The organism is Variovorax stachyos (genome assembly GCF_051400855.1).
Taxonomy (GTDB): Bacteria; Pseudomonadota; Gammaproteobacteria; order Burkholderiales; family Burkholderiaceae_C; genus Variovorax.
Map to the genome: position 1 here is coordinate 1 of NZ_JBLFFN010000017.1, position 56509 is coordinate 56509.

At 65.3% G+C, this 56509-nt stretch carries 48 protein-coding genes and 2 pseudogenes (1 of these 50 cut by a window edge); 21 read left to right on the forward strand and 29 right to left on the reverse strand.

Features of this window, described 5'->3' with window-relative positions; translation table 11 throughout:
- Positions 1–202: 202 nt before the first annotated feature.
- The 5 genes from ACMGEZ_RS23485 to ACMGEZ_RS23505 form a co-directional block, all read right to left on the reverse strand.
- Positions 203–433 carry a hypothetical protein gene (locus tag ACMGEZ_RS23485; protein ID WP_436824695.1) on the reverse strand — a complete coding sequence of 77 codons (231 nt, stop codon included), beginning with the start codon at positions 431–433 and terminating at the stop codon, positions 203–205.
- A gap of 233 nt (positions 434–666) precedes the next feature.
- Positions 667–1080, reverse strand: coding sequence for a hypothetical protein (locus ACMGEZ_RS23490; RefSeq protein WP_436824696.1), 414 nt, complete (start codon positions 1078–1080; stop codon positions 667–669).
- Between the two features lie 703 nt (positions 1081–1783).
- Complete coding sequence (locus tag ACMGEZ_RS23495) at positions 1784–2428, reverse strand: RES family NAD+ phosphorylase (protein WP_436824697.1); 645 nt, start codon at positions 2426–2428, stop codon at positions 1784–1786.
- Positions 2421–3044, reverse strand: a complete 624-nt coding sequence (locus tag ACMGEZ_RS23500; protein ID WP_436824698.1) for a hypothetical protein — start codon at positions 3042–3044, stop codon at positions 2421–2423. Before ACMGEZ_RS23500 ends, ACMGEZ_RS23495 begins: the two co-directional genes overlap by 8 nt.
- Positions 3045–3202: 158 nt before the next feature.
- Positions 3203–6832, reverse strand: a complete 3630-nt coding sequence (locus ACMGEZ_RS23505; RefSeq protein WP_436824699.1) for an indolepyruvate ferredoxin oxidoreductase family protein — start codon at positions 6830–6832, stop codon at positions 3203–3205.
- 91 nt (positions 6833–6923) lie between these two features.
- On the opposite strand from ACMGEZ_RS23505, the gene ACMGEZ_RS23510 reads away from it, so the two are divergent.
- From ACMGEZ_RS23510 to ACMGEZ_RS23530, 5 genes are all read left to right on the forward strand, one after another.
- Positions 6924–7436 carry an Lrp/AsnC family transcriptional regulator gene (locus ACMGEZ_RS23510; protein WP_436824785.1) on the forward strand — a complete coding sequence of 171 codons (513 nt, stop codon included), beginning with the start codon at positions 6924–6926 and terminating at the stop codon, positions 7434–7436.
- 156 nt (positions 7437–7592) lie between these two features.
- Positions 7593–7799, forward strand: coding sequence for a hypothetical protein (locus tag ACMGEZ_RS23515; protein ID WP_436824700.1), 207 nt, complete (start codon positions 7593–7595; stop codon positions 7797–7799).
- A gap of 419 nt (positions 7800–8218) precedes the next feature.
- Complete coding sequence (locus ACMGEZ_RS23520; RefSeq protein WP_436824789.1) at positions 8219–8776, forward strand: hypothetical protein; 558 nt, start codon at positions 8219–8221, stop codon at positions 8774–8776.
- A complete protein-coding gene (locus ACMGEZ_RS23525; RefSeq protein WP_436824786.1) occupies positions 8707–9735 on the forward strand; it encodes an integrase catalytic domain-containing protein in 1029 nt (342 codons plus the stop codon). The genes ACMGEZ_RS23520 and ACMGEZ_RS23525 overlap by 70 nt, the downstream gene beginning before the upstream one ends.
- A 520-nt stretch (positions 9736–10255) precedes the next feature.
- Positions 10256–11380: a sensor histidine kinase gene (locus ACMGEZ_RS23530; protein WP_436824701.1), complete on the forward strand. Its 1125-nt coding sequence runs from the start codon at positions 10256–10258 to the stop codon at positions 11378–11380.
- Between the two features lie 383 nt (positions 11381–11763).
- Here the strand turns inward: ACMGEZ_RS23530 and ACMGEZ_RS23535 are convergent, their stop codons facing one another.
- From ACMGEZ_RS23535 to ACMGEZ_RS23550, 4 genes and pseudogenes are all read right to left on the reverse strand, one after another.
- Positions 11764–12051 carry a DUF3606 domain-containing protein gene (locus ACMGEZ_RS23535; RefSeq protein ID WP_436824702.1) on the reverse strand — a complete coding sequence of 96 codons (288 nt, stop codon included), beginning with the start codon at positions 12049–12051 and terminating at the stop codon, positions 11764–11766.
- A 398-nt stretch (positions 12052–12449) separates the two neighbouring features.
- Positions 12450–12616: pseudogene (locus ACMGEZ_RS23540) on the reverse strand (arsenate reductase ArsC); the annotation flags it as partial.
- A 374-nt stretch (positions 12617–12990) separates the two neighbouring features.
- Positions 12991–14254 (reverse strand): annotated as a pseudogene (locus ACMGEZ_RS23545) (putative Na+/H+ antiporter).
- Between the two features lie 271 nt (positions 14255–14525).
- Positions 14526–15008 carry a GNAT family N-acetyltransferase gene (locus tag ACMGEZ_RS23550; protein ID WP_436824703.1) on the reverse strand — a complete coding sequence of 161 codons (483 nt, stop codon included), beginning with the start codon at positions 15006–15008 and terminating at the stop codon, positions 14526–14528.
- 260 nt (positions 15009–15268) lie between these two features.
- Here ACMGEZ_RS23550 and ACMGEZ_RS23555 point away from each other — a divergent pair, with 260 nt between their 5' ends.
- Complete coding sequence (locus tag ACMGEZ_RS23555) at positions 15269–16354, forward strand: serine hydrolase domain-containing protein (RefSeq protein WP_436824704.1); 1086 nt, start codon at positions 15269–15271, stop codon at positions 16352–16354.
- A 1195-nt stretch (positions 16355–17549) separates the two neighbouring features.
- Here ACMGEZ_RS23555 and ACMGEZ_RS23560 read toward each other — a convergent pair.
- The 5 genes from ACMGEZ_RS23560 to ACMGEZ_RS23580 form a co-directional block, all read right to left on the reverse strand.
- Complete coding sequence (locus ACMGEZ_RS23560; RefSeq protein WP_436824705.1) at positions 17550–18275, reverse strand: amino acid ABC transporter ATP-binding protein; 726 nt, start codon at positions 18273–18275, stop codon at positions 17550–17552.
- A 152-nt stretch (positions 18276–18427) separates the two neighbouring features.
- Positions 18428–19036 carry a hypothetical protein gene (locus ACMGEZ_RS23565; RefSeq protein ID WP_436824706.1) on the reverse strand — a complete coding sequence of 203 codons (609 nt, stop codon included), beginning with the start codon at positions 19034–19036 and terminating at the stop codon, positions 18428–18430.
- A 14-nt stretch (positions 19037–19050) separates the two neighbouring features.
- Positions 19051–19728: an ABC transporter permease gene (locus ACMGEZ_RS23570; RefSeq protein WP_436824707.1), complete on the reverse strand. Its 678-nt coding sequence runs from the start codon at positions 19726–19728 to the stop codon at positions 19051–19053.
- Complete coding sequence (locus ACMGEZ_RS23575; RefSeq protein ID WP_436824708.1) at positions 19725–20399, reverse strand: ABC transporter permease subunit; 675 nt, start codon at positions 20397–20399, stop codon at positions 19725–19727. Before ACMGEZ_RS23575 ends, ACMGEZ_RS23570 begins: the two co-directional genes overlap by 4 nt.
- Before the next feature lie 10 nt (positions 20400–20409).
- Positions 20410–21195, reverse strand: coding sequence for an ABC transporter substrate-binding protein (locus ACMGEZ_RS23580; protein ID WP_436824709.1), 786 nt, complete (start codon positions 21193–21195; stop codon positions 20410–20412).
- A gap of 794 nt (positions 21196–21989) precedes the next feature.
- On the opposite strand from ACMGEZ_RS23580, the gene ACMGEZ_RS23585 reads away from it, so the two are divergent.
- A complete protein-coding gene (locus ACMGEZ_RS23585; protein WP_436824710.1) occupies positions 21990–22652 on the forward strand; it encodes an acyl-homoserine-lactone synthase in 663 nt (220 codons plus the stop codon).
- A 17-nt stretch (positions 22653–22669) separates the two neighbouring features.
- Here ACMGEZ_RS23585 and ACMGEZ_RS23590 read toward each other — a convergent pair whose 3' ends face one another.
- Together ACMGEZ_RS23590 and ACMGEZ_RS23595 are read right to left on the reverse strand one after the other, a co-directional pair.
- On the reverse strand, positions 22670–24481 hold the full coding sequence (locus tag ACMGEZ_RS23590) for a monovalent cation:proton antiporter-2 (CPA2) family protein (RefSeq protein WP_436824711.1): 1812 nt from the start codon (positions 24479–24481) through the stop codon (positions 22670–22672).
- A 61-nt stretch (positions 24482–24542) separates the two neighbouring features.
- Entirely contained in the window at positions 24543–25346 is an 804-nt protein-coding gene (locus ACMGEZ_RS23595) for an SDR family oxidoreductase (RefSeq protein WP_436824712.1), read from the reverse strand.
- 280 nt (positions 25347–25626) lie between these two features.
- Between ACMGEZ_RS23595 and ACMGEZ_RS23600 the strand changes: the two genes are divergently transcribed.
- Together ACMGEZ_RS23600 and ACMGEZ_RS23605 are read left to right on the forward strand one after the other, a co-directional pair.
- Entirely contained in the window at positions 25627–27252 is a 1626-nt protein-coding gene (locus ACMGEZ_RS23600; protein ID WP_436824713.1) for a phospholipase D family protein, read from the forward strand.
- Between the two features lie 67 nt (positions 27253–27319).
- Positions 27320–28324 (forward strand): Bug family tripartite tricarboxylate transporter substrate binding protein, encoded by a 1005-nt coding sequence (locus ACMGEZ_RS23605; protein ID WP_436824714.1) that lies wholly within the window; start codon positions 27320–27322, stop codon positions 28322–28324.
- Here ACMGEZ_RS23605 and ACMGEZ_RS23610 read toward each other — a convergent pair.
- Entirely contained in the window at positions 28321–31506 is a 3186-nt protein-coding gene (locus tag ACMGEZ_RS23610; RefSeq protein ID WP_436824715.1) for an ATP-binding protein, read from the reverse strand. The two genes, ACMGEZ_RS23605 and ACMGEZ_RS23610, sit on opposite strands and share 4 nt — an antisense overlap.
- A gap of 57 nt (positions 31507–31563) precedes the next feature.
- Between ACMGEZ_RS23610 and ACMGEZ_RS23615 the strand changes: the two genes are divergently transcribed.
- The 3 genes from ACMGEZ_RS23615 to ACMGEZ_RS23625 are packed head-to-tail and all read left to right on the forward strand — an operon-like array spanning position 31564 to position 35422.
- Positions 31564–32214: a (2Fe-2S)-binding protein gene (locus ACMGEZ_RS23615; RefSeq protein ID WP_436824716.1), complete on the forward strand. Its 651-nt coding sequence runs from the start codon at positions 31564–31566 to the stop codon at positions 32212–32214.
- Positions 32211–33188 carry an FAD binding domain-containing protein gene (locus ACMGEZ_RS23620; protein WP_436824717.1) on the forward strand — a complete coding sequence of 326 codons (978 nt, stop codon included), beginning with the start codon at positions 32211–32213 and terminating at the stop codon, positions 33186–33188. Before ACMGEZ_RS23615 ends, ACMGEZ_RS23620 begins: the two co-directional genes overlap by 4 nt.
- Positions 33185–35422: a xanthine dehydrogenase family protein molybdopterin-binding subunit gene (locus ACMGEZ_RS23625; RefSeq protein ID WP_436824718.1), complete on the forward strand. Its 2238-nt coding sequence runs from the start codon at positions 33185–33187 to the stop codon at positions 35420–35422. Before ACMGEZ_RS23620 ends, ACMGEZ_RS23625 begins: the two co-directional genes overlap by 4 nt.
- Before the next feature lie 1140 nt (positions 35423–36562).
- Here the strand turns inward: ACMGEZ_RS23625 and ACMGEZ_RS23630 are convergent.
- The gene (locus ACMGEZ_RS23630) at positions 36563–37273 is read right to left on the reverse strand and encodes an autoinducer binding domain-containing protein (protein WP_436824719.1); all 711 of its coding nucleotides are present in this window, start codon (positions 37271–37273) and stop codon (positions 36563–36565) included.
- A 273-nt stretch (positions 37274–37546) separates the two neighbouring features.
- Between ACMGEZ_RS23630 and ACMGEZ_RS23635 the strand changes: the two genes are divergently transcribed.
- Positions 37547–38485: a GlxA family transcriptional regulator gene (locus ACMGEZ_RS23635; RefSeq protein WP_436824720.1), complete on the forward strand. Its 939-nt coding sequence runs from the start codon at positions 37547–37549 to the stop codon at positions 38483–38485.
- 204 nt (positions 38486–38689) lie between these two features.
- Here ACMGEZ_RS23635 and ACMGEZ_RS23640 read toward each other — a convergent pair whose 3' ends face one another.
- From ACMGEZ_RS23640 to ACMGEZ_RS23655, 4 genes are all read right to left on the reverse strand, one after another.
- Positions 38690–39328 carry an ATPase gene (locus tag ACMGEZ_RS23640; RefSeq protein ID WP_436824721.1) on the reverse strand — a complete coding sequence of 213 codons (639 nt, stop codon included), beginning with the start codon at positions 39326–39328 and terminating at the stop codon, positions 38690–38692.
- Entirely contained in the window at positions 39328–39690 is a 363-nt protein-coding gene (locus ACMGEZ_RS23645; protein WP_436824722.1) for a hypothetical protein, read from the reverse strand. The genes ACMGEZ_RS23640 and ACMGEZ_RS23645 overlap by 1 nt, the downstream gene beginning before the upstream one ends.
- Positions 39691–40000: 310 nt before the next feature.
- Positions 40001–40345 carry a hypothetical protein gene (locus tag ACMGEZ_RS23650; RefSeq protein ID WP_436824723.1) on the reverse strand — a complete coding sequence of 115 codons (345 nt, stop codon included), beginning with the start codon at positions 40343–40345 and terminating at the stop codon, positions 40001–40003.
- 44 nt (positions 40346–40389) lie between these two features.
- Positions 40390–41766 carry a hypothetical protein gene (locus ACMGEZ_RS23655; protein WP_436824724.1) on the reverse strand — a complete coding sequence of 459 codons (1377 nt, stop codon included), beginning with the start codon at positions 41764–41766 and terminating at the stop codon, positions 40390–40392.
- 624 nt (positions 41767–42390) lie between these two features.
- On the opposite strand from ACMGEZ_RS23655, the gene ACMGEZ_RS23660 reads away from it, so the two are divergent.
- Both ACMGEZ_RS23660 and ACMGEZ_RS23665 read left to right on the forward strand, forming a co-directional pair.
- Positions 42391–43587 carry a ParA family protein gene (locus tag ACMGEZ_RS23660; RefSeq protein ID WP_232073541.1) on the forward strand — a complete coding sequence of 399 codons (1197 nt, stop codon included), beginning with the start codon at positions 42391–42393 and terminating at the stop codon, positions 43585–43587.
- Entirely contained in the window at positions 43553–44656 is a 1104-nt protein-coding gene (locus tag ACMGEZ_RS23665; RefSeq protein ID WP_436824725.1) for a ParB/RepB/Spo0J family partition protein, read from the forward strand. Before ACMGEZ_RS23660 ends, ACMGEZ_RS23665 begins: the two co-directional genes overlap by 35 nt.
- Before the next feature lie 318 nt (positions 44657–44974).
- Here ACMGEZ_RS23665 and ACMGEZ_RS23670 read toward each other — a convergent pair whose 3' ends face one another.
- From ACMGEZ_RS23670 to ACMGEZ_RS23680, 3 genes are all read right to left on the reverse strand, one after another.
- A complete protein-coding gene (locus ACMGEZ_RS23670; protein ID WP_436824726.1) occupies positions 44975–45736 on the reverse strand; it encodes a hypothetical protein in 762 nt (253 codons plus the stop codon).
- 783 nt (positions 45737–46519) lie between these two features.
- On the reverse strand, positions 46520–46741 hold the full coding sequence (locus tag ACMGEZ_RS23675; protein ID WP_436824727.1) for a hypothetical protein: 222 nt from the start codon (positions 46739–46741) through the stop codon (positions 46520–46522).
- A 922-nt stretch (positions 46742–47663) separates the two neighbouring features.
- On the reverse strand, positions 47664–47975 hold the full coding sequence (locus ACMGEZ_RS23680; RefSeq protein WP_436824728.1) for a hypothetical protein: 312 nt from the start codon (positions 47973–47975) through the stop codon (positions 47664–47666).
- 291 nt (positions 47976–48266) lie between these two features.
- Here ACMGEZ_RS23680 and ACMGEZ_RS23685 point away from each other — a divergent pair, with 291 nt between their 5' ends.
- The 3 genes from ACMGEZ_RS23685 to ACMGEZ_RS23695 all read left to right on the forward strand — a co-directional run bounded on the left by ACMGEZ_RS23685 (position 48267) and on the right by ACMGEZ_RS23695 (position 50477).
- A complete protein-coding gene (locus ACMGEZ_RS23685; protein WP_436824729.1) occupies positions 48267–49316 on the forward strand; it encodes a Bug family tripartite tricarboxylate transporter substrate binding protein in 1050 nt (349 codons plus the stop codon).
- Between the two features lie 11 nt (positions 49317–49327).
- Entirely contained in the window at positions 49328–49741 is a 414-nt protein-coding gene (locus ACMGEZ_RS23690) for a chorismate mutase family protein (RefSeq protein WP_436824730.1), read from the forward strand.
- A gap of 115 nt (positions 49742–49856) precedes the next feature.
- Positions 49857–50477, forward strand: coding sequence for a hypothetical protein (locus ACMGEZ_RS23695; RefSeq protein WP_436824731.1), 621 nt, complete (start codon positions 49857–49859; stop codon positions 50475–50477).
- Positions 50478–50622: 145 nt separating this feature from the next.
- Here the strand turns inward: ACMGEZ_RS23695 and ACMGEZ_RS23700 are convergent, their stop codons facing one another.
- Positions 50623–51171, reverse strand: a complete 549-nt coding sequence (locus tag ACMGEZ_RS23700) for a helix-turn-helix domain-containing protein (protein WP_436824787.1) — start codon at positions 51169–51171, stop codon at positions 50623–50625.
- A 242-nt stretch (positions 51172–51413) separates the two neighbouring features.
- On the opposite strand from ACMGEZ_RS23700, the gene ACMGEZ_RS23705 reads away from it, so the two are divergent.
- The gene (locus ACMGEZ_RS23705; protein WP_436824732.1) at positions 51414–51722 is read left to right on the forward strand and encodes a helix-turn-helix domain-containing protein; all 309 of its coding nucleotides are present in this window, start codon (positions 51414–51416) and stop codon (positions 51720–51722) included.
- Positions 51723–52389: 667 nt separating this feature from the next.
- Here the strand turns inward: ACMGEZ_RS23705 and ACMGEZ_RS23710 are convergent.
- Genes ACMGEZ_RS23710 through ACMGEZ_RS23720 form a run of 3 tightly spaced genes read right to left on the reverse strand, consistent with a single transcriptional unit; the run spans position 52390 to position 54211 of the window.
- Positions 52390–53226: an ImmA/IrrE family metallo-endopeptidase gene (locus tag ACMGEZ_RS23710; protein WP_436824733.1), complete on the reverse strand. Its 837-nt coding sequence runs from the start codon at positions 53224–53226 to the stop codon at positions 52390–52392.
- Positions 53223–53621, reverse strand: a complete 399-nt coding sequence (locus ACMGEZ_RS23715; protein ID WP_436824734.1) for a hypothetical protein — start codon at positions 53619–53621, stop codon at positions 53223–53225. Before ACMGEZ_RS23715 ends, ACMGEZ_RS23710 begins: the two co-directional genes overlap by 4 nt.
- The gene (locus tag ACMGEZ_RS23720; protein WP_436824735.1) at positions 53618–54211 is read right to left on the reverse strand and encodes an RNA polymerase sigma factor; all 594 of its coding nucleotides are present in this window, start codon (positions 54209–54211) and stop codon (positions 53618–53620) included. Before ACMGEZ_RS23720 ends, ACMGEZ_RS23715 begins: the two co-directional genes overlap by 4 nt.
- 257 nt (positions 54212–54468) lie before the next feature.
- On the opposite strand from ACMGEZ_RS23720, the gene ACMGEZ_RS23725 reads away from it, so the two are divergent.
- A complete protein-coding gene (locus tag ACMGEZ_RS23725; RefSeq protein ID WP_436824736.1) occupies positions 54469–55524 on the forward strand; it encodes a CBASS cGAMP-activated phospholipase in 1056 nt (351 codons plus the stop codon).
- On the forward strand, positions 55517–56509 hold the 5' portion of the coding sequence (locus ACMGEZ_RS23730; protein ID WP_436824737.1) for a CBASS cGAMP synthase. 147 nt of this gene lie beyond the right edge of the window; the window shows 993 of its 1140 coding nt (coding positions 1–993); the start codon lies at positions 55517–55519; the stop codon falls past the right edge of the window. Before ACMGEZ_RS23725 ends, ACMGEZ_RS23730 begins: the two co-directional genes overlap by 8 nt.

Genomic DNA, 56509 nt, shown 5'->3' on the forward strand with positions numbered 1-56509 from the left:
CGCCTATGTAGTCGTCAAGGCACTCCGGCAGCAGAGTGACCTGCTGACGGTCCTCGCCTTCGATGAATCGCTTCATGGGCAGCCACCTCGCTCAGACGGGTTGGCTCAATATAGGCGACCATCAAGGGAGTTTCCACACAGGCTCGGCCGGTGACGGCTGTTGCTGCTCATTGTTGCCGGGCCAGAGGTCAGTGCGCATACGCTATGCGCTGCGCGGCTCCTGAATGACGCGGACCTCACCTGCCCAGGCGTGGTCGGCTTCGTAGATCACCCACACGGTGCCCGACGCCTCATCCATGTACTTGGTGTTGTACCAAGGCGAGGCAGCATCCCAGTTCTGAACCATCGATAGAGCACCGAGGGGCGCCTGCTCCTGAGACCAGGCGCCGACCCGAGCAACCTCTGCTCGCTCTTTGGTGTTCCGAGGCTTCACGCATGCTCCTGTTTCTGAGGGCCGAGGGAAGGACCGGTATTGGCCTGCCACACCTGCACCGATGCCAGCGGACCCGAAGCTGGCCTTCCAGGCCCTCCAAAGCAGCCAGTCGAAGCGTGGAACTCGTCGTCGTACCCGCTGTTGATGTCCAAATGTGAAGGTGCCGCCGCTGAGGCGCCTCTACCGTTCCGTCCCCTTTTCGCAGCGATGTTTACGCGCTCGCCCTGCCATCCTCATCCATGACAATAGGCTAGAACGGCAAAGTGCCCGTGGAACGGCTCGCATATGCTCAGGGCCTTCGCCGGCCAGCTTGGGTCTTCCGTGGCGTAAGTTGACTTGCTGCGATGCCATTTGCCATCAGGGGTGAGGACGGAATCTGTCACGCCCTCCTCGGTCAGTAGCTCCACGGGGAAAATGACGTATGGGTGCTCAGTTGGAGTTCCCGAGTAGGCCGGACAACTCACCTGACTCTGTTCCATCCATTCCTTTGTGCAACACCAGTAGTAGTCCCAGTGGGCGCATGCCGCCGGAACGTCGTCTTCCCACATTCTGAACGGCTTCATCATCATTGCGGCTGCGCTCTCAATGGAGTCAGTGTCATTGATGTTGATGCCCTGTGGAAGGATGAGGAGGGAGAAGAATTTCACGATGGCTGAGAGGGTTCTGCGGACGCCGACGGTCGCGCTGCAAGCGAGATTAGGACACAACTTGACGGTCTGAGTCGCGCGCGTCACATCGTTGACTACAGCGCAATGGACGCGGTACGAGAGATGCTGCTACAGCCGTTTTCGAGCATCTGCTCATCTACGAACGACTTCATGGCGTCCGGCAGGGACACGTTCATCGTGCTCACGACGCAAAGCTTATGCGGTTGACAAAATTTGGCAAGGCACGAGGCTTCGGACTTCTCTCGTCGCCGTGCCTCCTGAATCGGCGCAAGGCGTACGAACGGCCTTGAACGCGAGAACGGTGGGGCGACATCGCCGCGCGCGAGAAGATAGCCCCTCCTCCCCTCCTCCCCTCCTCACCTCCTCTGCTCTTCTCCTTCTCCTTCTCCTCGGCTCCTCTTCTGTCTTCCTTTCCGTTTCCACCCGGCCCGTGCCCGCATACCACGCAGAACATCCGGAGCGCGCGCTTGCGACAGCGGCAGGTCATGGACGGGCGACTGCAGCGCTCGAGGATGCAGGGCGCACCGTGGGGTCAGGAAATTCGGCTACTGGGCTGAGTCCGAGACCGCGCGCCGCATTCCAAACGAACAGCACGCACCAAGAGCGGCCCGCAATCATGTGTCGGGGCGACCGCGGAGGTACGGGGAGCACATCTTGGTCACCGGGCCGAGCCTCGCAGACCTCAGATTGCGGGGTAGACTCCGGCGCCCATTTGAGCCAGCAGATCAATCACGAGATCCTCATGGGCCTGCAGCGACTGCGAGCTCTTGTCATCCCAGATCTCTGTTGAATGAATGCGATCCCCGAAGAGGACGATCACTTCGCATCGGTTGTCGCGCTTTGACATCCAGTGCAGGCCCTGGGCGCGCGGCATGTTCTGCCAGATCCATAATGCCCACGCACGCGTTCGAGGGTAGTCATCCTTCTCGCCGTCGAAGAGGTCGGATGGCACCAGGCCGCTGGCCTTGAGTCCCAAGCTCGTGAGATTGACCAGCTGGAGCGGCGCCGTTCCGATGCGGCTCAGGTGTAGGTCGTTGCTGTAATCCGCTTCCAGGTCGTGAAGATATCCAGCCGAAGGCGTGGGCACATCATGCAGAACGACTTCGGCAATGGCGCCGCGCTCATCGCTCGCCGCGTAGATCATGGGAATCGGCTTGTTCGTGGCGGGGTCGAAGAGAGGACTGAAACGCGCGTTGCCGAGCCCAGAAGCATTGAAGGCGGCCGGCGCGTACTTGCCAGCGTGCACTCGATACCAGACACCCGCTTTGTGCAGGAGCAGGCGAAATGGCTTGGGAGGTGGCGGCAACAGTCCGGGCGGACTAGCCATGCACCGCGCCTGCCATGTGATCTTCCGCAGCGGCCACCACAGCGTCCGGGTCGCGTGCGATCACCTCGCGTGGACGCCTGCCTTTCAGTTTGGAATTGGTCGATTCAAACCAGGAAGCCACCCTGAAAGGCGAATAGTCATTCATGATCTCGAGAATCTTCTTCGCGGCTGGCAAGGGCTGCCAGGTCGCATCGAAGAGGTAGGAGGGATAGATCTTCCTGCCTCGGTGGTCGATCCCGAAGATTCTGCCGCTGTGCTGCCAACGGCTCACCGCTGCATGCAGGTTGGCCGCCTTCGCATCAAGCCTCTGCCCGATCTCTGCGGCCGTGTACCACTCAGTCCCTTGCAAAACAGCGTCCATGGCGCGCTTCTCGAGCTCGATCCGGGTGGCCGAGGGTCGCCTGGGCTCGATCTCGTCCACCAGCGCCTGCATCGATTGCCGTTCCAGTTCGTTGATCGCCTCGCGCACATTCATGGTGAGCTTTCGCTCCTTGGGTGCCGCAAGGGTCTGCCCGAGCTGACTGATGATGAGGCGACTCGCTGCCCGCATGCCGTCGATACGGGTCAAGAGGGTCTGGACCGCATCGTCGGACTCGGTGACGGCGATCCGGCTCATGGCTGCTCCTGTGAGATTCGTTAGGCGCATTTTATAAGTCACAGTTCTCACACGCAAGTCCCGCAATCCGCCCGATGGGCAGCATCGGACGGCTGCGGCGGCTTTGCGCCCCAACTCGCGCGGCTCCGCGCCTCTGTTCGTGTTGCGAATTATCGAACTCAGCGCGCTGTCGTGATCGCGATCCCGCGAATCTGCCCTGCCTTCGGTGCCGCCGCCGGTCGCGCATAGCGATCGGGCAGGAGCCGATGCATCAGCTCGGCTTCGCGTGCCCGCGCCAGCGCAAGGCTCGCCAGCTTCACATGTCCGTAGCCGCGGATCGCCAGCGGCACCGAAGCCACCTGCGCCGCAAGCTCCTGGTTGGTCGATGACAGCACCGACGCCAGCTCGTCCAGGCGCCGCTCGAAGTGTTCGATGAGCCCGCGCTCCAGCCTCCGCTCCGCCGTGTAGCCGAAGGGATCGGCCACCGTGCCGCGCAGCCGCTTGCCGTACGCCAGCCATTTCATGGCCGGCAGCATCCACGCGCCGAGGCGCAGCTTGGCAGGCGGCCTGCCGCCCCGGGGCCGCGAGAGCAGCGGCGGAGCCATGTAGAACTCCAGCTTCACGTCGCCTTCGAACTGGTCGCGCAGCTGCTCGCGAAAGTGCCCGTCGCTGTAAAGCCGCGCCACCTCGTACTCGTCCTTGTAGCTCATGAGCTTGAGAAGACTAAGCGCCGCACGGCGCGTCACCGGAAGCTGCGGGTCCCCGCTGGCGAGCGCTGCCTCGCGCTCGCGCAGCCCGCGCACACGCGACGCGAAGCGCTGCGCCCATGCGCTGTCCTGGTAGCGCTCGAGGTGCTCGCAACCGCGCTCGATCAGCGCCTCCAGGGACTCGGACGCCGCCGGCGAGGCCTGCGATGCGTCCTGGAGCGCCCCTGCCGCCGCATTGCGCAGGGCGCCGAGCGCCCGGGGACCGGCGGCCGCCAGCCGCCCGAGGGAGAAGGCCCGCAGGTTGGCCTCGACGGCGACGCCGTTGAGCTCGATGGCGCGCCGCAGCGCCTCCAGGCTCAGCGGGATCAGGCCGCACTGCCAGGCGTAGCCGGCGGCGAGGATGTTCGACGCCAGCGTGTCGCCCAGGAACTCCCCTGCGAGCGCCTGCGCATCGAAAGTCTGCACCTGCTCGCGACCGGCCGCGAACTGAAGCTTCTCGAGCAGCAGCGGGACCTTGAGGTCCGCCTCCGGATCGCGCAGCGACCCGGCCACCGGGACTGGATGGGTGTTCGCCACGATCCGGGTGCGCCCATGGCGCACCGTCTGCAGCGCATCGGGCGAGGCGGCCACCACGATGTCGCAGGCGAGGATCGCATCGGCCTGCTGGGTGTCGATGCGCACCTGGTTCAGCCGCCCGGGCGCATCGGCCAGGCGTACGAAGCTCAGCACCGCCCCGCCCTTCTGCGCGAAGCCCATGAAGTCCAGCACGCTCGCCGACTTGCCCTCCAGGTGCGCGGCCATCGCGATCACCGCGCCGACGGTCACGACGCCCGTGCCGCCCACGCCCGTCACGAGCAGGTCGTACGGTCCGTCCCACGCATGCGCGAGCGGCAGCGGCAACGCGGCAACCTGCTGCGCAAAGGCGTCGCCGCCGGCATCGAGCGCGCCGTTCTTCCTTCGCAGCGCACCACCGACGACGCCGACGAAACTGGGGCAGAAGCCCTGAGCGCAGGCCTCGTCCTTGTTGCAGCTGGTCTGGTCGATCCTGCGCTTGCGGCCGAACGCGGTCTCGTGCGGCAGCACCGCCACGCAGTTGCTCTGCACGCTGCAGTCGCCGCAGCCCTCGCACACCGCCTCGTTGATGAAGAGCCGCCGCGCCGGCTCGGCCATCTCCCCTTTCCTGCGGCGGCGGCGCTTCTCGGCCGCACAGGTCTGCTCGTAGATGAGCACCGTGACGCCGGGGACCTCGCGCAGGCGCCGCTGCACCGCGTCGAGTTCGGCGCGGTCATGGAACTCGGTGCCGCGGGGGAACTTCCCCTTGATCGCCGCATACTTCCCGATCGCGTCGCTCACGACCGCCACCCGCTTCACGCCTTCGGAGTCGACCTGCCGCGCGATCGCGTCCACGCTGATGACACCATCCACCGGCTGGCCGCCTGTCATCGCGACCGCGTCGTTGAACAGGATCTTGTAGGTGATGCTCGCACCGGCCGCCACCGCCTGCCGGATCGCGAGATAGCCCGAGTGATAGTAGGTGCCGTCGCCCAGGTTCTGGAACACATGAGGCGTGCGCGTGAACATCGAGTGCGAGACCCAGTCGACGCCCTCCCCGCCCATCTGGATCAGCCCCGCGGTGCTGCGGTCCATCCAGTTGGCCATGAAGTGACAGCCGATGCCGGCACGTGCCGTGGACCCCTCGGGCACGCGGGTGCTGGTGTTGTGCGGGCAGCCTGCGCAGAAGTAGGGCAGGCGCTTCACCGTGTCGGCGCCGTTGGCGAGCAACTCGGGCATGGTGAAGTCGCGCACATGCCGCAGGTAGTCGCCCAGCGCCGCCTCGCCGGGAAAGTGCTGCGAGAGCCAGCGCGCCACCAGCTCGATCAGTCGCGAAGGCCGCAGCTCGCCCAATGCCGAAACCAGCGGCCGGCCCGCCCGGTCGCGCTTGCCCACCAGCGCCGGCCTGGCACCCGGCGGCTGGTTGTAGAACAGCTCGCGCAGCTGCGTCTCCACGACGGCGCCCTTCTCCTCGACGACGAGGATTTCGGCGAGCCCCTCGGCGAAGGCCCGAATTCGCGTCGGCTCGAGCGGAAAGCTGAGACCCACCTTGTAGAGCCGCACACCGCAACGCGAGAGCGCCTGCGGCGTCACCTGCAGCCGCCGCAGCGCCTCCATCAGGTCGTAGTGCGCCTTGCCGCAGGTGACGATGCCGACTTTCGCGTTCGGGCTTTCTATCACATGGCGGTCGATGCTGTTGACCCGCGCGAAGGCGGCGACCGCTTCCAGCTTGTCGGCCAGGCGCGACTCGATGCGCAGCGAGGGCAGGTCCGGCCAGCGGTAGTGAAGCCCGTCGGGCGGCGCACGGTACCCGGTGGCCGCACGCACCGCGTCGCCATCGGCCCATGCGGCCACACGCGCATCGATCAGGTCCAGGTCCACCGTGCCGGCGCTCTCCACCACTTCCGACAGCGCCGCCATGCCCACCCAGGCACCGGAGAAGCGCGACAGCTCATAGCCGTAGAGGCCGAACTCCAGGTACTCGGCCACGCAGGCCGGCTGAAGGATGGGCATGTGCCACGCCATGAAGGCGTGGTCGCTCTGGTGGGGCATCGACGAGGACACGCAACCATGGTCATCGCCCGCCACCACCAGCACGCCGCCGTGCGGCGAGGCGCCGTAGGCGTTGCCATGCTTGAGCGCATCGCCGGCGCGGTCCACCCCGGGCCCCTTGCCGTACCACATCGCGAACACGCCCTGAGCGGTGCGTTCGGGATCCGACTCGACGCGCTGGGTGCCGAGCACCTGGGTCGCCGCCAGCTCCTCGTTGACGGCCGGCACGAAGCGGATGCCCGCCTCCTGCAAGCCCCGGCCAGCCTTCCAGATGGCCTGGTCCACCATGCCGAGCGGCGAACCGCGGTAGCCGCTGACGAAGCCCTGGGTGGCAAGCCCCCGGGCCGCGTCGCGCCGCCGCTGCATCACGAGCAGGCGTACCAGGGCCTGGGTCCCGCTCAGGAACACGGTGCGGCCGGTGGCCCAGAGGCTGTCGCCCAGTTGATAGGCGGGGCGGCGGATGGGAGAGGAATCGGCAGAGGTCGCGGGCAAGTTCATGCAGGGATTGTTCTTCTCGATCCGGAGGAATATTCTCTTTCCCAAGTCCCGATCGACCCTAGTTACGAGAATATTCTTCTCCATGAAGCCCATGACCGACGATTCCATTCCCCTGGACAGCCAATCGTTGCAGATCCTGCTGGAGCTGCAGCGCGACGCGCGCCAGACGGTGCAGCAGATCGCGCAGAAGGTCGGCCTCTCGTCCACCCCCTGCTGGCGTCGCATCAAGGAGATGGAAGCCGCTGGCGTGATCCGCGGCTACACGGTGGTCGTGGACCGAGAGAAGGTGGGCCTCAACCTCGCGGCCGTGACCGAGGTGAACCTGGATCGCCACCATGAATCGAAAGTGCGCGACTTCGAGCACGCCATCGAGGCAAGCCCCGAGATCGTGCGCTGCGTGTCGGCGACCGGCCCGGCGGACTACATCCTCACGGTGCACGTGCCGGACATCAAGCACTACGAGAAGTTCCTGCACGAGACCCTGTTCGAGCAGGCCGGCGTGACCCAGGTCCGTTCGGCGATCGTGCTGCGGGAGGTGAAATCCGAAGGGAGCCTGCCGGTCGGCTTCGGATCGACCAAGCGCGCACGCCCAAGGACGCGTTGACCTGCGCGCGACCGAAGCCTCACCGCACGCGCAGGTCCGAGCCGGCGGGCGCAGCCAGGAAGCAACACCCGCCGGTTGTCAGATGCGCGATGCAGTGGCGCACCCGCGCCGTCGCACAGTGCAGCGGCGACCGGTGTTCGCTGCGACAATCCAGGGATGCCAGACCCGGCCACCATCCCCGCTTCGCTGCCGCAGGAGGGCCCACGCGTGCCGCATCAAGGCGGCGAGCCCGGCTCTCGCTGGAAGGAACTCGATTCCTCGCCGGCCAGCCGCTTCGGCGCAGCCGCCGACCTGCTCGACCGCCTCGACACCCGTCCCCTTCACCTGCGCATTCGGCGACGCCCGTGGTGGAAGCTCTGGTGACAAGCCAGCAGCGGCCGCCCCGGTCTTCATGGCCGAGCGCAGGACGGCCGGCCCAGTCTGCTGACCGCGAATAAGCAGCCGGAACCCTGGGCGCACGACGTGCTGGACGGGGATCCCGCCTCGCGCAAACGGCAGAGCCGCAGGCCTGCCTCGCCGGACCGCGAGACCAGCATCACATGGGCATGCCCCGACATTTCGATGCGGTGCACCGCGATCAACCGGCGAGCCCCCGCGCACGACAGGCGCTCGCGGCCGCAGCACAGCCGGCGCGGTGGCCTTTCTCAACGGCTGCGCGCTGCCGCCTTCACCCGCGCATTGACTCATCCGGACTGCTACCGGGTGAGAGCCCAAGCCTCACGTAACGTGCCACCTGCTGGATAGGCCAGCCGGAGCGCACGAAAGTGACGAGGCAAGTGAGCATGGCAACACGCAGGGAGTTGATCGAGGCCGTCGGCGCGCGGTATCGGTTGGGTTCCAAGACCGAGCGGAGCTCGATCCTGGACGAGTTTGTGGCGATCACCGGCTATCACCGCAAGCACTGCATCCGTTTATTGTCCAAGCCGCAGACGCCCCCGAACGAGCGCCGGCCCAACGTTCGATACGGCCCTGCCGTGTGGGAGGCTCTGGGAGCACTCTGGGAGGTCTCCGACCGCGTTTGCTCCAAACGCCTGAAGGTCATGATTCCGGCCTTGCTGCCCGCGATGCTTCGACCCGGCCGGATCAGAGACGACCCGAGCTTGCATGCCCAGCTGGTCGCGGTCAGTCCGGCCACCATCGACCGGCTCCTTGCTCCGCTGCGGCTCGCCGCCAGCAAGGGCAGGCGTCGGGCCGCCGGCAAAGCTCGGCAGTCCGCCGTGCGGTACCGATCCGCACCTTCGGCGACTGGAACGATCCCGCACCTGGTTACCTGGAAGTCGACTTCGTCGCGCATTGTGGACCTCAACTCGCGGGCACCTTCGTTCAAACACTGGTGCTGACCGACGTTGCCACTGGCTGGACGGAGTGCGTCCCGGTGCTGACGCGCGACAGCACCCTCGTCATCGATGCGATCGACAGGGCTCGGGTCCTGTTTCCGTTCCCGATGCGCGGCGTGGACTTCGACAACGATAGTGTCTTCATGAACGAGCGGGTCGTGGATTGGTGTCGTGCTCAAGGTCTTGAGGTCACGAGAGCGCGCGCCTACCGCAAGAACGATCAGGCCTGGGTCGAGCAGAAGAACGGCGCCATCGTGCGCAGGTTGGTCGGCTATGGCCGCTTCGAAGGATTGGAGTCCGTGCGCGCACTGACCCGGTTGTACGCGGCAGCCCGTATCCACACCAACGTTTTGCAGCCGTCGTTCAAACTGCGCAGCAAATCGCGCATCGGCGCCAAGGTCGTCAAGCGATACCACCCACCCGTTCCGCCGGCGAGGCGCGTTCTGGCACATGATGGAGTCCGCCCCGGGGCCAAGGCCAGGTTGGCGCGAGTCGTGGCAACAGCTGACCCTGTCGTACTTCTGAACGAGATCCGGGCTGCTCAGGAAGACTTGGGACGTCGCGTGGACCAACGTGGTGTAGGCGGCTCCTGTGCAAACGCCGACGAAGCCCTCGGCAGCCTCGCCGCTGCGAGGCCCTCGGTCCACAGCGGAGAGCAGCGTGCGATCCATCGGCGACCCTACAAGCGCCGCAAGCCCTTACCGCAAAAGACGCGCATGTTGGACGCCTATGAAAACCAGGTGCGCAACTGGCTCCATCGGCAACCGGGAATGACCGCCGTCGAAATCCTCAAACGGCTGCGAGAACTGGCCCCAGCAGGAACGTTCACGGACAAGCACCTGAGAACGGTGCAGCGTGCTCTCTCAGCATGGCGTGCAGACGCAATCCGTCGGTGGATCGATCAATGCCGCCTTGAAACCGAAGTAAGCGTGCCTCTGCGGATTGAGGCTGCTGCGCTCTGAAGGGGGCCAGGCGCAGCGCGCCCGACAACAGATTGATAAAGAAAACCAACTCGGCACAAGCGGCCGTGGACAACGCTTCGCGTTGACCACCGCCTGAGCCTGCGCCACACATGATCGCTGAAGGAAGGAACGACACCGCGCTTCACGCGCTCGGTAACATTGCGCCGTGAGGCAACATGGGGGGTCAGTTTCTCGTGTCGCCTGACACACGTCTTGCAGCGAATGCTCGAATCTTCGCCTCGCCGGACGTGCCGAAACTGTGGCAGCGAATTGCTCCGGCGGCCTTCAAGGTCCGCGGGCCAAGCTTGAGAAGTACCCCAGGCTGGACCACGGGGGTGTTCAAACCTGAAGGTGGCGCGGCTGCAACCTGAGCCTTACTTGCCGCCCGGCCACCTGATCGATGCATCACGGCCGGCCAGCCTAATCGGGATGCGCTCACGCGCTATAGTGGTCGCCCGAGCCTCCGAAGCACGAGCTGCTGGCATGCCCCGTCGCTTCGTGCCTGACCAAGGAGGTCTCCATGCACCGTTTCCTTTCCAACAACCGCGATGAACTGATCGCGCGGTGCAAAGCGAAGGTTGCCCAACGCCCACTCCGCGCAGCGACTGAAACGCAGCTGGCCCATGGCGTGCCCATGTTCCTGCACCAGCTCACAAGAACGCTCGCCGCAGAGGAGGACGACGAGATGGATGTGAGCATCGCGTTCTCGGGGCCTTCGGGCGGCGACACGCTCGCCCTGTCAGAAATTGGCGTGAGCGCCACAGCCCACGGCAAGGAACTGCTCCATCTGGGCTATACCGTGGATCAGGTTGTCCATGACTATGGCGATCTGTGCCAGGCCATCACAGACCTCGCATTCGAGCGGGATGCGCCATTCGCCGTGGGCGAGTTCCGAACCCTGAACCGTTGTCTGGACAACGCCATTGCGGACGCCGTCACCGAATTCAGCTCTCAACGCGATGCGAAGATCTCGATGCAGCAGATCGCGGGCGAAAAGCAACGCCTGGGATTCCTGGTTCACGAACTGCGCAACTCGCTCGGAACCGCCACGCTCGCCATGCGGGCGCTCGAACTGGGCAACATGACGATCAGCGGCGCGACGGGGGCGGTCCTGAAGCGAAGCCTCTCGACACTGGGACTGCTGATCAGCAGGGCCACGGCCGAAGTGAGGGGAGAAGGGGGAGATCAACGCCAGACTTTTTCCGTGGCATCCTTCATTGCGGATGTCGACCTTGTAGCCCGCCTCGATGTGGCGCGCAAAGGCGCGGTGTTCGAGGTGCGAGCCGTCGATCCCTCGCTGGCGATCCTGGCCAACCGGGATCTGCTCCATGCGGCGCTGGCCAACCTGCTGCAGAACGCCTTCAAGTACACCAAGGAGGGCTCTATCGTGACCCTGAGCGCCTACGCAGCGGGCGATGAGGTTCTCATCGATGTCGAGGACCATTGCGGAGGATTGCCGGCAGGTGGCGCCGCAAAGATGTTCATCCCTTTTCGGCCGAACGAGGACCGCAGGGCGGGTCTCGGACTAGGGCTGTCCATCGCTCGACAAACCATCGAGGCAGACTATGGAACCTTGACGGTCCGGGACGTGCCGGGCTCGGGCTGCGTGTTCACCATCAGCCTTCCACTTCACGCTCTTCAGTAGGGCGTCGCTGCACATCATTTTGAAGAGCGCTGAAGTCCGCTCTGCAACAATGCCAATGTCTCGGGGCCCTCGCAGTGCCTTGCGCTGTCACCTTGAGCGTTCAGGATGTGCCGGCATCTTCTTCATTGCTTCGTCGAAGCTCTTGCTCGCGAGCCGACGCAGCCTCCGGCAGGCGTCTTCTTCCAGCCTGGCCGGTTGAGGACCCTGTCCACGCAAGTACTCCAAATTTCGGTAGAAAAGAATCTCTTCTTGGTCGGCCAACCTACCTGCCTCTCGCCAGATTCGGAGCAACGTTATGCAATCCGTGCTCGAACCTCCGAGCGGATTAGTCAGCGTCCCTCGGCGGCCCGCGGTGAAACTGCAGCTTCCACCCTATGCCGGGCTCACTTCTTGAGGTACTCGCGCACATCGTCGGCCTGGTTGCCCACCACGTCGACCGCCTTGCGCAGCTCATCTTCAGTGACGCCGAGCGACTTGGCCCAGTCCCTGACCTCATCGTCTTGGCTCAGGTTGACTGGGGTGCGGTCCTGGCCGCCCACTTTGCTCTTGTCGCGTTCCATGTTGTCTTGCTCCTTGAGCCATACAACCGGGTCCGGTTGCCAGCGCCGCTCGAGCGCCGACAGATCCTGGATTACTTTGACCCTTTCCGCTTGGCTTTTCATGAGGGCCATTGGCGCATTTGCCTGACCGCCGCTTTGTAGGAAGGGAGCTACCTCGTTGCATATGATCCAACTACAACGGTTCTCTCCAAAGAGGCAGGCCCGGCGACCGACTGCGTCTTCGACATGGAGAAGAGGGCAAGGATCTAACCCGGTTCCCGTGTTGAAGCGCAAGGCCAGGATGCTCAAGCGCATGGAAGGGCTCCCGTCCATACTGCCGATGCCCCACGTAGACGCGGCGCACGGGCCCGGAGCCGTTCGAAGTCGCCGAGCAACTGAAGCTGGAAGGGGTCGGTCGCCATGAGGATCGACAGCCTCTGCAAGCCCGCGTACGCACCTCAGCATGGATCACGCGCAAGGACGCGATCCTTCCGGAGAGATTCCAGCACCGAGCACCTCGCCGAATGATAGGTCGGCCTGCTGATCGCGGGCGCGTTGATGCGCCCGCTCGGCGTCCTGCCGGGCTGAAGGCCTGGACCTCCTTGCCCAGCTTCTTCGCCCAGTGGTTCGGCATGCCCTCGGGCAGCACGCTGCGCGCCGAGCTGTGCGTACAGAGAATGAGGATGTTCCGCGTCACTTCAGCTTTCGCGCGCTTCGTGCTGGGCCGCCATGCGCTCCAGCTTCGCCATTGCCAGGGACAACATGAATCCGACGCGGCGCTTGAGCATCACGGCGGTGTCCATGAACGCATGCCTTTTCTTCCTCGGTGCCTTCGACGCTGCAGGGTCAGCCACGCCCCGGCGGGCGGTGACAGGCTGACCAGGTCACACCGGACCGACCTCCTGTGCAGCCGGATCGCACAAGGTGATGACGAAATCCATAGGTACGGCGCGATCCTTGCGAAATCGCCTCAGCTCTTGCGGCTGTAGCCGCGGGCATCGATGCGCAGGGTGCGCAGGGTCGCGAGCACGAGCGGATGCATGGCACCCTTTGGGTGACTCCGAAACGCCGCTACAAGAACATGAACGCCGCCGCTGCGACCGCGGTGGGCCCCAGGGCCCCGAGCAGTAGTCCTCCCGCACCAATTGTCTCGTCAGCGAAGCCACGCATGAGCAGGGCCACGCCAGCTGGATTGGGTGCATTGGCGATCACCGTGAGGCCACCGCCGGCCACGGCACCTGCGACAAGCATGTACTTCGATCGGTCAGAAATGCCGACGATGAGCGAGCCAAGGTAGGTCAGCGCTGCGTTGTCTGTGATAGCTGTGAGGCCAAGAGCACCTAAGAACAGCGCGATGGGTGTGAGCCCGGAAAAGATTGGCTGGAGCCACCATTGCTGCATGCCGCCGAGCACGACCAAGCCCGCAAGAAGAACCCGACGAGCAGCGCCTCCTTCAAGATGAGCGGACTCTGGTGTCGCTCGTAAGCCTGGGTGAACCCAAGGAACATCAAGAACAGACTCAAAAATGCGACAGGATGGTGGGCAAAAAAAAGTACCACCCCAGCCAGCAGCGCCAAGTTGACGACAACCACGGATGGAGGCACCCGGGCTTCCGCTGGAACGTTGTCGTTGCCGGCTGGAACGGGCAGGAGATGGCGGCGCAGCACGTAGGTGGCAACAGTGGCGTTCAGCAGCACAGCCAATGCCGCCTTCCAGCCAAACGTGGCGAGCATGAAAGCGCTGTCTCATTGCCAGGTGGTCGCCACCATCAGGACCGGCGGGGCTGCATAGGAGGTGAGCGTTCCGCCGATGGAGACGTTGACGAACAGCACGCCCAGGGCGAGATATTTCACGCGCTCGGGCACTTCGGGCCGAAAGATCTGCGGTGCGAGCATCAAGGCTGCAATGGTCATTGCAGCGGGTTCCGTGATCAATGAGCCGAGCAGTGGCACCGCTGCGAGGCCCAGCCACGCTGTTGCGAGTGGCGTGCGCACGGGCACCATGCGAGCGATGGCGTTGACCTCGACATCACGGTGCGCAGCACAGGGCGCGAAGCCGCGATCACCATCACCACAAAGACGAAGAGCGGCTCCGTGTAGTTGCGAGATTCCGCGTAGTCGAGCGCAGTACCGCCACCGGCGACCATCGCCATCGCGATGACGAGGACAATCGCCCAGAACCCAAAGACGACTTCAACTTCGCCAAGCAGGTGAAACAGGCCGGCGTGACGCGGATAACGATTGGAGAGGCGCTCGAACTGCTTTGCGCTGAACGTATGTAGCAAGGCAACAGCAAAGATGGCTGCCGCGATCCACTGCATCGGGGTATCGGACATGAGTTTCTGGCGTGACGAAACCGCGAGGCGGCCCGACCTGCGCGAATCCTGGAACGCCCGAAACAGCATGCCACCCAAGGTGCAGTTTACTTGACGGGCCCAGGCTGTTGCCCGCCATGAAATGGATCTCGGCCAACATGGGTGCAACGCAACTGCGTGGCCGCCGGACGCTCACGACCTCCGACCAAGTATCAGGTCGGGTGCCGGGAAGCAGAAGTTGACCTACTTGCGCTCGTGGCCGGCAGCTGCGACACCGAGAAGCCTTCCGAGTTCATGCGACTAGCAGCCCGAGCACGTACTCGTCGACGTAGTGCGGCTCGTCCGCCCGCTTGCAGAACACGCGCAGAGTGCCTTCGTGTACGAACCCCAGCTTTTCATAGAAGCGCAGTGCTTGCGTGTTATCGCTCTCGGCGTACAGCTCGATGCGCCTGACGCCCTCGGCCTTGAGCCGCCCAATCGCGTCAGTGAGCATGGCATGCCCCACCCCTTGCCCGTGGCGTCGGGGATCTACCGCCAGGGTTCCAAGCAAGGCGACATGCCGCACCCGACCTGGATAGCGAGTCGCCTTGTAGAAGCCGGCAAGCGCGCCATCGACCTCCCACAGGTAGAAGCACCCGCTGTCTAGGAGCTCCTCGTAGATGACCTTGAACTCGTCAAGCAACATGGGCTCGTAGGTGAGGAAAGGCACCACCCTCTCGTGCGCGTAGATCGAGGAAACTGCCTCGATGTCTTGTCGCTTGGCGAGTCGTCGCATTCGAGAATGCTTGGTGCTGGCGGAACGGGCGGGAGCGAGTGTACCGAGCGGGTGACCGCGCTTCCCCTCGGAACACCGGTGGACTCCAGAAGGCACGTCTATGAGCCGACGGGAAGACGCGCTTTGGCGACCCGGTCGGGGCAAGGAAACGGTGCCCGAATCAAGGCCGCCCCCGGCGAATCATCTCGAAAGCAGCGATAACATCCAGCACATGCGGTGCATGAGGTGACCGCGCGCCGTTCAAGAACAAGGAATCTTCGATGAGTTCGAGACGCATCTTTGTACACGGCACCTTGGCGTTCGCCGCCGGCGTGGGCAGGATGCAAGCTCAAGCCGCGTCCGACACTGCCGCGCCATCACAACCATCTGAGTGGATGGAAGCGGCGCCGGAAGCACATGGCTTCCCACCAGGAGGCCTTGAGCGTGTATTGGACTCCGGCAGCGGAGTCAGCGCACTTAGGAGTTTGCTGGTCGTGCGAAACGGGGTTCTGGTCGGTGAGCGCTACTACGGTGGCGCCTCGCGAGACGACTTGCTTGCTGTCAACTCGACGACCAAGAGCATCGTTTCGATTCTGGTCGGCCAAGCCCTGGCCCAGGGAAAGCTCAAGAGCCTCTCGCAAGCGGTCGCAGAGCTCCTTCCAGAATTGGCAGCACGGATTCCGGATGCGGCGGCGGCTTCGATATCAGTTCGGCAGATTCTCACCGGGACATCCGGTCTTGCTTATGACTACCGAACGCAAGGCCGGGCGCTGTCGACTTCAACCGACCCAGCCGTCTACGCATTCGGGCTGGAGGGCGATGGCAAAGCCCCAGGGACCTGGTCGTACAACGATACTGCCGTCGCGCTTCTCAGTCCCATACTGGAACGCTCACAAGGCCTGAGCTTGGCAGCGCTGGCCAAGCGCGACCTTTTCGCGCCGCTTGGCATCGAGCAATTCTCGTGGGAGCGCGATAAGGCCGGAAGAGAATTTTCCTATCGGGGTTTGAGGCTTCGCACGAGAGACCTTGCCAAGGTCGCGTGGACCGTTGCTGACGCTGGGAAATGGAAGGGCAAGGAAGTCGTGCCCCCTGCGTGGGTCGAGGAGAGCACGCGAACGCACACGCCGGGCTCGTGGCGCATCCAGCGCATCGGTCAGAGCGGCTACGGGTACCTGTGGTTCACCGGGCAAATCCGCGGCAAACCCGTTGCGTGGAGCTGGGGATACGGCGGGCAGTTCACCCTCGTTGCGCCCTCATTGGGTATCGCGGTGGCGACGGCCGCATCCGACCCGCGCCCCCAGGATTTGCAATCGCAAACCGGCGCGGTCATGGCCCTTGTGGCGCAAGTGGTGGAACTTGCGGCATAGCGTCCGATCTGAACCGTCATGAAGATTGACTGCTGGCTCACTCGGTGACGTTAGCTTGCGGTCGCATCTGGGAGGTTAGGGGCGCAGATCCGCTTCTGGCGGTCACCTGAAGTTCGTCCACGCCTTCGAGGTTCCATCGGGGTTTGAGAACCGCCACCCACCGACGTCCCTTGCCCTCGCGACAGCATCCCCAGCTCTAGGCTCGCCGTCGAATGGCAGTCCGGCCAAAGCCGTCTTCCTTGGTATCAACATGCCGTCCCTCGGAGGCCGCCGTCCTGATCTGATGGGGAACACAACGAAGACGCCGTGCGAAATCCATCGTGACCTCGCTGGCGCGATCACCCTGGCGAAGTCGAGCTCAGCGTCGATGGTCCCGCTCTTGCCGTTGACTGGCGAATTGGCAGGCGGTCGAGGGCGTCCCGTGTTGGGGATCTCAGACGTTGTCCGTTTCGGGCGAAGGACCCATCGTGGCGGCACGGTTTATACAGCTCGCTTAGTTCACAGTGACCACGACATGGGTGCTCGGTCCGCTGCGCATGACGTAGTTGACCGGATACAGCGCCTCGCCAGGACCGCATGCGACTGCTGAGTTCAGCATGGGCGCGAGGGCTCCGGGCAGCTTTTTATTGAACGACCCGACAGGCATGCATGCCGTGACGTTGGCGACCCCGGAATTCTTCTCGTTCCTGTCGTTGTGGAACCTGTCGTTGACCGGTAAGGTCTCTGGCCTGTACTGGCCGCCGCCGAATCCTTGATGAAGATTGAGAGATAGGATTGCCATTGATTGCCCACGTCGACGTCCATGCAGGCTCCCGGCCTCATGGTGTACCAACCTTGGCGCGTCACGTAGCAGCGCGATCCCTGAAGCTCGCATTTCGGACTCGAATCGTTTGAATCTTCATGGATCACAGCAAACACGATGTCCGTTGGTCGTCCGTTGCAGAGCTTGTTCGTCCCCGTGGCGCGACATCTCCGGCGCACCTAGCCGCAAACTGCAGCGCCCTCCCCTCCCGCGGGTGCTCTGCGCCTGCTTGGCTACGTGTGAGGCCTCATGAAGCGCTTCGAGGGGGTGCTTGCAAGACCTGTTTCCCTTGAACTGGCGACCCGGAACGGCCCTCCCATGTTCACTTCGAGCAGCACACCCACCTTCACTTGTTGCCGCCCGGCCGCTCCACCCCACATCGTTTCAGGAAAGCTAGCCGTGCTTGCCCAGGAACTGCTGCAGCCGCAAGGTGTGCGGGCGGTCGAAGAAATCCGACGGCGCCCCTGACTCGACGATCCTGCCGGCATCCATGAACACGATCCGGTTCGCGACCTCGCGCGCGAACCCCATCTCGTGAGTCACGCAGACCATCGTCATGCCCTCCCCCGCCAGTTCGATCAGCACCTCCTGCACCTCCTTGACCATCTCCGGATCGAGCGCCGAGGTTGCCTCGTCGAACAGCATCACGTCGGGCTTCAGGCACAGCGCGCGGGCAATCGCCACCCGCTGCTGCTGGCCGCCCGACAGGCTGGCAGGATAGGCATGCGCCTTGTGGGCGAGATGCACGCGCTCCAGGTAGCGCATGCCGACCTCGCGCGCCTGCGCCCTGCTGCGCTTGAGCACCCAGCGCTGCGCCAACGTGCAGTTCTCCAGGGCGCTCAGGTGCGGGAACAGGTTGAGCTGCTGGAACACCATGCCTACCTGCGCCGCTCGCTGAGTACGGCCGGCCCGCACCGGCTGGCCGTGGATATGGATGGTCCCGGCGTCGATCCGCTCCAGGCCGCTGATGCAGCGCACGAGAGTGGACTTGCCGCAGCCGGAAGGCCCGCAGATCACCACCCGCTCGCCTGCCTTCACGCACAACGTGATGTCCGCGAGCACCGGGGTCGCGCCGAAGCGCTTGGAAACGCAATCCAGCACCACGGCGTCGGCCGGCATGGTCCCGGTCGCCGCTCCAGCCAGGCCGGTGTCGCGTCGGATTTCCGTTGCCGCCGTTCCACGCCCCTCGTTCTTCGAGTGCCCGCCCGGCCCTGCTGCTTCGGCCAAGGCCGCAGTCGCAGATGCCATCGCGGGCAGGGCTGCCGGCGCTTTCAACGGCTGCCCTCCCCTGCCTGAAGCCGTCGGTACATGGTGGCGGCCGGACTGCCGGGCCACGCCACGATGGAGCCGTCGCTCACGCGCTCGCGCCCGTACACGATCCAGGCGTCGTCCACCGAGCCGATGAACTCCTCCACGACGAAACGCCAGGGCTCCTCTTCAGCGAGGAACGCATAGGTCAGCCCCCGGGACACGCTGCCATCGCGCAGCCCGTCGGCCACTGCCATCACCGTGGGCATGTAGGTGACTGCGCCCCAGCGCCCGGGCGTGACATAGCCTTCCGTTGGAGCCATCAGCGCGAGCCCGCGCGGCTCGGTCACCCGGCGGTCGCGGATGACCGCGAGATCGCGGCTTGGCGAGATGAAGGTGTCGACCACGTACAGCCCCTCGCGATAGCGCGCCACGGTCGCCATCGTGGCCGGATGGACGGCGCACTGCACGAGGAAATCGCAGCGGCGATCCAGCACGCGCGCCGCGGCGTCCTCGAAATCCTCGGCCAGGTCGATCGAGCCCTGCTCTTGCAGTCCATGAAAGCGCAGGTAGCGCTGGGTCACCAAGTGGTGGTTGCTGCCCTGCGGGCCGAGGGTGACGAAATCGAGCACGGGAAATCCTTTCTTCAGTGCAATGCAAGCCTGCGCTCGAGCCGCCGCAGCAGGATCATCAAGCCATAGTTGATCAGCAGGTAGCCCAGGCCCGCGGCGAGGAAGGCCTCGTACGGCGCATAGGTCTGGGATGCAAGCACTCGGGCGCTGCCGGTGAGCTCCATCAGCGTCACGGTGCTGGCAAGCGAGGTGGCCTTGCAGGTCAGGATGACCTCGTTGCTGTAGGCCGGCAAGGCGATGCGGGTCGCGAGCGGAAGCTGCACCCGCCAGAAGCGGGCGAAGCGCCCGAGCCCCAGAACGCGCGCGGCCTCCAGGAGACCGTGCGGAACCGCGGCAAGGGCACCGGCGAGGTTCTTCGCTGTGTACGCGGCCGAGTTCAGCCCCAGCGCGATCACGGTGCACCAGTAGGGATCCCGGAGCACGGGCCAGGCCGCCGAAGTGCGCACCGCATCGAACTGGCCCGCGCCGTAGTACAGCAAAAACACCTGCACGATGGAAGGCGTCCCTCGAAAGACCGCCACATAGGCGTCGGCGAGCCGCCGGGACACGACGAAGGCCGCGTTCTTGGCCAGTGCCAGGGGCACGGCCAGGATCGCACCGAGCAGCAGGACCAGCGCGGTCAGCTGCAGCGTGAGCACCGCCCCGCCAAGGAGAGCGGGCAGGCCGGAAGCCATGAGTTCGAGATCGATCATGGCTCAATGCGGGCATGCCTGCTGGCGCGGCGCTCCGCAAGCTCCAGCGCGACGGTCGCCGAAGTGGTCAGCAGCAGGTAGAGGCCGGCTGCCGCCAGATAGACGGTGAAGGGCTGTCGCGTGCCGACCGCCGCCTCGGCGGCCTTGCGCATCAGCTCGTCGCACCCGATCACGGAGACGAGCGAGGTCTGCTTGAGCAGCACGATCGCCTGGTTGCCGCACGGGGCCAGGCCCGTGCGCAGTGCCTGGGGTGCCACCACCGTCAGGAACGCCCCGAAGCGGCCGAGGCCGAGCACCGCCGCAGCCTCGCGCTGCGTGCGGGAAACGGCATTCAACGCTCCCCGGAATACCTCGGAGGCAAAGGCCCCGAAGGACAGCGCCAGCGCGAGCGTGCCAGCGGCGAAGGCGCCGACCTCCACCGCTGGGCCGAACAGCGCCTGCAGGGCGTGCAGGCCACCGAAATAGACGAGGAAGATCAGCAGCAGGTCCGGCACGCCGCGCACCACCGCCGAATAGCCGTAGCCGAGTGCCGCACCCACGCGGTTGCCGCTGCGCTGCAGCCAGCAGCCGATCGCGCCGAAGGCCAGCCCGAGCCCGAGCGCGCAAAGCGCCAGCTGCAGGGTCATCCATGCACCGATCCAGAGCTGGCCGCCAAACCCCTGCAGGTCCATCGTGGTCCGTTCACATCAGCTTGAAAGGGAAGTACCTAGCCGTGATGCGGTCGTACGTGCCGTCGGCGAGGATGGCCGCGAGCGCGCCGTTGAGCTGCTGCAGCAGCTGCGGCGAGTTCTTGCGAACGGCGATGGCGTTGCCCTCGCCAAGCAGCCCGCCGTGCAGCTCGGGGCCCACGAAGTCGAAGTCGCGCGCCTCTGGCTGCTTGAGAAACCCGACGTGGTAGGTCACCATGTTGCCGAAGATGTAGTCCACGCGCCCGGCGAGCAGGTCGAGCTCGGCCGCCTGCGGCGTGTCGTAGAGCTTGATGTCGCTCCCCTTGTAGTGCGCGGCCAGGTAGCCGGCCTGGATCGAGCCGCGCTGCACGCCGACCGCCTTGCCCCTGAGCGCCTGCGCCGAGACGTCCGGCGGCGTGCCCTTGCGTGCGACGAAGCGCGAGACCGTGCTCTTGTACTTGTTCGTGAAGTCCACCCGCTGGCGCCGCTGCTCGGTCACGGCCATGCTCGCGACGATCGCGTCGTACTTGTGCGCCAGGAGGCCCGGAATGATGCCGTCCCAGTCCTGCGCCACGATCTCGCAGCGGACTTTCATCTTTTCGCACAGGGCGTTGGCGATGTCCACGTCCCAGCCCTGCAGCCGTCCCTGCGCGTCCTTGTAGCTCCACGGCGGATAGGTGCCCTCGGTGGCAATTCGCAGAACCGGCAGCACCGGCTGAGCTGTCGCAGCCACGCCAGCGAGCAACGCCGCCATCCACAACGCCAGGCGCACCAGCCATCCTGCACAAGAGGCCTTCATCGCGATCGTCTCCTTGAGCTTCGAAGGCGCGGATCATCGAGCGCGGCGAGGCCAGTCCGCAAGATGTGCATGGGATGCAAAGAACGCGCCGCCAGCGCACGAGCCAGCCATAGCGCTGGCACGCTCGCCTGTGTTGCATCGGGTGCAATGAATGGACCAGCACGGACTGCACGGTTCATGCGCCTCGTCGGGGGCCACAGCACCTGAACCGCCAGGAGAGATGCCGCAGGCTTCCAACGCTTCCTGTCGCGCAGAACTCTCTGGTGTGACCTCGCCATGCGCCGCAAGCCGGGCGCATCCGCGCCGGCACAAGAAGACGGCTTGTGAAATGGATGAAGGTGTTGCACTGGCAGGCAGGTCTCGCTGGCGCCAATGCCGCGCATGGTTCGCAGGTTCGCGACGCAGCGCATGGACTTGGTCGGCTCGTCAAACTCAGACCCGCTGCTCAGCGCGCGCACCCTTAGCGCCTTGACCTCCTCGGCGAAGCGGCCGAAGACGTCGCAGCCATGCGCCCTGCCCTTACCGGGGCCGTGCCCGCCTCGCATTGGGATCGGCGCGCAGGCGCAAGCCGCAAGCCGCAGAGCACGCAAGGCAGGAAGACGCAAGCTCGGCGCGATGGAGGGACGGGATCGCGCAAGGCGCCAGCTCCCCGTTCCTGCTCGGCTCAAGGCATGGGGTGAAGACCTGCTGCGGACTGCGGGTGCCAGAAGCAGGCGACCAGACCTGCAAGTTCTGACAGTGCCCACAGCACAGCCCTCTCGCTCTAATGCCATCTCGCCCGAGAGGATGCACACATGGAAATCATCACCGGAACCGCCGACACGCTGCCGCAAGGACTTCTGCTCGAATCAGCACGTTATCGGCATCGTGTGTTCGTGGAACGGCTTGGCTGGAAGCTGCAGACGAGCGGCGGGCTTGAGTTCGACGAGTTCGACCGCCCGGACACGCGTTACGTGATCGCATGCGACGCCCATGCCCGGATCATCGGTAGCGCACGCCTGCTGCCGACCTTGGGACCTTACCTCCTCGCGGACGTCTTTCCGCAGCTCCTCGACTCGAAGGATCCGCCGCGTGCCAACTGGCTGTGGGAGCTCTCGCGCTTCGCCGCACTCGACCTGCACAGCCGGCGCGGCTCGCAGCAGCACGGCCTCGCCTCCCCGCATGCGTTCGACCTGCTGGCGGCCGCCACGGCCCTGGCGGCACAACATGGCGTACGCCAGCTGATCAGCGTCTCGCCACTTGGCATCGAACGCATCCTCAAGGCGGCCGGCGTGGATTGCCGGCGCGCCGGTGAGGCGAGAATGGTGCAGGGACAGGCACTGTTCGCCTGCCTCATCGATGTCGACGAAGACTGGCGTGCGCCTCGCCAGGCTGCATCTACGAACTTCGCCCTCCGGGACGCGCATGAACCGCGCGGGCGCCGCGCGCCGGCCGAGACAGGCTGGACGATCCGGTAGCCGGGCCATCTGCATGGCTATGCGGAGCTGCGGGGGCGGCTGCGGCTCTGAGCTCCCTGCGCCTGCGCCTGCGCCTGCGCCTGCGCGACAGTCTTGCCGCTGAACAATGCCCTGCCGGCCGCAAGGCCCCCGACCAGCTCCATTTGCAGTCGCTGCGCGTCGCGCTGGCGAATCCGCTGGCTGAGCTCGGCGATGGCGGACGCCTCGACCCCGAGGCTTCGCAGCGCGGCGGCGCCGAGCACCATTGCGGACTCGAAAGTCTCGCGCACCTGGACGTCCGCTCCAGCACGAATCAGGTCCAGGCTATGGACGCGGTCTCGGGCCCGGCAGATCACCGTCAGGAGCGGAAATTCGGCCTTCAGCAGCTCGGTGATCCTGGTCGCCGACTCGGGCACGTCGATGCAGACGAGGACGACGCTCGCCTGAGCGGCTCCTGCGGCACGCAGGATGTCCAGGCGCGTGCCGTCGCCGTAGTAGACCTGGAAGTCCAGGCCGCGTGCGACATCGATCATTTCCACGTCCGTGTCGATGATCGAAATGCCATAACCGCGCGCAAGCAGGAACTGGCTTGCAATCTGGCCGGTGCGGCCAAAGCCGATCACCAGCGCGGCGCCGGCGAGTCCAACGGGACGGTCGTATCCCCTGGTCCTGGGCAAGCGCCGATGGCGCACGAAGCGCAGCGCGACAGTGGCCACCGGCGTCAGCACCATCGAAAGAATGACGATGGCTGTGATGGTCGCGTTCTGCCGGGCATCGATGAGGCCGGCGCCGGCCGCGGCTGCGTAGAGCACGAAGGCAAACTCACCGCCCTGGGCCATGAGCACGGCCCGTTCGATCGCCTCGTCCCGAGGGGATCGGAACAAGCGGGCGACGAGGTAGATCACCAGGGCCTTCGCGGTCATGTAGGCAGTGACAAGGGACAAGATCGCTGCCCAGTTTGCTGCGATCACCGCCAGATCCAATGACATGCCCACGGCCATGAAGAAGAGCCCGAGCAGCACGCCGCGAAATGGCTCGACGTCGACCTCCAGCTGGTGGCGGTAGGACGAGCCGGACAGCAGCACGCCCGCAAGGAACGCGCCCATGGCCATCGACAGACCGCTGCGCTCCATGGCATAGGCGGCGCCGAGCACGACCAGCAGGGCCGAGGCCGTCATGACTTCCCGAGCCCGTGCATGCGCCAGTAGGCCGAACAAGGGGTTCAGAACAGGCCGCCCCGCCACGATGAGCCCGGCGATCGCCGCCACGCCCACGAGGATCGACGCGCCCGTGCCGCCGCGCGGCGAGGCGCTGCCCTCCCCCACCGGCGCAATGAATGCGACAAGTGCGAGCAAGGGAACGATCATCAGGTCCTCGAGGAGGAGGATGGACAAGATGCGCTGCCCGTGCGGTGATCCAAGGCGCCCCTGCTCTTGCAGCATCTGCATCACGATGGCGGTGGAGGTCAGGACGAAGCCGCTGGCAGCGATGAACGACGCGGCAACGCTGAGCCCGGACGCGATGCCGACGCCTGTCAGCAGCAGCGAGCAAAGGCCCACCTGGACCAGGCCAAGACCGAAGATGTGCCGCCGCAGGGCCCAAAGCCTCGAGGGGCGCATCTCGAGCCCGACGATGAAGAGGAACATCACGATGCCGAGCTCGGCCACCTGCAGGATGGCCGATGGCTCCTTGAAAAGGCCCAGGCCGAAGGGGCCGATGACGGTCCCGCCGGCGACATAGCCCAGCACCGAGCCCAGGCCCAATCGCTTGAACAGCGCCGCGCCGGTCACGCCTGCGCCAAGAAGCGTGATCACCGGAAGAAGATCGATGCCGTGCTGCGGGGCGCTCATGCGACCGGTCCTGCGCGGTTGGGGGCATGCCGGCCGGCGCGGCATGCGGGACAGGCTGCCTTCAGATCGTGTTCTCCCAGGCCGCGTGCTGGTGGACCTTCAGCATGTCCTCGATGGCCTTCGGCACGACGTTGCGGAACTTGCCCGAGTCGGCCGGCACGATCTCGACCATGCGATCGATCATCTCCTGCGGGTCCATCCTGCCCTCGGGCGTTGCAAAGAAGTCATCGAAGCCCTTGCGCAGGTCCGCCCGCCTGGTGAAGTGCTTGCGGTCGTCGAGCCAGCGGAATGCGTTGTCGGCCATCGTCTCGTTATAGCCGGTGTAGTAGGCGCCGGGATTGATCGTCTGGACCCTGATGCCCAGGGGCCTCAGTTCCTGCTGCAATGCCTCCGCGAAGGATTCCAGTGCATGCTTGGTCGCCACATAGGTGCCCCAGTTGGCCGGCGTGAAAAGGCCGCCCATCGATGAGGTGAACACCACCTTGCCCTTGATCTTGCTGGAGACCCATTTCCGTACGACGCCCTGGGTCAGCACCAGCGGCAGGAAAACGTTGATCTCGAAGTTGCGGCGCACCAGGTCCACGGGGATCTCCCAGACCGGTCCGCTCTCGCCTTGGCCGGCGTTGTTCCAGAGCACGTCGAAGTCCCAGTTCAATGCCTGGGCAATGTCGTAGGGGTCCGTCAGGTCAAGCCGCTCGACCCGCAGATTGGACAGGCCCAGCGCCATGGCCTTCTCGCGCAGCGGCGTGACCTGCGGCGAGACTTGCACGGTGGCGATGACATCGTGTCCATTCTTCGCCAGGCCGATGGCGCCGGCTTCCCCGAAGCCGCTGCCGGCGCCGGTGATGAGGATGGTCTTGGCCATGGAGCTGCTCCTTATGACGGATTTGTCGGGTTGAACGCTGCCTGTCAGGCAGGCAGCCGAAGCGTTCCTCGTCGGGTCGCTTCATGATCTAGAACTTGCCGGGTCGCGACGAGTTAATTGGCATCAATGCTTGCTTACTTCGCGGGGCCGGCGGACCTTGCACGATCGGCAGGTTCGCGACTGCAACGATTAGCACGGATTAACGCGCCGAGTCGCCCCGCCGGGGCGATCATTGCGCACCCCCAGCTCCCCACCTCAGTACCACATGCCAGGAGCCTTCGTGTTGGCAGTCGCGGCGCATGGCGCTTGCTGCCGGGATCTCTTGCGTTCGGCGGCCCGCTGGCTGGTCTTGGCACTCGCGACGATCTGCGCGGTCGGATGCGCAGCGTTGCCGACGCCGGCGAATGTCCAGGCATCCTTTGCGATTCCTTCCAGCGAGCAGACCACGCTGGGGCGACTCGCGAAGAACTCCAGCCCGGACCCGAGCCTGACGGGAGTGCGCTTGCTGCCGACCGGTCCGTACGGCCTGGGCAGCCGCATCGCCCTGGCCGAACGTGCCGAGCGAACCCTGGATGTCCAGTACTACCTTGTCCAGAACGACGCAACCGGCCGGTATTTCCTGCTGCTGCTGAAGCACGCCTCGTCGCGGGGCGTGCGCGTGCGGCTTCTGATCGACGACATGTACACGGCAGGCATGGACGAGATGCTCATCGGGCTCGCCTCGTACCCGAACGTGGAGGTTCGACTGTTCAACCCCTTTTCGGCTGGAAGAGCTCACGTAGCCACGCGCTTCGCAGCCTCGGCGCTCGACTTCTACCGCGTCAACCACCGGATGCACAACAAGCTGTTCATTGCGGACGGTGCAATGGCGATCGTCGGCGGACGAAACATCGCTGACTCGTACTTCGCGAGAGACCCGAACCAGAACTTCGCCGATCTGGATGCATTGCTGGTGGGCGCCGTGGTCCCCCAGTTGTCGGCCGCATTCGATGAGTACTGGAACAGCGAGTTTGCAATTCCCGTCGGCTACTTCGGACCATCCTCGGTGTCGGTGCAGGAGCGCCGCGCGGCATTCGATGCGGCCACCGCGCACGACTCGCTGCCGGCGGGATTCTTCCAGGAGAAGACGGACGTGCTGGGCTACGGACCCATCGTCGAGGAGCTCGGCGAGCAGCGCATCGGCCTCATCTGGGGCGTGGCGAATGCATGGGTGGACCCGACCGCGAAGGTATGGAACTGCCGGCCCATTCCCGAGGGGAGCACGGCGCCGCATCTTCACACCGTTCGGCTACGCGTCGAGGAGTTGCTGCGAAACGCGCGCGAGGAAGTCACCCTGAGCTCCCCCTACTTCGTGCCTGCGGAGAACGGCATGGCCATCTTCGGCGACGGCGTCCGTGAAGGCGTCAGCTTCAAGGTGCTGACCAACTCGTTGGCCGCGACGGATGAGCCGCTGGTCCATTGGGGGTACATGCGCTATCGCAAGCGAATGCTGCGCATGGGAGTGGAGCTCTACGAGCTCAGCCCGACGCGGGCCAACAGGGACCGCGGCTTCGGACTGCTGGGGAGCCGCACGCTGGGCACCCTGCACGCCAAGACGGCGGTGATCGACCACTCGACGGTGTTCATCGGCTCGATGAACTTCGATCCCCGATCCGATGCGCTCAACACCGAGATCGGCATCGTGATCGAGAGCCCTCAGCTCGCCCGGGAGCTGCGGCGACTGATGAACCTGGACAAGCTTCAGAGTGCGTACCGGGTTCGCCTCTCGCCGACGAACGGCAGCGTGGAGTGGGTCGGCATCGACGACTTCAAGGAAGTGGTCTGGAACGACGAGCCGGATGCGGACCTGAGAACGCGCATGTACCTGTGGCTGGTGGCGCCGTTCGTTTCAGAGGGCATGCTGTGACGCGATTCTTGTCGGATTTCGCACGAGTCCCTAAACTTCGTGCCCCGTCCGGCTAGGAGTCCCCGCCATGTCGAGTCACATGCATTTCCCTGGCTATCGCTGGATCCTGATGTCGGTCTTCCTGCTCGCATGGAGTGGCGTGCCGTGGGCACAAGCGGCCGATGCCTTCCCCTCGGGCCCGATCCGGCTGATCGTCCCGTTCGGCACGGGAGGCGCGACGGACCTCGTGGCGCGCGAGCTTTCGGCCAGGATGGGTGCGGCGCTCGGACAGCCCGTCCATGTGGAAAACCGCGCCGGCGCCGGCGGTGCCATCGGCGCCGACGCGGTCGCCAAGGCCCGGCCAGACGGCTACACGATCGGCGTGGCGACCGCATCGACGCACGAGTACACGCCGGCATGCCGAAGGGACTCGCCCTACCACCCGGTGAGCGACTTCGAGATGGTGGGGCTGGTAGCGACATCGCCGACCCTCGTGTTCGTGAAGGGGGACTCGAAATTCTCCAGCTTCCCGGACATCCTCGCAGCCTCCAGGCAGAACCCCGGCGCCTTCACCTGGGGCACGCCTGGGGTCTGCAGCAATGCCCATTTCCTGGTCGAGATCCTGAACAGGAATGGCGCAGGGCGCATCACCCCCGTGCCGTACCGCGGCAACAACCAGGCCGCCGTCGACCTGATCGCGGGGCGCATCACGCTGGCGAGCGATGCCGTGACCACGGTGTCGCTGGGCTTCGTCACGTCGGGCGCGGTGCGACCTGTTGCGATCATCGGAAAGTCCGAGCTTGGTGCGCTCAGGGGCGTTCCTTCGTTTCGCGACCAGGGCCTGGACATCGGCGCCTTCAGTGTCTGGCAGGGGCTGGTCGCTCCCGCGAAGACGCCATCGGGCATCGTTGCCAGGCTGAACGCGGCGCTTCGCCATGCGCTGGCCGATCCCGCACTTCAGCGACGCTGGCAGGACGATGGCATCACACCTTCGTCCGACAACAGCCCGCAGGCCATGAAGGCGCAGATCCAGGCGGGTTACGAGAGCTCGCGAAAACTGGCCGAGGAGCTCGGACTCTCGTCCAACAACTAACGGGCGTCGCCCGCTGCGTCGTCCAGCAATGCCTTGATCTCCAGGCAGGCCGCGCGGGCCGCCATGACATCCCGGGTGTCCAAGCCCTCGCTCACCAGGGCCAGCGTGGTCTCGAGCACCTGAACCGCCTCTCGCTGTCTTCCGAGTTTGCTTCGAACGCAGGCAAGGCTCACGGCCGCCCGCAGGGCCCAGGACAGCGTTCCGTCCTGCAGTGCGAGGTCGAGCGCGCTCGCCAGCAGCCGTTCGCTGGCTTCAGGATCGGCTTCGCGCAAGCGCTCGCCCTGGACCCTCAGCAGCTCGCACCGGCACCAGCCGGCCAGGCCCGCTTCGCCGATCTCGATCAGGCGGCTCGTCACGTAGTGAGGGTGAAAGGTGGCCATCAACTGGGCCAGTTGCGGCACCAGCTCGACCGAAGGCGGCGGGGGCGGCGGCACGCCCGATGCGCCGTCCTCGAGCCATCTGACGTAGCCGTCGAAGGCAAGGCCGTATCCCCGCCATACCGTCAACGCCCGCTCGGCCGTCAGCCGAAGCAGGCGGTGCAGGCGCTCCCGGGCCAGCTCGATGCGCCCTGCCCAGATGGCGAGCGGGCACGCACTGGAGGCGAGCGCGCTGGCAAGCGCGACGGGTTCATGCGCGCGTTCGGCAGCGTCGATCGCCTGTTGAATCGCACGCTCTGCCTGCTCCGGAAGACCCAGCAGCCAGAGCACGCGCGCATGGATGGCCCCCATGGCCACGCGCCGGTCGATCCGTACACCCGCCAGGAAGGGGACCCGGATGAGGGCCGGGTCCGCGAGGCCTCGCTCGCAGCAGGCCGCTGCAGCCCGCTGGTCGCCCAGCAGATGCAAGGTGGGCGCGAGGATGCGGTCCCGGTGCAGTTGCAGCGCGACGTCGGTGCTGTCGGACGTGAGCGCCGCGAACTGCCGGGCATGGACCAGCATGAGCTTGGGATCGGACGCCTGGTACGCCGCCATCCATTGCGTGCTGCGTGCGATTGCCATCAAGTGGGGATCGCCGATCTGCTGCGCGAGCTCCAGCGCCCTGGCGAAGGCGCGATCGCGATCGGGATGCAGTCCGCGGGCATTGAAGATGGCATGGCCCGAGACGACGTTGAGCTCGAAATCCAGCCGCGCATCGATGGCAACGGCCAATTCGGCACGGCGCGCCATCGCCCGCTCCACATACTGGCGGTGCTCGTCCGTGAACGACAGCTGGAAGAACAGGGGTGCGGCCTTCACCACCAGCGCAATGCCGAGCGCAGCGTCCGCGTCCTCGTCGAAGCACCAGTTCAAGGCGACGCGGGTGTCGTCGATGTGCCGGCCGAAGGCTGCGATGAACTCGGCCGGCGGCGTGGACCGCCACGCTTCCTCGGAGCGTTCGAGCGCGGCCAGGATGTACTGGGCATGAAGGTGACGCAGCCTGACGTACTCCTCGCCTTTCGCGGCGAGGTGCTCCCCGGCATAGGCGCGGGTCGTCTCGAGCAACCTGAAGCTCAGCTCCTCTGCGCCCGCATCGACCGTCAGCAGCGATTTGGCGACGAGCTCGGTGATCGCATCCACTGCCTGGTCATAAGGCAGGTCCTGGCTCACGACCACCGCCGCGGCCGCATCGAGCGTGAACGCCCCTGCGAAGACCGACAGCCGCAGAAGCAGGCGCCGCTCGATCTCAGACAGCAGCTCGAAGCTCCAGTCGAGGGTCGCGCGAAGTGACCGATGCCGCGCGCTCGCGGTTCTGCGGCCCTTGTTGAGCAGGGCGATCCGGTCGGCAAGGGCATCGGCGACGGCTTTCAGCCCCAGGGACCCAACGCGGGCTGCGGCCAGTTCGATCGCCAGGGGGATGCCATCGAGGCGCCTGCAGATCGCCCCGACGGCTGCCGCATCCGAATCCTGCAGGCTGAACTGGTCGACGCACGCCATGCAGCGCTCGACGAACAGCTCGGCGGCAGAGAACTGCAGGAGCTGCTGCGCGGTGAGCGCCTCCCCCACGGGTGGCATGGCAAGCGGCTGCAGCCTCTGGACCCATTCACCCTCCACGCCCAGCGGCTCGCGGCTCGTGGCCAGCACATGTACGCCGGGAGCCTGCCGGAGGATCTCCTCGATCAACGCCGCGACCGGGTCGATCAGATGTTCGCAGTTGTCGAGCAGAAGGAGCAGGTTCTTGTCGTGCAGGTACGCGATCAGGCTGCTCAAGGCGTCGCCGACCATCGACCCGAGGCCAAGCGCCGAGGCCAGCACGGCGGGAACCAGGGCCGCATCGGAGTGCGACGCCAGGTCCACGAAATGAACGCTGCTCCAGCGCGAAGCGAGGTCCCGGCGCGTCAAGGTCGCCGTCGCAATGGTCGTCTTGCCGATCCCCCCGGTCCCCACCAGCGTCACCATGCGGCGCTTGGCGATCTGCTGGCTCAGGATCTGGATGGCGGACTCCTGCCCGATGACCCTGCTGAGCGGAGTCGGGAGGTAGCCGCCCGGCGTCGGCTGCATGCTGCGCAAGTCAAGCGGCAACGGGGCAGCGACTGCCGCGTGCTTGCGGGTGATCTCCCCGATGAAGCTGTAGCCACGGCTCGGAACGTTGACGATGTAGCGCCGGCCCTCCCGGCCATCTCCGATCGCTCGCCGCAGGCTGGCGATATGAACTCTCAGGTTGCCTTCGACGACGACATTGCGCGGCCAGACCCTCTGGAAGATCTCCGCGTTGGTCACGAAGTTGCCGGCGTTCTCGATCAGGTACAGCAGGATCTCGAGTGCGCGACTGCCAAGGCGCACCGGCTGCCCCGATTCCATGAGGACGCGCGCGGTCGGCGACAGGGTGAACGGACCGAAGTGGATCAAGCTCTCGAAGGCATCCGCAGGCGCCCGGGCCGGCGGATCTCCGCCGGCGACGTCACGAAGCATATGGGCGCTCGCCATGCCAAGGCGGCCATGATGGCCCCAGCCACGCGCGACCCAACGGTGCGCGATCTCTCGTGGCTGCGAGTCGAAGGCTTCAGGCAACTCGAACGGCCACTTGCGCCTGCTGGTCATGCCGGGTTTCCTTCTCTCCAACGAAGCGCGCCGAAGGCGTCGCTCTTGTACTGGGGGCTGTTGTTGTATCGATCGTTCTATGGTCCCGCGGGAGCGTAGACGGTTGCCAAATGCTTTGCAAGTTTTGACAAGGCTTAACTCGAACTTCCCGGTGCGCGACTCCATCATTCGCCGCACCCCCGACCCATGCCGACCCAGGCAGCTGAAAGGAAGCTCATGTCAATGCCACACGACCGACACTGCGAACCCGTGCGATGGCCCGCGGACCCCGGCAACCCCGGCCCGGAGGATCTCGAGCTGACACGTCGCCAGCTCATCCTCGCGAGCAGCGGTGTGGCGGCCGCGGTGGGACTCACACCGGCTCTGGCAGCGGAACCATCGAGCACTCGACAGGTGGGCGACGCCACGGTCGCGCTGCGCCTGAAGATCAACGGAAAGCCGCAGGCACTGGATGTCGACCTGAGGCAGTCGCTTCTCGACGTCCTGCGAGAGAAGCTCGAACTGACCGGAACGAAGAAGGGCTGCAGCCAGGGCGCATGCGGTGCCTGCACGGTGCTCCTGGACGGACGCCGGGTCAACGCCTGCCTGACGCTGGCCGCGATGCACGACGGCGCCGAGATCACGACCGTCGAGGGGCTGGCCACCGCAGGCCAGCTGCACCCGCTGCAGGCCTCCTTCATCGAGCATGAGGGCTTCCAGTGCGGCTATTGCACATCCGGCCAGCTGATGTCGGGCGTGGCCTGCATCAAGGAGGGGCATGCCGGGTCGCCCGACGAAGTCCGCGCATGGATGAGCGGCAACATCTGCCGCTGCGGGGCGTACCCCGGCATCGTCACCGCAATCGTCGAAGTTGCGAAGAGGCAAGCATCATGATCCCGTTCACGCTCCAGAAGGTCTCGACCGAGCAGGCGGCGATCCAGGCAGCCGCGGCCGGCGGCAGGTACATCGCGGGCGGGACCACGCTCATCGACCTGATGCGCGACGAGGTCGAGCGGCCCTCGAAGCTGGTCGACATCAACAGCCTGCCGCTGAACTACATCCGCGTCGAAGGCGATCAGCTGGTGATCGGCGCTCTGGCGCGGATGTCGGATGTGGCGGCGCATGCGCAAGTGCGCCAGCTTCAGCCGCTCATTGCGGAGACGCTGGTCGAAGGCGCGTCGCCGCAACTGCGCAACATGGCCTCCATCGGCGGCAACCTTCTGCAACGTGTGCGATGCCCTTACTTCCGGATGCTGGATGTGCCGTGCAACAAGCGAACACCCGGTTCCGGATGCGCCGCGTTGGAGGGTTTGAACGCCGGCCACGCCATCTTCGGCACGAGCAGCCATTGCATCGCGACCCACCCCTCGGACCTGGCGGTGACACTGGTCGCACTGGACGCAACGATTCGAGTCCAAAGCGCCGCAGGCACTCGGTCGCTTCCAGTCGAGGCGCTGTATCGGCTGCCCGGCACCACGCCGCATCTCGAGCACAGCCTTGCGCCTGGAGAGCTGATCGTGGAGGTCCGAGTGCCGCACGGTACGTACTCGCGCGCCGCGCGCTATCTCAAGGTGCGGGACCGCGCCTCCTACGAGTTCGCCGTGGTGTCGGCGGCCGCTGCACTGAGTGTGGATGGCGGGGTCATCCGGGAAGCCCGCGTGGCGTGCGGGGGGGTCGGCACGATGCCGTGGCGCCTGCGTGCCGTCGAAGCCCTGCTCGCCGGCAAGCCCGTGGGCCGCGACAGCTTCGTACAGGCAGCAAGCATTGCCGCGACGGGCGCGCGCCCGTCGTCCCACAACGGCTACAAGGTCGAGCTGCTCGCACGGACCGTGGTCCGCGCGCTCGAGATGGCAGGAGAACGCACATGACGGACCACACCATGATCGGAAGACCGATGGCCCGCATCGAGGGCAAGGCCAAGGTGACAGGGCAGGCACGCTACGCCGCGGAGTTCAACCAGCCTGGCCAGGCCCACGCCGTGATCGTGAATGCGACGGTCGGGCTGGGGCGCATCACCTCCATCGATGCCGATGCCGTGCGCCGGATGCCGGGGGTGCTGCGCGTCCTGAGCCATCTCAATACGAAGCGGCTTCCCTACCGCGGGCACAAGGGCGCCATCGATCCGGCGTTCGGCGAGAGGCTGCATGTGCTGCAGGACAGCCGCGTGCTGTTCTACGGGCAGCCCGTTGCCGTGGTCGTGGCCGAAACCCTCGAACAGGCCGAGCGAGCCGCGATGGCACTGCGCGTGCGTTACGCCGCCGAGCGGCCGCTCGTGGACGGCCGCGACTCGCGCGCGCGGCACATCATCCCGGACGCAGGCAAGCGCGCAGGCCGCGGGAGCGCCGATCGCAATCGCGGGGATGCAGCGGCAGCCCTGGCGGCAGCGCCGGTCAAGGTCGATGCCCAGTACGACATCGCGCGAGAGAACCACACGCCCATGGAGCCTCACGCCACCGTCGCCGCCTGGAAGGGCGACCAGCTGACGCTGTGGAGCAAGAGCCAGTTCGTGGTCAACGAGCAGGCGGAGATCGCGGCCATCTTCGGCATCGCGCCGGAGAAGGTCCAGGTCATATGCCCGTACATTGGCGGCGCCTTCGGCACAAGCCTGCGTACTTGGTCGCACGTCACCCTGGCGGCACTGGCAGCGCGCGAGGTCGGCCGGCCGGTGAAGCTGGTGCTGACCCGCCGGCAGATGTTCTTCGCCACCGGGCATCGGCCTCGCACCCTCCAGCGCCTGGCGCTGGGTGCGACGCGAGACGGCAAGCTCACCAGCCTCATTCATGAAGGCACCGGCGAGACCAGCCGGTATGAACAGTTCGTGGAAGCGCTGACCTCGGTCTCCTCCTTCATGTATGCGTGCCCCAACGTGCGCACGCAGTACAGGCTGACGCCCCTGGACACCTCGTCCCCGACCTATATGCGCGGACCCGGCGAGGCGAGCGGCATGTTCGCCCTCGAATGCGCGATGGACGAATTGGCGTACGCGCTCGACATCGATCCCCTGGAACTGCGCCGTCGCAACGAGCCGACGCTGGACGAAGGGGAACAGTTGCCGTTCTCGAGCCGCTCGCTGCTGCAGTGCTACGACGCGGGGGCAGCGCGTTTCGGGTGGGGACGTCGCAACCCCAGGCCAGGGTCGATGCGCGATGGCCGCCTGCTGGTCGGATGGGGCATGGCCTGCGCGAACTACCCGGTCTTCCACAGCCCTGCCAGCGCGCGCGTGCGCATCCTGCCCGATGGCACCGCCGAGGTCGAAGCGGCGGCGAGCGACATGGGCCCAGGCACCTACACGTCCATGACCCAGGTCGCGGCCGAAGCGCTGGGCCTCGAGGCGGATCGCATCCGGTTCAGCCTGGGCCGCTCGGACTTCCCGCCCGCTCCGCCTCATGGCGGCTCACAGACGATGGCATCGGTCGGGTCCGCCATTCGCGCTGCATGCATCGCCGTGCAAGCTGAAATCGCGCGACGTGCCTCGGCCAACGGGCCCTCTCCGGTGCACGATCTCTCGAACGCGGCCATGGAGTGGAGCGGCGGCAGGCTGCGCGCACGCGGCAGCTCCGTCGCGGGTGAGAGCTATCGCGAGATCCTGGCGCGGATCGGCTCCGGACCGATCGAAGCCTCGGGGTCGTCGGCGCGCGATCCGGAGACCGCGCGCAAGTTCTCGATGCATGCGTTCGGTGCCGTTTTCGTCGAGGTGACCGTCGACCCGGACCTGGCCCTTGTGCGAGTGCGGCGCATCGTCGGCGCCTACGGAGCGGGGCGCATCGTGAACCCGCGCCTCGCGACGAGCCAGTGCATCGGCGGAATGGTCGGCGGCGTCGGAATGGCCCTGATGGAACGTACCGTGCTCGACCCCCGGGATGGTCGTCCCGTCAACGCCCATATGGCCGACTACCTGGTGCCGGTCAACCTGGACATCGGCCAACTGGAGGTTCACTTCGTCGACGAGGTCGACCCGCACGTCAACCCGCTCGGAGTCAAGGGACTCGGCGAGATCGCGCTCGTGGGTGTGGCTCCGGCCGTCGCCAACGCCGTGTTCCACGCGACCGGAAAGCGGCAGCGAGAACTGCCGATCCGGATCGAGACGCTGCTTCATGCCTAGCAAGAGCTGGCCGGTCCCTGCAGCCCTATCAACCCCAACGGAGCTCGAAAATGAAGAATCTGACATGGGCCTCGGCCCTCCTCCTCTCGACCCAGCTGATGGTGTCTTCAGCTTTGGCTCAATCGCCCCCCGCCGACGCAACTGCTGACCGCGCGCAGCGCAGGGCCGAGGCCCGGGAAGCCTCGCGGGCATTCACGCCTGGCGAGGGAAATCCAAGGCCCGCTGCCAGGCCTCGCGTCTCCAAGGCCGAGCGCGCCGAGGCTCGGCCCGCGCGCAGGGCTGAAGGTGCCGCGGCCACGCAGGCATTCAGACCCGGCGAGGGAAACCCGAGGCCGGTAGCGACGACCAGACTGTCGCGGGCAGAGCGTTCGGCAGGACGCAAGGCAAGCCGCGCTCAAGTGGCGAGACAGAACAGGGCTGGTCAGTTGCCGTCATACGGAGAGAGCTACGGCAGCAAGTAAACATGGCGCTGTCCTGTGCAATCGCTGGTGCTCGGCGCTGTCCGGCCCCATCGCGAGCAGTGCCGAACCCTCTGACGATGTGCAAGGGTTAGGCAGGCCAACCCCAGTCACACCCTGCCTGGTCTGCCGCCGCTCGCAGCGAAAGTCGGATGTACGGGTGCAATCTTCCCTCTCGCGCGGTCACGAACTGAAGCCAGGCAGATCGGGGGCTCCATGCATGGCTGAGAATCTTGGCTGACCCATCGACCGGGCGTGCCGTTCGTACGCCGTGCTGGTTCGTCGGCGCTGGATCAGCAGACCGCACGGATACCGACGGGAACGCCGATTGCTCCGCAACCTGCCAATGATTCCTCTCTCGCTCTTTGAGGAAAGCCGTGCTCTCCGCGCTGCAAGTCGGTCAACACGCGAGCACTTCCGCAGGACCGTGCTGTCTGTACAGGCAGACCGCGACGACCGCGCCCGCGCGCGTCTGAGGGAGGGCCCCTCGCCCGCTGCCCCGCAGGAGCTGGCGACGGGCTCGTACTTCGGAACCGTCAGCTTCCCATGCTGCCCGTAGCGCCGAATTCCGTGATACAAGAAGGCAAGACGCAGAGGGGCACTCTCTTCTGCCCTGCCAGTTCAAAGTTGCTGCAAAACTTCCGAGGCAAGTTGAAGGCCAAAAACCTGCCTGCGCAACAACTCAGTTGAGCAGGCCGAGCCGGGACGAACGCGCGATCGCCGAGTTCCTGTTGTTCACACGCAGTTTGGCGATCGCATTGGCGATATGGAAATTCACGGTCCGCGTAGTGATCGACAGGATCAGCGCAATTTCCTCGCTTGTCTTGCCGTCGGCAGTCCATCGCAGCACTTCCGCCTGCCTCTGCGTCAACGGCTCGATCGCAGGGCCTTCGTGCGCACCCAGGAGCGTCGTGATGGCGAGATGCGCGGTATTGACCAGCCAGCGCAGATGCGGGTCACGCGCGAGCAGCTCCATCTTGCCGAGCGGATCGCAGGAACGCGACAGCGACAACATCCCCACGCGCCCCTGGGCATCGAAGCACGATTGCGCCCACCCGACCCGCAGCCCGAACGACCTCGCCTCGTCCCACATCTGGGGCGCGGCGCGAAACAGCCCGTCGGTCCACACCAGCGGTTGCATGCTGCGCATGCCGTGCGCGACGCTCGGATCCACACCCAGGTAGCCCGCCTCCGCGTAGCGCTTGCGCCATGACCGGGGGTAACTCGAGAAGATCAGCGTCTTCGGGCGGGTGAAGGAGGACGGCAGGCGCAGGCCATAGGCGCAGCACTCGAAGCTCAGCTCGCGCGCGCCGATGTCGATCTGCTCGAAGGCGGCCTCCAGCGAGCTCGCCTGCGTCAGTCCCATGAACAGTTCATGCGTCCATGACCCCATGGATGGATCTCCTTGCATAGCCGCTGCCGCAGCGCGAGCCCTGTGCGCCTTGCACGCAAGCATCCTGCGGCGCCCGCGCGGGCTCGCGGCACGCCCGCTTCTCTGGCGGCAGTGTAGAAGTCGCATGCCCCCCGTTGCCGCCAAACGCGCCACCCTTCCTGCCAATGCGGCGCTTCCCGCACCGAACTTTCATCGGCCTGTCACAAACCGATAGAGTTCGCGCACGAACAAGTGCGATCCGATCATTTCGCGGCTCGCCAGCACCGACAACGCATGCAAAGAGTCCTGTTCCTGTTGCTGCCCGGCTTCTCCACCGTCGATGTCGCAGGCGCGATGGCGGTCTTCGACATGGCCAACGACGTCTTCGCGCAGCTCGGCAAGACGCAGCCGTATCGCGTGCGACCGCTCGCCGCGGCCGCTCGGGCCGTGCTGGGCTCCAGCGGCATTCCGCTCGCCACCCACCCTGTGCCCAAGCGGGTGCAGGGCGGCATCGCCAAGCTCATCATCGCGGGCGACTCGCGCGCCTCTCTCGACGAATTCGGTGCGGCGGAGCGGCGCATTCTCCCGGGCTGGCTACGGCGGCATCTGCACCAGGTGGAGCTCGGCGCCACCATCGGGCGGACCGCACGGGTGCTCGCACAGGCCGCCGGCGCCGCGCCCGAGGATGCGCACCCGGGGGGCGCCGCGGACACCGCAGGCGCTAGCTGGATCGGGGTGAGCCTCACGCGCGGCGTCCACCTTGCGATGGACCTGATCGCGCGCGACCACGGCGGCGTGATCGCCAGCGTCATCGCGAGCCGACTCGGCGAGCCGTTCCAGCATGCGTACCGCAGCGCAGCCTTCCTGCGTCCGCAGGGCGCCCGCGCGCTCGATGACCCGCGCATCGAGGAACTTCACGGCTGGATCACGCGGAACCTGCGCCAGTCCTTCAGCGTGGCTAGGCTCGCCGAGCATCTAGCCATGTCGGAGCGCACCTTCGCGCGCTTCTATCGACGCGCCACCGGCTCCACGCCTGCCGCGGGGGTCGAGCGCATCCGCCTCGATGCCGCGGTGCACCTGCTGGAGAGCAGTCAGCGCTCCATCAAGGCGATCGCACTGCAGTGCGGCTTCGCCTCCTCCGAGGTGATGCGCCGTGCCTTCGTGCGCACCCTGCAGCTCTCGCCCCTGCAGTACCGCCGGCTCCTGCTTGGCAGCGACGCGGGTCGCGACTGAATCGTCGCAAGGTCCTTGCGAGGCGCTTGCGTCCGGGTTTCAGGCGGTGCAAAGCCGATCCGCTCCACACATATAAACGGAGAGTGGCACAAGAGTGAGCGCCAACGTTCTCACCGCTGATCGATTGCCGCGGACGCCGCGAGGCGAGAAGCTCCCCATCACCCGGGAGGCATGTGAAGAGCGACAGGACCGTCGGCGAAATGACTACGCGGGGGTTGCAGGCCGCTTCAACGCCGCGGCCATGATCGGCTTCGCCCACTGCGGCACCTCGGCGAGCGGGATGTGGCTGAGGACGCGCCCCCCTTCCATGTGCAGCAGGAGCACCGGTTTGGGCCGCTGCCCCGCCTGCGGATCGCCCTCGGCGCTGTTGTCATAGACGCGCAGGCTTGCCAGGTGCGGCAGCAGCCGGATGAGGTTGGCGCGGCTCGAGTCGTAGCGCTCGCGGATCTTCGCTTCGGGAATGTCATGGCCGCCTGCGGCCACCCGCGCCTGCACACGCCGCAGGTGCAGTTCCGGCGACGACAGCCCCGCATACCAGAGATGGATCTGCGCGCCCTGCCTCGCGCCGTCGACCAGCATCTGCGGAATCGTCCTGGCGCCCAGGGTCGCCTCGAACGCGAAGTTCAGTCCCTGCGCCAAGGCGCGCTCGAGCCCTTGGCGGCCGAGCTCCCAGGCTCGGCCGTTGGCCTGCTCTGCCGAGAGGCCGGGGTTGGCATCCAGCAGCGTGCGGGCGACCTGGTCAGGGTTGAAGTACTCCACCTTCTTCTGCAAGAGGGCGGCGCCGCCCACGCTGCTCTTGCCGGCGCCATTGACGCCGGCAAGCACGAAGATGCGAGCCGGCATCAGCCGCGTGTCGCCTGCGCCGCCTGGGCGACGGCCGCCTCACCCAGTTCAGAAGGATCCATGGCAAAGGCATCGGCCATGGCCTGCGCGGGCCCCTCGCCCTGCATGCGCGCGAACATGTCATCGAAGTGATGCGTGAGTGCTTCGAGGTTCGGCTCCGACGCCTGTTCCATCTCCAGGTAGCGTTCCACGGACATCAGCACCATCGCTGGCCGCTCATGGCGCGTGATCACCACTGCGCCCCGCGCCATCACGGTGCTGGCCACAGCCTGCATGCCCGCTGCCAGCTTCGTTGCGGAGAAGGATGGGAGCTCGCGCGTCAGGCGCTCGAATCCAGTGGCACGGACAGAGGCGGATACCATTGAGAAGTCCTGAAGTTTGGTATTTTGCCCATTTTACCTATTTCCCCCGTGTATGACTCTTCGCTGCTCGTACTAGGACACGCCGACCGGCTGGACCCATCCAGACCACTAGTACTACACCCTGGGGCGGGGGCTGTCGGCTCGATGGGTGGATGCCTTTGGGCGCGCTCACATTGAATCCACCTGTCGGGCCGGGCCAGTTTCGGCCGATGGCCGCCGCAGAACTGGCGGCGCCATGGACCATAGCGACTACTCACTCAAACGAACCGTAGAGTCGATCAGGTCGGCGACAGGAAGTGTTGGGCCGAAGCTATGGACGAGAGGTGAGACGCACCGTGCCAGTTTCGTCCCGCTGAGCTTCCAACTCGTCGAACGACTTAAATCCTTCGTCCGGCGGCAGTGCCGCCAACCGCGCATCTGTGGCCGCCTTCATCACCGAAGATTCAGCTGCTTCGACGATGGTCGCCCATGGCATAACGCGGCCCTCCAGATGACGGCGCTCGAGAAGTCCTAGCATCCTCCGTTCCAAGACATCTACCTGGGCGCGCCGAAGCTCCGGTTTCTGGGACAACTCCAGCTCCGGAAAACGCGTGGCTGCAGACAATGGACGCATGTTCGGTTCAGCGTAGATGATTCCCGCGAAGGGTGCAGGCATCACGGCCGGTGCCAAGGAAGCGGACGCACACTCTCTTTACGTCCCTACGTTTCCAACAACTGACGATCCACCTTCCAGTTGGGTCCGTAGGTCGCGTCCGCGTACGCGTACACGACAGCCGAACCCAGCATCCCGTGCAGCACGTCCCCCTGCGCAGCGCGCCGGCTGATGACAGCATTCAGCGCCCCCTTCCTGGCGAGATCCTGCAGGGCCTGGTCGACCCAGCGCTTCAGCTGCCCCGGCTCGAGCGCCGCGAGCTCCTGCTTCATCGCCTGGATCTGCTCGCGCAGGAAGTTGGAAGCCTCCTTGGCGCCATTCCCGCTGGTGTTCGCCGACGGCGGCATCGGCGCCACAGCAGGCGCAAGAACCTCGGCGGGGGCGACCGGTGCGTTGTCGAGCAAGCTCTCCTGCTGCGGCTCATTGCGCAGCAGCGATCGAAGATACGAAAAGGCGTTGTCGATCGTGCGCAGGCTCTTGTTGGCGGCGCGCCGCTCCAGCACATCGATCTGCGCGCGCACGCGGTCGTCGCCGAACTCCTTGATCAGCCCCTCCAGCTTGATCTCGCGGATGCCGAGCGTCTCGGCGCGCAGCACCAGCGTGGCGTCGACCGGCTCGTTCGACACCGCTCGTGCGGGCACAGCCTGCCGCTTCTTGCGCACCGCGAACTGCACCTCGGTGATCACCCTGCCCTGCTTGTGCTCGATCAGGTCGACATCGAGATCGGTCTCGGCATTGATTTCCGCGACGGCGTCCTTCACGCGCTCGTTCTTGAATTTTCGCCACTCGCGCCGCTCCGGGCCCGGCCCGTTGCTGAGCGCGTCGACCCACCAGGCCACGGGCTTGCGGCTGGTCACGCCGCTCGGGTTCTCGCGGTAGCGCGCGCAGATCTCGTAGAGCGCGACGGCCGTGTAGGAGCCCAGCTTGGCCAGCACGTCCAGGTCGATGCGCGCCCAGCGCTGCGGCTCGCGCAAGGCGGCCATGATGGTCGGCGGATAGGACCAGCTGACCCAGTTCTCGCCGCGCCGCTGCTCGAGAGCGACTTCGGAGAGCATCGAGAAGCCGCGCCACTTGACCCCGTCGCCCGGCGCCGTCGACTCCCAGTCGACCTCGAGGCTGCGCATCTCGATCAGGTACTTCTTGGCCGCCGTGCGCTCGCTGCCGCTGGAGCCTGTGGTGCGCAGGATTGCGGCGAGCGGCGCCTCGAACATGAAGTCCGCCGGCGGCATCGCCGGCAGCGCGACCAGGCGCGTCTGCGCCACCTGCAGCAGCGCGCTGTAGATGCGACGGCCCGTCAGCGTCACGCGCGCCGAGCGCGGCATCATCACGATCATCTCGTGCGGCTTGCGCAGCTCCAGCACCTCGTCCGCGCCCTGTGCGGGGCCCGTCTTCTCGAGGGTGGCGTCTGCGATCCGGCTGGTCATGCGTGCAGGGATGTTATGTCCAAGTGCGCTTGGACACAAGGGCGCCCGGCCTCCAGGAATCGGCACCCGATCAAAACCTGGACACTTCAGACTTCCGCCACGCGCGGAAGCGATTAGAACCTGGACACTTCCGCCCGGCATCCGCTTCCGAGGTGGCGCAGCAGGCGATGAGAACCTGGACATTTGGGTGTGCCCGCGCTCCTGAGCGCACGATTTGTTCGCCACGCGAGGCGATTAGAAGCCGGACACTTGTTCCGACTGCCTGGAAACAGCCACCTTGCGAGCTGTGCGTAACTTATCCACAGGGGGCGAGCAGGAGCTGGACGGCAAGCGATGAAGGCGCGGACACTTCCGATCAGAAGCTGGACGCTTGCGATTAAAAGCTGGACGGATGGCGCTGCGTGAGCGATGTAAGTCCTTGATTTTATTCAGAAAACGGTCGGTCCGCAGGGAGCTTAATCTATTGAAGGTATTCAAGCTCTCTCTTAATCTCCCCTGAGATCCCTCAAAGAACCCCGAAAACGGCCCCGGGGCGAGCCGTGGCTTGCAATGAAGCGAACATTCTTCGTTTTTTTGAGAGTGCTGGGCATAATCGAACGACTCTCAATCTTTCAAGGCTGATTCGTGGACATCAAGCAAACCATACGTCGACAGAACCTCGAGGACATCGAGCACCAGGCGCACAAGATTGCCGGCATGATGGACCGCATCCGCTCGGCCATGCTGGCCCCCACGGCGGTCAAGACGGCACCCACCTTGAAGGCGGTGCAACTGGCGGACCTGTGCGGCGTCGACAAGTCCAAGATCGCCTATCGCCTGACCCGTGGTGATCTGCCCGCCGGCGAGATCCATGGCAACAGCCGGGAATGGACGATGGCGCAGGCGCAGACCTGGGCGCGCGAGCTGCGCGCCGAGCACTTGCGCCCCGACGGCGCGGCCGGGATCACGATCACGGTGGCGAACTTCAAAGGCGGCGTCGCCAAGACCACGTCCGCGGTCACGCTCGCGCAGGGGCTGTCGATGCGCGGGCACCGCGTCCTGCTGGTCGACCTGGACCCCCAGGGTTCTGCGACGACCCTCTTCGGCGTCTTGCCGGACGCGGAGGTGGAGACCGAGCACACGGCGATGTCGCTGTTCACGGGTGAAGAGGAAAACCTCAAGTACGCGATCCGCTCCACCTACTGGCCGTCGATCGACCTGGTGTGTGCCGCCCCCCTGCTCTACGGCGCCGAGTTCCACCTGCCAGCGCGCCAGGCGCGCGACCCCGGCTTCGAGTTCTGGCGCGTGCTCGACCGCGGCCTGGACCTGCCGCGCGAGGAATACGACGTCATCGTGATCGACACTCCGCCTTCGCTCAGCTACGTGACCATCAACGCGCTGATGGCCGCCGACGGCGTCATCATGCCCCTGCCCCCCTCGGCGCTGGACTTCGCGAGCTCGGCGCAGTTCTGGGATCTGTTCTCGGACCTGTGCAACCAGCTGGTGCGCAGCCGCGGCAAGGACAAGAGCTTCGAGTTCATCGATGTGCTGCTGTCCCGGGTCGAGGCTTCGGATACGGCGAGCTCGGTGGTGCGCCAGTGGGTGCTCGAGGGCTACGGGGACAAGGTGCTGCCGATCGAGATCCCCAAGACCGCCGTGGCGGCCACGGCCAGCGCGGAGTTCGGCACGGTCTACGACCTGCCACGCGGCTCCGTGAACTCCAAGACCTTCTCCCGGGCCCGCGTCGCTTACGACCGGATGTGCGAACTGATCGAGCAGCAGATCGAGGCCGTGTGGGCGCGCCAGGTTGCAGAACGACAAATCCTTGAAACGGCGGTCTGACATGGGTCTGAAAGACAAGGCATCGAAGATCGATTTCGCATCCATCCTGCCGAGCGCGCAGCCGCTGCCGGACGCAGTGAAGCCGAAGACGGCACCCGGCGCAATGATGGCGTTCGCCAACGACCAGCGCTCGGAGCTGTTGCGCGAGAACGAGGAACTGCGGGCACGGGCGGCCCAGGTCGGCGAGCTGGAAGGGCGCTTGAACGAGGTCAGCGCGGAGCTGCGCAGCTGGGACGGCGCGCTGCCCGCGCGGCCCATCGACACGGCGCAGATCGCCCGCAGCGAGTTCGCCAACCGGCACGAATCGGCTTTCGTGGGCAAGGCCTTCGAGGACTTCAAGCGCGAGATCCAGGAAGCGGGCCGCAATTCCCAGCCGATCAAGGTGCGCGCGATCGCCAAGCCGGGAGAGGGGCCGAAGTACGAACTGGTGTTCGGCCATCGCCGCTATGAAGCCTGTCGCCAGCTCGGCATCCCGGTGTGGGCGGTGGTGGAGAACCTGGACGACCGGGCGCTGGTCGAGGAGATGGACCGCGAGAACCGCGGGCGGGCCGACCCATCCCCATGGGAGCAGGGGATGACCTATCTGCGCGCCCTCGACAAAGGTGTTTATCCCTCGAATCGCCAGATGGCTGCGGCGCTCGGGGTGGATATCAGCAATCTCGGAAAGGCGTTGACCCTGGCGCGGTTGCCGCAAGAGGTGATCGAGGCCTTTCCGACGCCGCAGTCGATCCAGCTCGCCTGGGCCACGGATCTTGGCCGGGCCATGCAGGAAGACGAGCAGGGGGTGCTCGCGCGGGCCCGGGCGCTGAATGCGCAGAAGGGCACGGAGCAGGGCGCCCTCTCCGCCAAGAGCGTGTTCTCCCGGCTGGTGTCCCCGCCCGGCAGTGCCCCGGAGGCCTCGGCCATGCCAGTCCAGGCCGCGCACGTGTTCCGGGTCGGCGGCCAGAAGGTGGGCGCCCTCAAGTTCGATGCGGTAGGCCGACCCTCGATGAGGATGTCGGTCAAGCTGTCCGGTGAGCAGCAGCAAGCCCTCCTCAAGGCACTCCAGGGTTTCGTCGACGCGCTTTAGCGGCAACTGCAGAGCGTCGAAGTTGAGGGGGTAGTTTCAAACTACCCCCTTTTTTTTGCCTGCTCCTTGGAGGGCGCGGAAGCGACAGGGCATCCGCAAGGTCGCGTCGCTGCAGGCACTGGACAGCCGCTCAGGGGGTAGTTTCAAACTACCCCCACGGTGCGAGCTGAAGAAGGGCGTACGCATTTGCGAGCTCGGTGCGCGGCTCACAAGGCGAGACCCCATCGGGAATCAGCCTCTCTACGGCCCGGCACCAGGGCGAGCCGCCGGGAGCATGGGGACGCTGCTGCGGTGCCGGGCATTCCAGACGCGCCGCAGCTACCCTCGGGCTCGGTCGGCCTCGATGCGCTGGAGCGCCGCCAGGATCTCTGTCAGCGTGGATTTCATGACGCCCATGTCCCGGTCGCGCCGCGCCTCGACGAGCGGGTCCACGCCGCTGGGCCTTCCTCCGGCCAGCGCTTCCTTGGCGTGCGTCACGGCGTCGTCGAGCCGGGTGATCAGGTTGTTGCGCAGGGCGGCGAACTGCGCGACCTCTCGCTTGAGTGCGTTGACATCGTGGGCCAGCGCAGCGAGCTGGAGCTCGATCTGCTCGAGGGCGGCCACGCCTGCCCCTGGCATGCCGCTGTCAGGCGAGGCAGGTACCGGCGTCGCAGGCATCATGGCCTGTCCCATGGCGCTGCGCAGATGATCGGCCGTGCGCGCCACGACCAGCTCCACCACCGCCTGGTTGTCGGACTCCGCGAGGAAGGGCCAGAGCTCGTAGACGCGGCCGAGCGCCTTGGCCGTGCTCAGCTGCAGGCCGGGGCGGCCAGCCCGACGGGGCCGCTGCAAGGCTGCATGAACGATGGAGGAGCGCGCCTGCGCCGCGGCGACTTCGTCATCGGATGCCACGCAGGATCTGAAGGCGCCGGCAGCACTCCACTTCTTGAGCGAGGACTCGGTCGGCGCACGGACCCCGTGCACCAGCGTCAGGATGCGCGCAAGCTCCGCCAGCGTGCACACGGGTGGCCAGCCGCCATCCCGCTCGGCGCGTGGTGTTCCGGACTCAACGACATCCCTCCAGGCAGCAGCTTCAATCATCGGTGACAAGCCATGGAGTGGCTATTTGGTTACTTAATAACCTAATTATGGCGCCAAGCTCGACACGAACACAGGAATCAGCTCTAAGTCCTTGTTTTTCGTGAAACATCGACATCTGAAAGCACAGAAAATGGCGCTAAGTCATTGTCACACAACAAAAATATTTTACGGCTCTAGAATCCGTGAAACATTCCGAAATGTTGACAGCTGAGTGCGAGGGGATCCGGCGCCCTGTCGGTCTTGAACTTGCCCGGGGTGCTTTTCAGCCTGGTTGAACTGACGCGCAGCAGGGTCGGCGCACCATCGTTGTCGAGCGCCCCGCGTGCGTAGATTGGCTCGCGTGGCGGTGGAGGAGGGGCGACTCGGTAGGCTTAGGCCGCTCGCGGCCAGGCCGTACGGCCGAGTCCCAAGGAGGGGCGCGGGCGAGCGACCAGGCCGCCTCACCGTATTGCAGCATTTGAGCTCACGCGGCCGCTTAGTGGCGAAGCAGGTGTCAGGCGACACGGGAAACTGACCTCCTGACCTCCTGACGACATGAGGAACTGACCCCCTCATGGCGGTTGATCCTGAGCTGCGGACCCCCCGATCCAGAAGGAGAGTCCAGAAGGGGAGGGCGGCGGCGCGGGGCCTCGACTCCACAACCATTGCAACACGATGAAGTGGCGGCGGCCCTTGGCAGGTTGAGCGACTGCGAGCACGCCCAAGAACCGCGTCAGAGTTGCATGGTGGGACAGATGAAACTCGTGAAGGGGCCAGAGGTGAACGCCGAGGTGCCCGGCTTCTCTAATAGTGGTGGTCGATCCAGCGAATAGCGCCGCCGCGCAGCTTCTGCAGCAGTCTGGTTGAGTTCTCTGCCGGACCGGAACGCGAGAGGATGCAGACAACCACCGATCTGAAGCGAATCTCGGCGCGCAAGTGGGCGCGCCCGTTGAGAACCCAATGGGCGATCGTGACGTCGTACCCCTGATGAGGGAAAGATTCTTGCTTTTCAAGTTCTTTGCCCATGGAGCAGACGCTCGCCGGGCTGGCTATCGTTCCTCGTACGCTGTTCTGACGAGTTAATGTAAGTGCCCGATGACGAATTCCCCTTTGCTTAGAGCCAGATGAACCTCTACCCCTCGGACCCTGATCCAGGTGGGCCGCGTGCACCAGCGGAATGGACCATGGAGCTTGGGAGTGAAGATAAAGGGGAGGGGCCTTACTACTTCGCGAACGTGTTCCGCGCGGGTAAACACGTCTGCCGGCTCTTTGCTGCGGGCAAGTTCCACTCCGAGGACGAGGCGCGCCGAAACTTGGCGGTTCGCGCCCGCCACTGGATTGCTGACTATCTTTCGCGCCCTGGCTCCGGCTCTGCTTGCTAGGGTCGGTGGCGAGTTGGCGCACGCATCGGAGCTTCGAGAGAGTGCAGCGCCGGTTCCTGGCCCGCCGAAAAGCCATCCGCACGAAAGCCGCCCTTTCGAGCCGGTCGAACTTCGGCGAGGGGCCCGCCCGCCGACCATCGCACCGCTACAGAGCGGCCGAAAGTTCGTTCGGCCCCGATCGGCTAGCTTGAACTGCGGTGGCGGTCGTATGGTTTCCTGCAAGAAACGCAGGCGTCCAGAAAGCTCATCGCTTCAAGATGATGAAGAGGGATAGAGGCATCTGCTGTGCGCCATTCGCCAGAACCGATATTCGCAATCATGGCCAAGTCGGCCGTGGACAACGCCGGAGCCGTCAAGCTGCGAACCCAAAGCGCAACGCTGACCGAGACATGCACCTCGTTCGCGACCGAGGTCGACCTTCCAACCAGTCTGAGCGCCAGCTTGGCAGCCTCAGGACTGAGTTGATCGATGGCACGGTGCAGATTTCCTAGACCCATGCAGCCCGTGGGCAAAGTTCGTACCTGCTCACGACCGGCTTCGCCGCATTGGCGATTCGTTGATCGTCCTCAGGACCTGCGCCTGCCCAGCGCGCCCGTTCTCTCGATGGCTTTTCGAGCTCGCAGTCCTGCCAGGTGCAGCCATGAGCCCTTGCCTGCGGTGCGGAGTGAGCGTTCGTCTGGGTAGTGAAAATGCAAGAGCTCGGCACGTCCTTTTTCTGTGATCGCAAGAACCCTGGCGGCGCCTCTATGGGGCTCGTCCACCAATGCGATGACCAATCCGGCCTGGCGGAGGATTTTGACTGCATCCACATCCTTCCCATCGTTGAACGATTGCGGAAGCGGTGTGGCGGCGACCTGCCTCAGGAATTCAAGGGACACGGCATCTCCTCTCAGGGGAAGCTTCAAAAAACGGCGGGCAAAGAATATCGCCGGGCGAAAGCTGGTGCAAGTCGGCTCAGAAGCGCCCGCAGCGGGGCCCCTAGCAAAAAGACGTTCGGCGGCAATCTTGCATGGCAAGCAAGCCGGAAGAGAACATGTCAGCGCAAGCTCCTCGACAGCTTGTGCGTCGGCCGCAATGTCCTGATGCCGCGCTGATTTCGCACCAGGCAGGAGTTGATTCGCCGCTGCGTTGAAGAAAGACTGGGCCTCCGATCCACCACTTCTGCAGCCATGACACTTGCGATTTTCCGTTCACCCGCCGCGCGCCTGATGTGCCTCCTGGGTGCGCTCGCCTGGGCCGGCGTCACCTTCGCGCAGTCGACAGGTGCGAGCCGCACCGAGCCCGGCCATCCCGGCGCTTCTGGCGCTGCGCCACCGAAACTGAACTGGCCGACGCGGCCGGTTCGCCTTGTCGTCGGCTTCGGTGGCGGCTCGTCGCCGGATTTCGTGGCGCGCACGCTGGCCATCCCGATGGCCAGGGCGCTGGGGCAGCCGGTGGTGGTCGAGAACCATCCGGGCGCGAGCGGCAACATCGCCGCGGAGATCGTCGCGAAGTCGACCGACAAACATACTGTCGGCATCCTCATCAACGGCAACATGACCATCGCGAAGGTCCTCAATCCCGCGGCCCCGTACGACCCGCAGAAGGACCTGGTGCCGCTGAGCATCATCTGCACGGCACCCCTGGTGCTCGCCACGACGCCGCAGGCCTCCAAGGCACAAGGTGCCGACTTCCTCGCCGCGGCGCGCGTCGCCGGCGGCCGCTGGAGCTACGGCTCCCCGGGCATCGGCACGATCGGCCACCTGGGAATGGAACTGCTCAAGTCCCGCACCGGCATTACCGCCGTGCACGTGCCCTACCAGGGCAACCCGCAGGTCATCACCGGCCTGGTCAGCGACCAGCTGCACCTGGCGCTGCTGCCGCCAGGCCTTGCCGAGGTGCAGGTCAAGGCCGGAAAACTGCGCGCGATCGGCGTGACGTCGGCGCGCCGGTCCGCGCTCGTGCCCGACTACCCGAGCCTCCAGGAAGCGGGCCTGAGGGACTTCGAACTGGAGATCTGGACGGCCGCTGCAGCGCCTGCGAGCCTGCCTGCCCCGATCGTCCAGCGGCTGACGGAGGTCCTCCTGGAGGCCACCCGCTCGCCCGAGGTGCGGCAAAAGCTGTTCCAGCACGGCTACGAGGCGGTCGGCCTGGCGGGCGAGGCGCTGCAGCGTCGCGTCAAGGCGGACACGGCAGCATTGGCCCAGATCATTTCAAGCCAGGGCATCAAGCTCGAGTAGGCAGACACAGCATGAACCAGGAACATCCGCGCGGCACCGGCCGCCATGACACGCTGCTCGCCGCCAACCACACCAGCGACGCGACGGCATCCACCCAGAGCAAGCAGGCAGACGCCTGCAACGACCAGGATCCCATGGAGGTCCTGCAGGCGCTGCGCGACGAACTCGACGGACTGGACAGGACACTGCTCGAGACCCTGCGGCAGCGGCTCGACTGCTGCTGCCGGATCGGCCTGCACAAGCGCGACCATGCCATCCCGATGATGCAGCCGCACCGCATCGGCGTGGTGCAGGCCCGTGCGGCGGCATTTGCCGCCCAGCACGGCATGAGCCCGGCCTTCCTGCGCGCGCTCTACGAGCTCATCATCGCGGAGACCTGTCGACTGGAGGATGAGATCATCGGCGTCCAGCCGGGGCCCGCTTGACAACACGCCTAGCGTCGCGTGACGGCTGGGCGATACGCCAGCCGCGCGTGCTGCGAGCCCCGCAGCGAGCACGACCGAGCGATGATCACAAGTGACGCTCCCACCGACAAAGCACATGCTCACCTTCTCGACACTGGGCCAGGCAGGCAGCAACCACCACTTCGTCCTCCAGCAGTACCTCGCCGCGCACGGGATCGCTGAGGCCGCCCGCATCGTGCTGTTCGATGATTTCCACGCCGGCGCGCGTGCGCTGATTGCCGGCGAGGCGGACTACCTGCTTCAATACGCCGTCCACCCCGCTGCGGCCGAGATCACAGGCACCTACCGGACTGCGATGGTGGTGGTGGACGCTTTCATCTCTCCAAGCCACCCCATGGCGCTGGTTCGCGCGAGGGAAGTCGGGGAGGGCGCCGGCACGGTGGGGGTTCAGCCCGCCACTCAGACCTATGCGGACCTTTCCGCTTGGCCGACCGTTGTGCATGAGCCCACGGTGCTCGCGGTCCAGGCAGGCTTGAGCGAAGGGCGCTACAGCGCGGGCATTGTCTCCTCGGACTTCGCGGAGAAGCATTCCGATCGCTTCGAGGTGATCCAGCCCATCGGCACGGTCTGCGATGCGTGGATCCTGTACGGGCGCGAAGCCGTGGACCAGGGCAGGGCGGTGGTCTGGAAGGACAGCCCGATCGCAAGACAAATCCGGGATCGGATCGGACTGGCCTCGAACTCCGAGAATCGCTGAAAGCAGACCTTCGCCCTAGAAGCGAATAGCGTTCAGTGTCAGTTCGAAGACCTCTGCGGCGCACTGGCTCGCGACGAACAGTTGCTGCACGCCAAGGATGCAGGCCCCGAAGAGCTCTCGGACCGGGCGACGCGCAATCCCCACCTTACTCCCGCATCGTGAATACGATCGAAAGATACTTCACGGGGCCGACCTCAATGGCCTCAATGCCGTGCAACGCCGTGGCGTCAAATTGCAAGGAGTCTCCTGGGCCGAGCTTCACCACCTTCGCGCCGTATCGATAGGAAATCTGGCCTGAGAGAAGGTGAAGGAACTTGACGCCCGGGTGCTGGAAGGTGACGTAGGGCTCTGCTTCTGGCAGTAGCGTTACCAGGTAGGGCTCGACGAATAGGTTGCCGGAGAGCTGATGGCCGAGCAGCTCGTAGCGGTAGCCGGCCACGGCGCCGATCCGATCCACCAAGATGCCACGTCCTGCGGGGACATGCGAGAAGTCAGTGCGGCTGGATTGGTCGCTGAAGAAGCGTGACACCGGCACACCCAGGCCCCCAGCGATGCGATCCAAAGTTTCGACGGAAGGGGACACGAGACCGCGCTCTATGCGGGAAAGCATTGAACTTGAAACGCCAGCAGAGGAGGCCAACTCGCCACCGGAAGCCCCAGAAGCGATCCGTAGCGCGCGTACTTGGGTTCCGATTCGGGTTGCTGAACTGCTGCGAGACGGCGGAGCCACTTGGGGCAAGCGCGCGCGAAGCACCGACGCCGGCAGACGAAACGGCCGAGCGGTCGGAAGCGGCGAAGCAAGTTGTTTGTCGACCATGCGTCATTCACCTTCCTGGATCCCAAGGGCTCGGAAGACCATGCACTCGCCCAAGGTGGTCGAGATTTGAGTTAAAGATAACGTGGTTTTTATTATTCCAAAGCAAGACGCTTCTGTCCATGCAGAAGCGGACTACTCGGAGGGGGCGGCCGGCTGGTGCGACCACCTTTGAAGTCGCCCCAGCACTTGCGTTCGGCGCTGTGGTCCGCGCGCTACGGCTCGAAGATGGACTAGCGCAAGAAGCCCTGGCTCATCGAGCAGGCATCGAACGCTCGCATATGGGCAAGATCGAGCGTGGCGAGCATATGCCGACCCTTGCGATGATTTTGAAGCTAGCGAGGGCGCTCGGGCGAAGTGCGGGGGAGCTCCTGATAGAGACGGAAGCAAGGCTGGTTAAAACACCGAATGCACTTGGAGCGGACTCATAGTTCGACGGTCGATGGTTAGGCGCATCACGGCCTGCCCAGACCGTCGGCAACGCCGCCCTACGGCGCCCACCTCCAACTGACTTGGTCAGTCTGCCAGGGAAGCAGGGGAGGGCGGCTGGTCGCTGTACCTATAAAAGTGACTTTCGACCGACGTAGCCGCAGAGGCGCGGTTCCTAGGATCTCCGAAGTTGCGGCGCTCACCGAGATCGATGGATGTGGACAAGATATGGAATCTGGCGAAGAGTGTGACCGTTGAGTGGCCGTCCCGCGTGAAGATGTACTACTACTACTTGTCCGCGAAGAATAAAGTTCGTCGATGACAATAAAGTTCGTCGGAGAAGCCTGCACCTGGCCTGGCTCTGTGCTGGTCGGGCTCAGGCGCAGCCGCTCCCACACGGACCAGCGATGGCTTCCAATTGAGCTCGGACGTTCGGCGCCATCGCCCCCAGATGACAGCTCAAGACTGGTTGCGGCCAGTGACGTCGGGGTGCCGGATGACGGCGGTCTCCGATACCTGACATTGCGGGACGTGCGCCGCGAGCGAGCGCGTTGCCCGCTGGCAGCCATCCGCGCCTGGAATCTGGTGGCTAGTGAAAAGCCACACTTATCGCTAGCTTGATGTCGACTGTCAACCGGCGTACTGGCGACGCTCCTTGATCGAGGAAGGTCACCTGTTCCACTTGGGTACGTACGAGCCCTTATCCGTGTACCTACGACCACCAACATTCCAGTCGAAGCGCGCTTCCATCATCTTGGGCTCCAGGTAGAGCAGCACGAGCGCGTCGCCGCCGTGGCTACCGATGCACTGCTCGCGAACTTCGTATTTCCCAGAATCGTCGTTCTGGAACCATGCGTCCGCGGGCTGCTTGCCCAAGTGCTTGCACTCCTTCCCAGCATGAACGAGGTCGTATGTGGAGGTGTCTTCATCCAGCTCACGCTTGAGGAACCAGCGCTTCGGAACGTCGCCAGCGGCAAGACTCCACCGCAGGCCTGCGCGGTTGTACGAGGCAACGATAACCGGCAGAGTGTTGATGTTCGCAAGGCGGAGCGCCGTCGCCATCAAGCTCGTCTCCAGCTCGTCAGCAATTTTCGTGAGGTTCTGGAAGTTCGGCTCGCCGAACGCCTTGACCATCGGAACGAAGATTGGTGCGGGCATGAGAAGGTGAGCGGCGTAGATGTCCGCCTCCTTCTCCAGCTCCCTATTCGAGGCTAGGTTTGCGTCAGCATCGTCGACCCTGCACTGGAATGAGCGTCCCTTGTGCAGTTTCCAATGGCCCACTTCATGCGCGATTGAGAAACGCTCACGACCCCGCACGCCAGAAGGGTTGATGGTGGCGATCGCGTTGTCCTTGAAGCCAACGAGGCTGGCCTCGCAGCCATTCAATCGCTCGTAGCGCACTTCCACGCCACAAGCCATGGCAATGGCTTCTACGTCCAACTCTTCAGCACTGGAGATGCCCAGCTCCGAAATAAGAGCCTCGGCTCTTTGCCCGACTTCAGTCACTTCGGTTCTCCACCGTTTTCCTGAAGTGACTTCACCTGGCGATACAGCCTAAGTACTTCCTCATCAGAGAGCTCACCTAGTTTCCGGGCTGCCAAGGTGAAGCTCGGGTCGTTTTGAGCTTGCATCAAGAACTGGCGTGCCTGAGCGATGTCCAGTTTTTCAGAGTCTTGTGCTGCCGGCTCCCCCTTGCGAGCTTGGAGTTGCGCCTTCGCTGCTGCCATACGCCGGCGACCCGCTTCTTTCTTAGCGGCCTCAAGAAGTCGAAGGCCACGAGCGCGCACCTCCTCCGGGTTCTTGGCGTCAAGAATCTGGTCGTCGGGCATCGCAATCAGTTCAGCCACAAAGGAATCCAAGAAGGTCTGGAATTCATCGGCGGACTTCATGGGCTTCGTCATTTCTGGCTCCTTTGAGGGTCAAGCTTCTGCAAGCGTCGAGTCAGCCGCTTCCGTTCCGCGTCGTACTTCTTCTCGTCCCATCCCAATTCCGCGCGAGCATCCTCCCCGCGCAGACCATCAGCCCAAACCATCACCAACATCTGGAGGTCATCGTCTCCAGCCAGCGCGGCGTAGAGCGCTGCCATCTGCTGCTTGCCCGAGGCAACATCCTCCGGGGTGATGCCCGTGCTGCTACGTACCGTCGCCACCTTCTCGGCTTCTTCACCGGTCTCGAACGGGTCGACCTCCACCTTGGCGTCGATGGGGCTGGCGCGGTTGCTCTTGCGCTCGTTGCTCGCGATGCTGTGCATCACGTTCTTGAGCACCACCATCGGGTGCACGCCCGATGGCCAGGTCCGCGCGCCTTCCAAGAACTTCGTCAGCGCTTCCTGGAGAAGGTCCTCGGCAGTCCAGCCAATCACGCCACCGCAAAGGGCGCCCGCGATGGCCTCGGCCCGCTCCCAGTCCGCGGCGGTGAAGCCGGCCAGGATGGCCTCGATTTCGGCCCGTGGCAGTCCGGGACCGGTTGGGTCAATTGGTACGGCAGACATCGTCGGCTTTCTCCTCCTCCTGTACTCCCCAGCGCCCAGTGGCGGACGCCGAGCAAAAAAGAAATGGCGCCAGCGTCCACCAGACCGACTTCGGGAGTCCTAGAGGGTATGCGCGCGACCAGCCACCTGCCGGAAGTATGCGCCGGTCGTCCGAGCGGACTTTTTTTTCTCAACCGCGTCCGCAGAGCGGCCGTCGGGAGTCTTCAGGGGGCAGGAGGGTGGAAAACCGCCCGATATAGGAAGGACATCAAGAACAAATGAATACTAACGAACTCATCAAGCCGCCGGACGCTGCTCCCCCGTGGGAAACGGGCCGGCCTTTCCACATCCTGGCTCTCTCAGGCGGGGGATTCCGCGGTCTCTACACGGCGACCGTGCTGAAGCACTTGGAGGAGCAGTTTGGCGCCCCTCTGGCGAGCCGCTTCGACCTGATTTGCGGCACATCGGCGGGCGGCCTGCTCGCCCTGGGCTTGGCAGCCGACATCCCGGCCGCCGACCTGCAGGCCATGTTCCAAGCGCAAGGTAGCCGCATCTTCGGCGCTCGCCGCGGCTGGCGTCGGGCTCTGGGCATGTGGACCATGGCCAAGCACTCGCCAGACGGTCTTCGCAGCGTGCTGCAGGAGCGCTTCGGCGACCTGACCATCGGCGACCTGAGGCGCCGGGTGCTCATCCCGACCGTGAACTACTCCAAGGGCAGCGGCCACTTCTTCAAGACTCCGCACGCGCCGCAGTTCTACCTTGACTACAAGCACCGGCTGGTCGATGTCGGCCTAGCCACGGCAGCCGCCCCGACCTACTTCCCGCTGCACCAGATTGGCGAAGAAGGGGTCTACGCGGACGGCGGCCTGGTCGGCAACTCGCCGGGCCTCTTCGGCTTGCACGAGGCGCAGCACGTCCTGAATGTGCCCCGCAAGCCAGGAAGCGCCCGGGTGCTGGCCATCGGCACCATGACGCTGGGCGCCACAAAGCGCGGTGCATCGGGTCTCGACTGGGGCATCCTGCACTGGCGCAAGGCCCTGTTTGACTTGGTCATCTCGTCGCAGGAACAGGCCGTCGATTCCATGTTGAAGCACCTGCTGGGTGCCGACTACACGCGCATCGACGACCCTGCAACGCCGGACCAGAGCCGTGACATCGCCGCGCTCGACATGGTCACGCCCCAGGCCATCGAGGTCCTTACCGCGCGCGGCACGCAGGCAGCGCGCAGGGCTCTGGGCGACCCCGCCATCAAACCGTTCCGTGACCACGTCGCTTCCGCACCTGTCTTCTATCACGGCCCCAACAAGAGCATCCTGGAGAACCTCCATGCTTAACCTGAGCTCTCTCTTCTTCTCTGGCGTGGAGGAGTCCACGCTGCTCGAAAACATCACCCTGACGCAGGCTCAGTGCGACGTCGTCGTGGAGGCCAAGGAAGCCGTGCGCGAGCAGCTGCGCAAGGGGTTGGCGGCCGCGCTGCGGGAACTGGGGCACACCGGGGAGCCCGTGCAGCCGCGGTTCTTCACCCAGGGTTCGTGGGCCTACAAGACCCTGAACGCCCCGGCGCAGGCCACCCAGCAGGCAGACATCGACGACGGGGCCTACCTGCCCCTGAGCTCGATGACGGCGACCACGAAACCAAGTGTGGCCAGCAAGGTGTTCTTCACGGCCGCGGAGATGGCCCTGATGCCGCTCGTGCGCGCCCGCAACTGGCTCCTCATCACCGACAAGCCGACCTGCATCCGAATCGAAATCTCCAAGTTAGCGCACATCGACATCCCGCTCTACGCGATTCCCGATGCCGAGTTCCAGCAGTTGCGCAAGGCCGCACTGGAGGCGCGGGGCTATCTGACGCTGGACGAAGCCGTGCGCAAGGCCGAACGAGATGCTTGGACGGCGCTGCCCCGTGACCAGGTGCTGCTCGCCCACCGCGAAGATGATTGGGTCAAGTCGGACCCGCGGCCTGTGAAAGCCTGGTTCCTTGCCGAAGTCGACCGGCACGGTGAGCAGTTCCGCCGCAATGTTCGCTACCTGAAGGCAGCTCGAGACTGGCGCTGGGTCTACGGGGGGCCGTCTTCGCTGCTGCTGATGGCGACCGCCGCGCCCGTCTTCGAGGCACGTGACCGGCGGGACGACCTTGCGATGCTCGATGTGGTGCAGCAGATGCCCCAGGTCCTGCGCGATGGTGTGGCGTGCCCGACGGACCCGAACGAGTCGCTCACGGAGCGCCTGGGCAAGAAGGGGGTCGACGAGGCCATCGCATGGCTCAAGCAGCTGGAGGACCACCTGAGTGGGGCGGTCAATTCCAGTAACGCAGCGCAG

Coding starts and splice junctions, on each gene's coding strand:
- ACMGEZ_RS23570 (WP_436824707.1), bottom strand. CDS start 19,728: ATGATCGATCTCGAACTCATGGCTTCCGGCCTGCCCGCTCTCCTTGGC.
- ACMGEZ_RS23695 (WP_436824731.1), top strand. CDS start 49,857: ATGCTCACCTTCTCGACACTGGGCCAGGCAGGCAGCAACCACCACTTC.
- ACMGEZ_RS23575 (WP_436824708.1), bottom strand. CDS start 20,399: ATGGACCTGCAGGGGTTTGGCGGCCAGCTCTGGATCGGTGCATGGATG.
- ACMGEZ_RS23715 (WP_436824734.1), bottom strand. CDS start 53,621: ATGACGAAGCCCATGAAGTCCGCCGATGAATTCCAGACCTTCTTGGAT.
- ACMGEZ_RS23595 (WP_436824712.1), bottom strand. CDS start 25,346: ATGGCCAAGACCATCCTCATCACCGGCGCCGGCAGCGGCTTCGGGGAA.
- ACMGEZ_RS23515 (WP_436824700.1), top strand. CDS start 7,593: ATGCCAGACCCGGCCACCATCCCCGCTTCGCTGCCGCAGGAGGGCCCA.
- ACMGEZ_RS23655 (WP_436824724.1), bottom strand. CDS start 41,766: ATGACCAGCCGGATCGCAGACGCCACCCTCGAGAAGACGGGCCCCGCA.
- ACMGEZ_RS23675 (WP_436824727.1), bottom strand. CDS start 46,741: ATGGGCAAAGAACTTGAAAAGCAAGAATCTTTCCCTCATCAGGGGTAC.
- ACMGEZ_RS23535 (WP_436824702.1), bottom strand. CDS start 12,051: ATGGCCCTCATGAAAAGCCAAGCGGAAAGGGTCAAAGTAATCCAGGAT.
- ACMGEZ_RS23555 (WP_436824704.1), top strand. CDS start 15,269: ATGAGTTCGAGACGCATCTTTGTACACGGCACCTTGGCGTTCGCCGCC.
- ACMGEZ_RS23510 (WP_436824785.1), top strand. CDS start 6,924: ATGACCGACGATTCCATTCCCCTGGACAGCCAATCGTTGCAGATCCTG.
- ACMGEZ_RS23590 (WP_436824711.1), bottom strand. CDS start 24,481: ATGAGCGCCCCGCAGCACGGCATCGATCTTCTTCCGGTGATCACGCTT.
- ACMGEZ_RS23720 (WP_436824735.1), bottom strand. CDS start 54,211: ATGTCTGCCGTACCAATTGACCCAACCGGTCCCGGACTGCCACGGGCC.
- ACMGEZ_RS23625 (WP_436824718.1), top strand. CDS start 33,185: ATGACGGACCACACCATGATCGGAAGACCGATGGCCCGCATCGAGGGC.
- ACMGEZ_RS23620 (WP_436824717.1), top strand. CDS start 32,211: ATGATCCCGTTCACGCTCCAGAAGGTCTCGACCGAGCAGGCGGCGATC.
- ACMGEZ_RS23615 (WP_436824716.1), top strand. CDS start 31,564: ATGCCACACGACCGACACTGCGAACCCGTGCGATGGCCCGCGGACCCC.
- ACMGEZ_RS23500 (WP_436824698.1), bottom strand. CDS start 3,044: ATGAGCCGGATCGCCGTCACCGAGTCCGACGATGCGGTCCAGACCCTC.
- ACMGEZ_RS23705 (WP_436824732.1), top strand. CDS start 51,414: ATGCAGAAGCGGACTACTCGGAGGGGGCGGCCGGCTGGTGCGACCACC.
- ACMGEZ_RS23650 (WP_436824723.1), bottom strand. CDS start 40,345: ATGCCTGCACCCTTCGCGGGAATCATCTACGCTGAACCGAACATGCGT.
- ACMGEZ_RS23685 (WP_436824729.1), top strand. CDS start 48,267: ATGACACTTGCGATTTTCCGTTCACCCGCCGCGCGCCTGATGTGCCTC.
- ACMGEZ_RS23560 (WP_436824705.1), bottom strand. CDS start 18,275: ATGCCGGCCGACGCCGTGGTGCTGGATTGCGTTTCCAAGCGCTTCGGC.
- ACMGEZ_RS23610 (WP_436824715.1), bottom strand. CDS start 31,506: ATGGAGTCGCGCACCGGGAAGTTCGAGTTAAGCCTTGTCAAAACTTGC.
- ACMGEZ_RS23505 (WP_436824699.1), bottom strand. CDS start 6,832: ATGAACTTGCCCGCGACCTCTGCCGATTCCTCTCCCATCCGCCGCCCC.
- ACMGEZ_RS23580 (WP_436824709.1), bottom strand. CDS start 21,195: ATGAAGGCCTCTTGTGCAGGATGGCTGGTGCGCCTGGCGTTGTGGATG.
- ACMGEZ_RS23670 (WP_436824726.1), bottom strand. CDS start 45,736: ATGATTGAAGCTGCTGCCTGGAGGGATGTCGTTGAGTCCGGAACACCA.
- ACMGEZ_RS23530 (WP_436824701.1), top strand. CDS start 10,256: ATGCACCGTTTCCTTTCCAACAACCGCGATGAACTGATCGCGCGGTGC.
- ACMGEZ_RS23550 (WP_436824703.1), bottom strand. CDS start 15,008: ATGCGACGACTCGCCAAGCGACAAGACATCGAGGCAGTTTCCTCGATC.
- ACMGEZ_RS23520 (WP_436824789.1), top strand. CDS start 8,219: ATGGCAACACGCAGGGAGTTGATCGAGGCCGTCGGCGCGCGGTATCGG.
- ACMGEZ_RS23690 (WP_436824730.1), top strand. CDS start 49,328: ATGAACCAGGAACATCCGCGCGGCACCGGCCGCCATGACACGCTGCTC.
- ACMGEZ_RS23725 (WP_436824736.1), top strand. CDS start 54,469: ATGAATACTAACGAACTCATCAAGCCGCCGGACGCTGCTCCCCCGTGG.
- ACMGEZ_RS23635 (WP_436824720.1), top strand. CDS start 37,547: ATGCAAAGAGTCCTGTTCCTGTTGCTGCCCGGCTTCTCCACCGTCGAT.
- ACMGEZ_RS23645 (WP_436824722.1), bottom strand. CDS start 39,690: ATGGTATCCGCCTCTGTCCGTGCCACTGGATTCGAGCGCCTGACGCGC.
- ACMGEZ_RS23585 (WP_436824710.1), top strand. CDS start 21,990: ATGGAAATCATCACCGGAACCGCCGACACGCTGCCGCAAGGACTTCTG.
- ACMGEZ_RS23630 (WP_436824719.1), bottom strand. CDS start 37,273: ATGGGGTCATGGACGCATGAACTGTTCATGGGACTGACGCAGGCGAGC.
- ACMGEZ_RS23605 (WP_436824714.1), top strand. CDS start 27,320: ATGTCGAGTCACATGCATTTCCCTGGCTATCGCTGGATCCTGATGTCG.
- ACMGEZ_RS23640 (WP_436824721.1), bottom strand. CDS start 39,328: ATGCCGGCTCGCATCTTCGTGCTTGCCGGCGTCAATGGCGCCGGCAAG.
- ACMGEZ_RS23495 (WP_436824697.1), bottom strand. CDS start 2,428: ATGGCTAGTCCGCCCGGACTGTTGCCGCCACCTCCCAAGCCATTTCGC.